Source organism: Novosphingobium sp. ZW T3_23 (assembly GCF_044987305.1).
Classification (GTDB): Bacteria; Pseudomonadota; Alphaproteobacteria; order Sphingomonadales; family Sphingomonadaceae; genus Novosphingobium.
This window is the reverse complement of sequence record NZ_JBJDRF010000015.1, coordinates 1-54,336: the sequence shown is the minus strand read 5'-3', so window position 1 is coordinate 54,336 and position 54,336 is coordinate 1. Positions and strand designations below refer to the sequence as shown.

The following is a 54,336-nucleotide window of genomic DNA, read 5'->3' as shown; positions in this document are numbered from 1 at the left end:
CCGCTTTCCTCCCGTTTCTGCCTTTCCAGCACGAACCGCGGAACCTTCATCCCCTTGGTCCGACTGCTCAGATGATACTGCCTGCACAGCGCGCAGCGATAGGGACGCAAGGAAACCGTAGCTTTCGCCGCTGCTTCCAACGCCTCCGCTTCATCGGCATAGCGCCGTTTGCGCTGGCAGATCCCGAAGCTGGTCCGCACGTTCAGCCCAGCATTCGTGCCCCGAGCAGCAGCAGGAGCTTCACGTCCATCGCATAGCCTGCCTTGCGCCATTCGGTGATCGCCTGCTCGATCTCGGCGAGGGGCACGCGGTGAACCACGATATCCTCGCTGTCCACGCCGCCGCCTTCGCCCACTTTCACCAGGTCGTGCGCGCGGAACAACGTGAAGCTTTCGCTGACCATGCCGGGCGAGGAATGGAACTCGCCCATGTTCTCGATGCGGCCCGCACGATAGCCGGTCTCCTCTTCCAGCTCCCGTGCGGCGGCAACGCTGGCATCCTCATCGGCGAAGTCGTCATGGTCGCCGACGAGCCCGGCGGGCAGTTCGATGCAGCGCTTGCCGAGGGGGACGCGATATTGGTCCACGAGGATGACGTGGGCTTCGGGATCGACCGCCAGTATCACGGCGGCGCGAATGCCGCGTGCGCGGCCGACATATTCCCACCGGCCACGCTTGCGCGCGGTGATGAACCGGCCCTGCCACATGACCTCTTCGGGCGCCTCGGCGTCGGGAGGGAGTATAATGTCGGCGCTCATAGTTCGATCAGCCTGTCGGGAAGTTCGTTAACGTCGTTCTCGTCGCGAGGGAAATGCTCGGAAAGGATCGTGCCGACCTTGCCCACCGCGACGATCATGCCGTCACAGACTCGACCTTGGCCGACGTGGGCCAGCATGGCGGACATGGCCTGGCCCCAGACGTCCGGGTCGACCTTCTCGGCAATGGCGCGATCTGCCACGATCTCGGCGCGATGTTCGCGCATAGAGAGGTAGATGAGCACGCCGGTCCGGCCGGTGGTGCGCTGCTCGGCGCCGACACGGAAAGCGCGGACGGCATGGGCATGGACCCGCATCGTCTTGATCCGGGGCGGAATCAGCCAGAACTTGAGGGGCGACCAGAGCTGCAAGAGCAACATCGCGCCGAACTTCACGGCCGCCACCCCGGCCGCCAGGCCGATGATCATGCTTGGGGTCCATTCATGGCCCCAATCCGCCAGCAGGCTGTCGTAGAGGTCCATGTAGAAGTCGGGCGCCATCACCAGCGCGGCCAGGGCGAGGAAAGCCACGATGGCCGACCATGCCAGTGCCACGTCGGTGTATCCGTCCGATCGATCGGCCAGCACGGTGACGATTTCACCGGCGCTGTGCATCTCGGCTTCGCCCACTGCCGCGCTGATGCGCGCGTGGTCCTCGGTCGAGAGATATATGGGTGATGGCATCGTCCGTCCCCTACCAGCTGCCGCTCGCACCGCCGCCGCCGAAACTGCCGCCACCGCCGGAGAAACCCCCACCGCCGCCGAAGCCTCCGCCGCCACCGAAGCCGCCGCCGCCCCAGTGGTCGTCATCGTCGCCGCCGAAGCTGCCCGGCATCCAGATGATGGGGCCGCCGAAGCCACCCCGGCGACGTCCGCCGCCGCGCGCCTCGTTTATCATCGGCATGACGACGAAGAAGATGATGATGAGGATGAAGACGATCGTCCCGATCGGGAACCCGCCGCCACCCTGCTTGCGTGACGCATCGGCATCGGCCGCCACCTTGCGTGCCTGGTCTGGCGGCAGGGTAAGCTGCTTGACGAGTGCATCGACGCCCGCCTGAATGCCGCCCGGATAGTCGTTTTCCTTGAAGCGCGGCAGGATATCGTTGTTGACGATCAGGAACGAGAGGCCATCGGTCACGATCGGTTCAAGGCCGTAGCCAACTTCGATCCGGACCTTGCGCTCGTTAGGCGCAACGATCAGCAGGGCGCCGCTGTTCTTGTCCTTTTCCCCGATCCCCCAGGCACGGCCTAGCTGGTAGCCGTAGTCCGAAATCTCGTAGCCCTGAAGGCTCGGCAGCGTGACGACGACAAGCTGACGGCCGGAGTTCTTCTCCAGCGCATCCAGTTTCTGCGTGAGCTGGGCCTCGACATCGTCCGGAATGATCTTGGCGTCATCGACGACGCGGCCGGTCAGCTTGGGAAAGGCGGGTTCGGCCGCTGCCTGCTGGGCAAGCAGCGCACCGAAAACCAGCAGGACGGCCGCGAGAACGGCCCGCAGATAGCTCACCGGATCAGATCTTGCCTTCGAGGCTAGGCGCCACGTCCGCGCCCGGCGTGGCTGCCTGATAGGGCACCAGCGGGTCCGCGCCGCGCAGCTTCGCGCCAATCATCGTCGGGAAAGTGCGGACTTCGGTGTTGAAATCCTGCACCGCCGCATTGTAATCGCGCACGGCGATGCGGATGCGGTTTTCCTGACCCTCGATCTGGGTCTGGAGCATCTGGTAGTTCACGATCGACTTGAGGTCGGGGTATTGCTCGACGCTGACCAGAAGACGCGACAGGCTTTGGCCGAACTGCGATTGAGCGGCTTGGAACTGCTGCATCTTGGTAGGATCGTTGAGATCTTGCGCATTGACCTGCACGCTGGTCGCCTTGGCCCGTGCTTCCACCACGCCGGTGAGGATTTCCTTCTCCTGCGTTGCTGCGCCCTTGGCCACGGCGGCCAGGTTGGGCACCAGGTTCGCGCGCTCCTGGAAGGCGGCCTGAACGTCGGCCCACTTGGCCTTGGCGGCTTCCTGCTTGGTCGGAACCGAGTTGAAGCCGCAGGCCGCGAGCGACAATGCCGCCGCGAGGGCGAACACGGCGCGACTCTTGCGGGCCAGGTTCGAAAGGCTCATGCGTGATCCTCCAGATCGGCGGGCGGTGGCCGCGCCTGTTGAGCGAATAGATAGCAGCCGCTCGTTCCGGTTCAAGGACAGTCGCATCGTGCAACTTCTTGGCGCAACCGATTGTTAGCTACAACTTGATGTGGCAGGCAATCCGTGTCGGTCATGCACCGCACAGGATCGAGGGAAACGATTGATGCTTCAGGAATTCAAGACTTTCATCGCACGCGGCAACGTGCTCGACCTTGCCGTTGGTGTGATAATCGGCGCCGCCTTCGGCAAGATCGTGGCATCGTTGACCGACGATGTCATCATGCCTTTCATCGGCCTTGTCACCGGCGGCATCGATTTCAGTAACAAGTTCGTCGTGCTGGGTTCGATACCGGCGGGCTATACCGGGCCGATGACCTATGCCGGGCTCAAGACGGCGGGCGTCGCCATGTTCGGTTATGGCGCCTTTCTCACGGCGATCATCAACTTCCTCATTCTCGCCTTCGTGATCTTCCTGATCGTGCGCCAGGCCAACCGCCTGCTGCCCAAGAAGGAAGAGCCTGCCAAGCCGAAGGGCCCTACGGAAGTTGAGCTGCTCGCGGAAATCCGGGACACGCTCAAGCAGCGCTGACACGGCGTTGCATTTCCACAAGGATATGTCCTCGGGATAGGGGCGGGCAACATCCCGCCCCTTTTCATTTCCGCGCGCGCCCCTATATAGGGACCTGCCGGTTTCGACCGGCTATGATGATAAACTGCGCCGTACAATAGGCACAGCGGACCCGGGGGCGGTACCCGGCGGCTCCACCATCACCCGTCCAACCTTCAGGTTGGCAACCCTGTTGTCGCAGGGGTGATGACGGGGCCGAACTAGGATCGACGTGTGTTGAAAAGCGGTGTTTTCATTCGGGCTGAGTAACCCGTTCAAGGCTCAAAACTCACAAGTGCCAACGACAACGAAGCACTCGCTCTCGCCGCGTAATTCTAGGGCCTAACGGCCTGACGTTACAAAGCTAAAGCGCGGTTGGACCCACCGGGCAACAGAAGGGATTCCAGGGGTCCGGGGTGTACCTTGCAACAGAAACACCCCACCTTCCTTCATCCTCGAAGGGGTTCTAACGGGTTCTGCCTGCGGCTATACCAGTTGCTCGGTTTCGGATGAGGTTTTTGCCTCCTGCGCCAGGGCTTGTTGCTGCGCCTGTTCGAACTTGAGGCAGTCCAGGATCTTCGCGCCAGCCATGAACACCGCGCCGGTGCAGGCCAAGAACAGCAGCTTGCCCCCCCAGCCAGGGAAGCGCGTGAGGTAAGCGCTGCCGCGTTCCACCGCTCCAAGCGCCAATGCGTAGATGATCATGAACGCTTCCCAGCGGGTCTTGATCACGAAAAGGCGGCTGATCCTGCGAAACATTTCCATCCTTCCACCGCGCTTGCCCCGTGAGAGCCAAACATGCCTATTGGCAACATTCGGATGACCCGCCTGTTCCCTTGACTGGCTTGTTTCCTCAGGCCGGCTGGTGCCCCCGCACTCCCGCCCCTCAAGCGCCCCGGCAGTTTTCTATGTAAGCCCCTCGGAGGCAAGGTAGAAGCTGGTCCGACCTGGTGCCACTTTGGGACGCAGACCGAAGAGGTGCCGCGGCATCGCGGCGGCGGAGTGATTTTCCGGTTTGCCTCGCTGGCCGGGATGAGGCATAGCGGGCCGGTTCCTCCCCAGGACAATCTTGAACAGATGTCACTGACGCTGCACGTGCAGCACAGCGCTTGCGCGCTTGGATTGCGAGGGAACATGACGGACAGAGTTGAACGTTCCGGCCTGCGGGTCGACGCCGCCTTGGCGCGATTCGTCGAAGAACAGGTGCTGCCGCCGATCGGCCGGGATGCAGCAGGCTTCTGGAGCGGATTTTCCTCTCTCGTGACGGAACTGGCGCCGCGCAATCGCGGCTTGCTGGAACGACGCGATGCATTGCAGGCCCTCATCGATTCCTGGCATCTGCAACGGGCCGGAAAGGCCATCGACCAGCGCGAGTACCAACATTTCCTGCGGGAGATTGGCTATCTCCTGCCGGAACCCGAAGCGTTCACGATCACGACGCAGGGCGTCGATGCCGAGATCGCGACTATGGCCGGCCCGCAGCTGGTCGTTCCGGCGCTCAACGCCCGTTTCCTGCTCAACGCCGCCAATGCGCGCTGGGGCAGCCTCTACGATGCCCTCTACGGCACTGACGCCCTCGATGCCGAGCCGGCCACCGGGAAGGGGTACGATCCCGTTCGCGGGGCGGCGGTGATCGCGGAGGGGCGTCGCTTCCTCGACAAGGCGCTGCCGCTGGCGACGGGCAGCTGGGCCGACCTCGAAAGCCCGGATGTCGATCTGCGCGATCCGGGGCAATACCTGGGTGAAACGCAGGGCGGAAAACTCTATCGTTCCAATGGATTGGCGATCGAAATCCTCTTCGATCCGACCAGCGACGTTGGGCGGACCGACCGGATCGGGATCGCCGATATCGTCCTTGAGGCGGCTCTGACGACCATCGTCGACCTGGAGGATTCGGTGGCCGCCGTCGATGCGCAGGACAAGTTGGCAGCCTATGCCAACTGGCTTGGCGTCATTCGCGGCGACCTGACCGATACGTTCGAGAAGGGCGGTCGCACGCAGACCCGGCAACTCGCTTCCGACAAGACGGTTTCCACGCCATCTGGTGACGATGTCTCACTTTCCGGACGAAGCCTGCTGTTCGTCCGCAACGTTGGCCATCTGATGACCAATCCGGCCATCTTGCAGGCCGATGGATCGGAAATCCCCGAGGGGATCATGGATGCCGTCCTGACCAGCGCCATCTCGGCTCAGGATGTCAAAAGGCTCACGCGCTTTGGGAACAGTCGGGAGGGGGCGATCTATATCGTCAAGCCCAAGATGCATGGTCCGGAGGAGTGCGCTTTCACCAACGATCTGTTCGACGCCGTGGAAGATCTCCTGGAACTGCCACGCTATACGATCAAGGTCGGCGTCATGGACGAGGAGCGGCGCACGTCGGCCAATCTGGCGGCCTGCATCCATGCTGTGAAGGACCGGATCGTCTTCATCAACACGGGCTTTCTCGACCGTACCGGCGATGAAATCCACACGTCGATGCGGGCGGGGCCGATCATCCGGAAGAATGCGATCAAGGGATCTTCCTGGATCGCCGCCTACGAAAAGCGCAACGTTGCCATCGGCCTTCGTCACGGCCTCTCGGGTGTCGCGCAGATCGGCAAGGGCATGTGGGCCGCGCCTGATCGGATGTGCGACATGCTGGAACAGAAGATCGGGCATCCGCGCACCGGGGCGAACACCGCCTGGGTGCCGTCTCCCACCGCTGCCACGCTCCATGCCATGCACTATCACGAAGTCGACGTTTTCGGGCTGCGCGAAGAGATGAAGGGCGCCGACGTTCCGGGCCTCGACCTGCTTCTGCAAGTGCCGCTGGCGGACGGGGTCAACTGGTCCGAGGCAGAGATTCGGGACGAACTCGACAACAATGCGCAGGGCCTGTTGGGCTACGTCGTTCGGTGGATCGATCAGGGCGTCGGATGTTCGAAGGTTCCGGATATCGAGGATGTCGGCCTGATGGAAGATCGCGCGACCTTGCGCATTTCCAGCCAGCATATGGCCAACTGGCTGCTGCACGGCGTCTGTTCGGAAGATCAGGTCATGGATTCGCTGCGACGCATGGCGGCCAAGGTGGATGCGCAGAACGCGGGAGACCCGCTCTATGAACTGATGGCGGGCAACTGGGACACGTCGTTTGCGTTCCGCGCTGCCTGCGATCTGGTTTTCAAGGGCGTGGACCAACCGAACGGCTACACCGAGCCGCTGCTCCATGCGTGGCGCCGCCGGAAGAAGGAAAATCTGGCCGAGGTTGGAAATTTCGCAGAAGTCTGACTCTCGCATTAACTTTAATTTGATCTATCGCCCTCAAAGCACTATTCAAAGGATTGTTCGCTAGGGGGGCCCGGCGTTGAAGAGACAGAATGTTGACCGTGCCCTGGGGCACGATTTGCCCGGAACTCCGTCGAACGGAGATGCGGTTGGCGATGATACCGCAGCGTCGAACGAGCACGCGCGGGTTGTACGTCTGGATGACCGGCGTGCTTCCCGCGATGCCGTGGATGCGGAGAAGTCCGATCAGGATCCGCTGCCGGTTGCCTTGGCGGTCGAGGCCATGCGCTTCCCCCGTAATCGTGGGGTGGCGGCTATGCTCGCTTCCGATGGTCCGATCGCAGGGCGCGTGATCCAGCTTGCGCTGATGGCGCTGGGCGTGGCGGTGGCTTTCTGGGTCGCTGCGCAGCTCGCCAAGCCTGACCTTGGGGCCGGCGAGCTGGACGATCAGCAGGCTTCCGCCGCCCAATCGCCCGAACAGTAGGCACCCAAACAGTAAGGCGCCTTCGGTAGCTCAGGCCCGCGTCAGTTCCCGGGCGATATCGACGAATTCCATCACCGACAGCGTTTCCGCGCGGCGCTGAGGATCGATTCCCAGCCTTTCCAGCGCGGCCAGCGCGCCCGGAACGCCCTTGAGGCTTTGCCGTAGCATCTTGCGGCGTTGGCCGAAGGCAGCTTCCGTCACGCGCTCCAGCACTCGCATCGACACGCCTTCCGGTGCCTCGCCGGGCACGACGTGGACGATGGCCGACATAACCTTGGGCGGCGGCGTGAAGGCGCTGCGATGAACTTTCATCGCCAGCTTCGATTTAGAGCGCCACTGAGCCAGTACGGCGAGCCGGCCATAGGCAGAGGTGTCAGGCTCGGCGACGATGCGGCGTGCCACTTCCTCCTGGAACATCAGGGTCAGCGACGACCATTGCGGCGGCCATGCCTCGCTCGAAAGCCAGCCGGTGAACAGGGCCGTTCCGACATTGTAGGGCAGATTGGCAACGATGGCGTAAGGGCCGTCGAACAAGTCGGCGGGCGCGATCTTCATCGCATCGCCTTCGATAACCTTGAGCTTGCCGGGAAATGCCGCTTCGAGTTCTGCGAGAGCGGGCAGGCAGCGGCGGTCCATCTCGATGGCGGTCACCGTGGCGCCAGCGCGCAGCAGGGCGCGGGTGAGGCCGCCGGGGCCGGGCCCGACCTCCAGCACCTGACGGCCTTCAAGATCGCCTGGAATCGCGGCGATGCGATCCAGCAAATGCTCGTCGAACAGGAAGTTCTGGCCCAGCGCCTTCGAGGCCGACAGGCCGTGACGGGCGATGACTTCGCGAAGGGGAGGCAAGGTGACGCTCATGCCGCATTCTCCTGCAAAAGCCTGCGGCCCGCGCATTCTCCGGCCATGCGCAGGGCGGCTATCGTCGCGCCCGCGCTGGCGAGGTTCTTGCCGGCTATGCCGAAAGCGGTGCCGTGATCGGGCGAGGTGCGCACGATGGGCAGGCCCAGTGTGACGTTGACGCCGGCATCGAAATCGAGCGTCTTGATCGGAACGAGTGCCTGATCATGATACATGCAGAGCGCCACGTCGAATTTGTGCCGCTCGTGGGCCGCGAAAAGGGCGTCGGCGGGGTGCGGGCCGGTCACGGCAAGGCCCTCGGCGACAAGGGCGTCTATGGCGGGGGCGATGACCCCTATCTCCTCGCGGCCCATGCGGCCGTCTTCTCCGGCATGCGGGTTGAGGCCGGTGATGGCGATTCGGGCAGGCGACAGGCCGAAGTCGCGGGCGAGCGCGCGGGCGACGATCCTTGCCTTTCGCTCGATCAGATCGCGGGTCACTAAGCCCGGAACTTGCGAGAGCGCAACATGCACGGTCAACGGGACCGTCCGCAAGTTGGGTCCGGCCAGCATCATTACCGCATCGCCGTGCGCGACGCCGCATTCGTCCGCGAGGAACTCGGTCTGGCCGGGTTGCGCGAAACCGATCTCCGAAAGCCTGGACTTGGCGATGGGACCGGTGACGATCGCTGCGGCCTCGCCGGAACGCGCGAGGCGGGTGGCGACGGTCAGCGAATGGAGGGCGAGGGCGGCCCCACTCGGGTCGGGTCGGCCGAAAGTGACGGTTGCATCTTCGTCGCCCAATACGGGCAGGGCCTCGGCGAAGAGGCCGAGGGCTTCTTGCGGGGCGCGAATCCTGACGACGGGCAGATCGATGCCGCGGCTGCGCGCGGCAGCCTTGAGCACTTCCACGCCACCGACCGCGAAAAAGGGCGCAAGACCGGCGTCATGCCGATCCGCCCAGGCCTGCGCGAAGAGTTCCGGACCGACGCCGGCCGGATCGCCCAAGGAAACCGCCAGAGGCGAAACTACCAGGGGCGCGAGGCCCGGTGACGAAACCGCGAGGGGCGGCGCGCCGTTGGTTTTGGCCGCCATATGCGCCGCCCCCTTTACCGTCAGTTGTATTCGATCACGGCGTCACGGCGAAGGTCGCGCAGATACATCTGCGCGCGCTTGTTGACGCGGTCATCCTCGAGCTGGGCCATGACCTGTTCGAAGTTCGGGCCGGAATCGACTTGCGGGTCGTCGCGGCCGCAGAGCATCAGGATGCGGACGCCTTCGGTCAGCGAGCCGAAGGGCGGCAGCGTCTCGCCCGGCGACAGGTTGAGGATAGACGACTGGATCGGGCCGGGCAGATCGCGGGCCTTCACCTGGTCGTTGGCGACGACCTGGGCGCCGATGGTGGCGGCAACCTTGTCGACATCGCCGCAGCCCTTGGCGGTCTTGATGGTCTTGGCGAAGTTTTCCGCCCGGGCATTGGCCTGGGTTTCGGAGACGCCCTTGGGGAACTCGATCGAAATTTGCTTGAGCGCAAGCACGGCATCGCGCGGATCGGCGGTGAGCACCTTACGCTTGTCGATCAGATAGACGATATCGTAGCCGCCGGGGATCGCGATCGGTCCGGCGAGCTGGCCGGCCTGCATGTCGCGCACGGCTTCGGCAACCTCGCCGGGAAGCTGGCCGAGACGGACCCAGCCGAGATCGCCGCCGACCGGAGCGGTGGAGGCCTGCGAATACTGCCGTGCATAGGCCACGAAGCTGCCGCCCTGGCGGAGCTGCTGCATGACCTGATTGGCGTTCGCCTCTACCTGCTGCTGCGTTTCCGGCGTGGCGGCGAGGTAGATTTCACCGAGGCGGTATTCCTCGGTGCCCTTGGAGGCCTTGAGGCGATCGATCACTTCGTTCACTTCGTCATCGGAGACGTTGATGAACGGCTGAACGTTGCGTTGCAGCAGGCGCTGCCACGACAGTTCGCCCCGGATCTGGCGCTTGAGCGATTCCGGCGAAGATCCCACCCGCTTCAGGTAGGCGTCCATGGCCTGGGTGTTCTGGTTGAAGTTCTGCGAGGCGACGCGGGCATAAGACTGGTCCACTTCGGCGTCTTCCACCGAAACTTCGACCGCCTTGGCTTCCTGGATCTGCAGGGTTTCGTCGATCAGGTTGCGCAGAACCTGAAGGCGCAGGCGCTTCTGTTCGTCTTCGCTGATCTTGCCCTGGTTGGCGGCCAGGATCAGGGCGAGGCGCTGGTCGACGTCGGTGCCGGTGATGACCGCGCCGTTAACGACGGCCGTGGCACGGCGGACGTTCGGGTTGTCGTTACCGAAGATCTTCACATCGTCGGGCACGACGATCTCGCCCTGGGCGGACTGGGCGAAGACGGCGGTGGAGGAAAGCGTTGCCGCCCCGGCGCCGCAGACGACGAGGGCGCCACAGGCAAGAGCCGTGCGCTTGATGAACGTGTTGCGTTGGATTGCTTTCACCTTGACCTATATCCCGTATTCGACCCGTCCGGCCGGTGCTGCTGCAATGGCGAAATTCGCCGAGGCGCACTTCCGGCCCTGTGGCGGCAGGCGGCTTAACCGAAACTGAGCACGTCCGATAGCCGCTTTGGCCCAAAGTGCCAACGCTCGTGCCAACGCCCGTGATAACCTCTGGGGGCGCCCTGTTTCACCTTGGCGGATTTCACTTACCCGGCCTTCACCAGGCACCGATGTTCTTGAGCGCGAAGCCGAGCTGGAACGAGTTGCCTTTCCGCGCATCGCCGAAGGTCACGTAGTCGCGCCGCCAGGTGAACGAAATCTGGAGGCAGTCGTCCTCGTAGGCCATGCCCAGGCGGGAACGGAGCGGCTGGAAACCGTCCGATCCGTATGTGGGATCTTCCGTGCTGTCGGTAAGATTGACGACGGCGGAGCCGAACACCGACCAGTAGTTGGCGAAGGCCACCCGGCCGGCGGCGCGCACTTCCTCACGATCCCGCAAATCCTCGATGCCAAGCGCGATATCGCGGTTGAGCTTGGTATAGCCGAATTCGAGATAGGTCTGGTTGTTGCCCAGCGAGATGTCGAACTCGTTGCGGCGGACCGCCAGCGTGTCCTTGTCGACCCGGTAGCGGTGAATGATGTTGAAGAAGTTGCGGTAGCGCACTTCGGTCCGGCCGACGATGTCGGAGGTCTTGCTGGCGAGCCCGGTGCCGTCCGGCAGGATCGAGGGCTTGTTGCTGAGCCGGATCGATTGTCCGATGGTGGACTTGATGCGCCAGCGCGGGCGTTCGAACATCCAGTCGAAGCCATACGTGAATCGCACGCCATCCTCGAACCGGTCGTAGCCCGGGAAGCGGTTGAGCGCGAAGAGGTTCGAATCTTCCAGTTCGATCGCGCGCGAATCCTCATTAGGGATCGCCAGGTTCTTGATCTTGGGCGTGGCGACGAACTGTACGCGCGGGGTCAGTACCTGGCTGCCGCCGAAGACCTGGCCGACCAGCGGCCACTTCACATCGACCGCCGCCAGCGCGATGCCGCGGCCCTGCCAGCCCGACTCCCCGCGATAGAGCGCGGTCGGGCTGAGGTCGTTCTCGTCCGAGTGATAGACGTCGCCGCGCACCAGCCCGGTCAGCGTCACTTCCTGGCCCATGCCCGTCAGCTTGCGCAGCGACCACTGGGTGCTGGCGAAGGCGCGCTGGGTATCCTGCCCGTCCACGCGGGTGATTCCCAGCGTGTTGACCTGCGTCTCGATCCGGCCGCCCAGCAGCGGATCGTCGAAGCGGTGGCGATAGTCGAGCACCGGCAAGGCGACGGGGATCTGGCCCTGGTCGCGGCTGGATTGCAGGGTCTGCGTGGCATAGCCGGCGAAAGAGAAGTAGCTGTCCTGGTCGATCCGCTCCAGCTCGATCGACGAACGCAGGCGATCGTCACGCGAGATGTCGTAGCGGCGCACGAAAGTGCGGTCGGTGGCGCGCCGGATCGAAGCGGAAATGCTCCAGTTCTCATCGAGCTGGAACCTGCCATTTGCGAATACGTAGCCGCGGAAGGCGCGTTCGCGGTTCGGGTCTGGATTGCTGCTGTTGATCGGGATGCGATTGCTGGAGGTCGCGTAGCCGGTGATCTGATAGGCACCGATATCGGTCAGCGCCCGGTACTGGAACGAGGCCATCGGCGCGGCCTTGGTATAGGCGTGAAGCGAGCCGGTAAGGTCTCGGTTGTCGGCGAGCCGCCAGTAATAGGATTGCGCGACCTCGATGCCGTTCGACGGGCTGGACCGCAGGTCGGGCACCAGGAAGCCGGAGACCGCGCCTCCGTTGGTGCTGACCGAAAGACCGAACAGCGGCAGCTGGACCGCGCCGAACAGTTCGAGCCGCGCATCGCTGAAGCGCACGCGATTCTGCGTCTCGCTATAGACTACGGTCTTGGCCACGACGCGCCAGGTCGGCTTCTTCGGACAGCCCTCGTCGCTCTCGACGGCGCAGCCGGTATAGGCGGCGTGCTGGAGGACGACATCGCCGTTGGCGATCCGTTCGCCCTTGTTGGCCGCGAGACGCCCACCCTGGCGCATGACGAGAAGCAGGTTCTCCATCATGCCGGTCTTCAGCTCGTCGGTCAGCTCGACGCTTTCGGTGTAGAGCTGGTTGCCGTCCTGATCGACCATGCGGACATTGCCGCTGCCGACGATCTGGCCGGTCTTGCGGTTCCAGGTCACCTTGTCGGCGCGGACGGACTGCCTGTCCTTTCTCAGCACGACATTGCCGGTGGCCGTCACGAATTCGTCGTTCTGGTCGTATTCGACGGTGTCGGCCTCGAAGGCGATCGGCACGTTTTCATCGGTGGAGGGGGGCGGGGCGGGCGGCGCACCCTCGATCGGGCCGGTATCGACGGGACGCGAGACGTCCTGCGCAAGCGCCAGCGAAGGCAGGCCGAGCGCGGCGATTCCAAGGGCCATCACGCTCAGCGAAACGGGTCGCAAGCGGCGAACGGGGGCTTGCAGCGAGGTCGGCGCGGCAGGGAGCATCCCTTGCCTATCGCACCGCCTGTGCCTAACTGCAATCCGCTGTTGCGGCGAAGCGCACAACATCGACGCTCGCCCACGTGATTCAGGAGATCTCATGAATATCCAGTTCCTTGACGCTGCTGCCGCCGCCCATGCGCGCCTCGTCGCCCGCTTCGTGAATCAGGATGCGATTCCCGCCGATGTCGAGCAGGTGCTCGTCGAAGGCGCCAAGGCTTCGCGCTTCAGCGGCAAGGCCGGACAGATCTTCGAAGGTTTCGTCGAGCGTGATGGTAAGACCGTGCGCGTGGCGCTGGCGGGGATCGGAGCAGCCGACGCTGCCGATCGCAAGGGCGCGGTGGAACGTGCCGGTGCGGCGGTCGTCGGCAAGTACCTGACCTCCGGCGAGACGGCCGTGACGCTGGACCTGACCGGCGCGGGCCTGTCGGCGGACGAAGCTGCTGGCGTTCTCCTCGGCGCGGTCCTGCGCGCCTGGCGCCTCGACACCTACCGCACCAAGCTGGCCGAGGATGCCAAGCCCAGCCTGGTGGACATCGCCGTGGTCGGCGCGCCGGAAGGCACCGAGGCGGTCTGGGGCGTCGAACAGGCCATCGTCGAGGGCGTTTCGTTCACCCGCGAACTCGTCACCGAGCCCGCCAACATCATCTACCCCGAATCCTTCGTCGCCCGCGTCGAGGCGAAAGTGGCGGGCAGCGGCCTCAAGGTTCGCGTCCTCGACGAGAAGGAAATGGCCGAACTGGGCATGGGCTCGCTGCTCGGCGTGGCCCAGGGCTCGGTGCGCCCCGCGCGCCTGCTGGTGCTCGAATGGATGGGCGGCACTGCAGGCGAGGCGCCGGTCGCCTTCGTCGGCAAGGGCGTGACGTTCGACACCGGCGGCATCTCGATCAAGCCGGCCGCCGGCATGGAAGACATGAAGTGGGACATGGGCGGCGCCGGCGCCGTTGCGGGAACGATGGTCGCCCTCGCGCTGCGCAAGGCCAAGGCCAATGTCGTGGGCGTATGCGGTCTTGTGGAAAACATGCCCGACGGCAATGCCCAGCGTCCCGGTGACGTCGTCACCTCGCTTTCTGGTCAGACCATCGAGGTGATCAACACCGACGCGGAGGGCCGCCTGGTGCTCTGCGACGCGCTCACCTGGGTGCAGCGCGAATACAAGCCCGCCAAGGTGATCGACCTCGCCACCCTGACCGGCGCGATCATCCTCAGCCTCGCGCATGAATATGCGGGCCTGTTCTCGAACAACGACGACCTTGCGGCGCAGCTTGCCGCCGCGGGTGACGCTTCGGGCGATCGCCTGTGGCGCATGCCGATGGGTCCGAACTACGACAAGATGATCGACAGCCCCATCGCCGACATCAAGAACGTCGGCCCGCGCTTCGGCGGCTCGATCACCGCGGCGCAGTTCCTCCTGCGCTTCATCGAGAACGACACGCCCTGGGCGCATCTCGACATTGCCGGCACCGTGTGGACCGACAAGCCGGGCGCCACCTGGGACAAGGGCGCCTCGGGCTTCGGCGTGCGCCTTCTGGACCGCTTCGTGCGCGACAATCTGGAAGCCTGAGGGACGGCCTGAGAATAAGGAGGGGTCGCGACATGCGCGTCGATTTCTATCAGCTCAGTCGTGACCCCGCCGATAGCGCCTTGGCGTTGATCGCCGGAAAGGTCGCGGAGAACGGCGAGCGTCTGCTCGTCGTCTCCGGCGACCTGGCGCAGCGCCAGCGCATCTGCCAGGCACTATGGTCTGCCGGGCCCGAGAGCTTTCTCGCCAACGGCTTCGCGGGCGAGGGCAATGAGGATCGCCAGCCGATCCTGCTGTCGGAAGCGCCCGATCCGGTGAACGGGGCAAGGTTCATGGCCATCGCCGACGGGCAGTGGCGCGAGAGCGAGACCGCGTTCACGCGCACGTTCTTCCTGTTCGACGATACCACCCTGCAACACGCCCGCGACACTTGGCGCATGCTGCGCACCCGCGATGGGGTAGAGCATCATTACTGGAAGCAGGAAAGCGGACGCTGGGTTCAAGCGGGCTGACAGCCAGGGAAGGCGACGTGAAATCCCGTCGTCCCGGACTTGATCCGGGACCGCTGGCGATTCTTTAGGCGCAGGCTCACAGGTGCAAACCGCCAGCGATGATCACGCCGCGACCGGGCGGGGCTTTGCCAGCGGTCCCGGATCAAGTCCGGGGCGACGATAAGCCGGCAGCGAGAAGTTAATCTCGCCCGCCTTGCGATTCCGCTGGTTCCCCGCTACTGGCGCGCGCAAGATTCAAACCCTTTTCCAAGGAACCTACCATGGCGGTTACCCGTACCTTCTCGATCATCAAGCCCGACGCCACCCGCCGCAACCTGACCGGCGCCGTCACCAAGATGCTCGAGGAAGCCGGCCTGCGCGTCGTCGCTTCGAAGCGCATCCAGATGAGCAAGGAACAGGCCGAAGGCTTCTACGCCGTCCACGCCGAGCGTCCCTTCTTCAACGACCTCGTCTCGTTCATGATCTCGGGCCCGGTCGTGGTTCAGGTTCTCGAAGGTGAAGACGCCGTGAAGCGCAACCGCGACATCATGGGCGCCACCAACCCCGAGAACGCCGATGCCGGCACAATCCGCAAGGAACTGGCCGAATCGATCGAAGCCAATTCGGTCCATGGTTCGGATTCGGAAGAGAACGCGGCGATCGAAATCGCCTACTTCTTCAAGCCGGAAGAAATCGTCGGCTGAAGCATTCGCTTCATTCGATTGCGAGAAGGCCGCCCCTCCGGGCGGCCTTTTTGTTTTGGGCGCCGCGCGCCTCCGATGACGTTTTGCCCTTTGCCGTTTTCGCTTCTGCGCTAGATTGCCCTCCAAAGAGGAGAGTGAAGATGCAGGGCATGGGTGAGGCAAGCGAAGCCTGTCCGTTCGAGTTCAATTTCGACGAAAAGACGTTCAAGGCCGGCGATACCGTCAGCTACCGTGTCAATGGCAGCCTGGAGGGATTTCCCTTCGTGGGCACGCTGGTCGAGGTTCACGAGGATCACGTGGTGATCGCCGGGGATCCGCAGGAGCCCGAGAAGCGTTATCGCGGAACGCGCGAAAGCAGGCCCTTGGTGGACTATACGGAAATCTGAGGAACGGCTGAATCGTTGATGTCGCGCAAGGAAGGATCGAGCGAAGCGGAATAGCCTGCACGCGAACCACGGAACGCTACGCATGGAGAGGAGAGCCGATGTCAAAAAAGGTCCACGAACTCGCCGCGGAATTTCCCGAGGATATCGAAATCCTGCGCCATCTCAAGGCGACCAGAGGTCACTTCGCGGTGCTGGCCGACCGCTATGACGAGGTCAACGGCGCCATCCAGAGGATCGAATCGGAACTGGAAGCCGCATCGGACGCTCGGCTCGAAGACTTGCGGAAGGAGCGGCTCTGCCTTCTGGACCAGATCGGGCGGATGATCCGCGACGCAGGCGCGGTAGGGGCCTGATCCCGGTCCTACTGCGTAGTCTGGTTATCCGTCAGAACTGATCTGCGGCATCGATCAGCGAGGTCAGCTTCCTCGGCGCGATCGAGCGCCAGGAGCGGGCGAGCCATTCCCCGATTGCATCCCAGTCGTTGCCGCCCAGGTCGAGGCGGATGCCGATCCAGCCATCACCAAAATAGGCGGGGCGGAAATAGCGTTCCTCGTCCTGCTCGATCAGCATGGCCTGCTCGTCCGGCCCGCTGATCTTCACAAGCAGCGCGGTTCGCCCGTCGGCGTGGTGGTTCGACGTGAAGTAGGCGAACTTCTTGCCCTTGATCACCCCGAAGCAGGGCATGCCGTGGCTGTGGGTTTCGTCGGCTTCGGGCAAGGCCATCGCGCGTTCGCGAATTTGCTCCAGCAGCCATTCCGGGCTCGATTCGCGCACGACCAAGGCCGCGAGGCAGCGGGAATAGAGCTGGTGTTCGGCGATCAGGACGCGGGAGCCCAGGGTTTCGGGGGTGTCGCCCGGAACTATCGCGACGGGGATCTGCCCCAGGATCGGTCCTTCGTCGAGTTCGGGGATGACCAGGTGGACGCTGACGCCGCCGTGGCTGTCACCCGCCTCGATGGCGCGCTGGTGGGTGTGAAGCCCGGTATATTTGGGCAGCAGCGAAGGATGGATGTTGACCATCCGTCCTTCCCAGCTTCGCACGAAACCCTCGGTCAGGATGCGCATGTAACCGGCCAGCGCCACCCATTCCGCGCCCGACTCGCGTATCGCGGAGTCCATCGCGGCGTCGTGCTCGTCGCGGGTGAGCCCCTTGTGGCTTAGCGCATAAGTCGGCACGCCTTCGGCGGCCGCAAGGACGAGGCCGCCCGCATCCGGTCGATTGCTGGCCACCAGGACTATCTCGTAGGGACAGTCCTCGAAGCGGCTGGCATAGAGCAGGGCGGCCATGTTGGTGCCGCTGCCCGAGATCAGGACGGCGACTTTAGCCCTTTCAGGCAAGGTGGATCGCTTCCCAGTCCTCGCGCGCGGACCAGACTTCGGCGCTGCCCTGTACGGTGCAGCCCTTGTCGCCTTCCTCCACGATGCCGATCACGAACACCGTCTCTCCGGCGGCTTCCAGATCGGCCTTGAGCGCTGCCGCGTCATCGGCCGGGACCGCGAGCACCATGCCGATGCCGCAGTTGAAGGTGCGGGCCATCTCGGCCGGCTCGATGTTGCCCTGCGCCTGGAGGAAAGCCATCAGGCGCGGCTGTTCCCAGGCACCGGCATCGATGCGGGCGTGCAGACCCTTGGGCAGGACGCGCGGGATGTTTTCCAGCAGGCCGCCGCCGGTGATGTGGGCGAGGGCATTGATGCGACCGGAGCGGATGAACGGCAGCAGGCTCTTCACATAGATGCGCGTGGGCGCGATCAGCGCGTCGATCAGCAGCGTGTCCGAATCGAACAGGGCTGGGCGATCCAGCTTCCAGCCCTTGTCCTCGGCCAAGCGGCGGACCAGCGAGTACCCGTTCGAGTGCACGCCCGAGGAGGCGAGGCCCAGCAGCACGTCGCCATCGGCAACCTTGTCGCCGGTCAACTGCTCGCCGCGCTCCACCGCGCCGACGCAGAAGCCCGCGAGGTCGTAATCGCCGGCAGCATACATGCCCGGCATCTCGGCCGTCTCGCCGCCGATGAGAGCGCAGCCGGAAATGCGGCAACCGTCGGCAATGCCGGCGACGACGCGCTCGGCAACGCCATTCTCCAGCTTTCCGGTGGCGAAATAGTCGAGGAAGAAGAGGGGCTCCGCGCCCTGGACGATAAGGTCGTTCACGCACATGGCGACGAGGTCGATGCCGATATGATCATGGCGGTCATGATCGATCGCCAGTTTCACCTTGGTGCCGACGCCGTCGTTGGCGGCCACCAGCAGCGGATCCTTGTAGCCAGCTGCGCGTGGGTCGAAGAAACCGCCGAAGCCTCCCAGCTCTGCATCGGCGCCGGGGCGCGCGGTGGATTTCGCGAGCGGTGCGATGGCCTTCACCAGCGCGTTGCCGGCGGCGATGGAGACGCCGGCCTGCTCGTAGGAATAGCTCTTCGGGGTGTTATCGTCGGACATTGCGCGCGCATAATGCGCAAACGCCCCGCTGTCACGCCCGAGCATCGTCGGCAGCGAATAAATAGGACGGGAAAGCGCTCCGCCCGCGTCTTTTGCACAGACGATCCGGCGTTTGACGAGATGCAGGGGCGGGCAATTGCAGGGGCGGTCGGATTACGGCTTGGATTTCCAGATCGGTTTGGGCAAAAGGCCGGTCGGTTCGATGATGGCGATGACGCTCTCCCATAAAATCCGGCGCATTGCCGACGTGAGCTTCGGCTCGACGCAGCGCGTCGTGCTTGTTGCCGGCGCTGCGGCGATTCTCGCGCTGGGCGCGGCGGGCGGTTACCGGCTTGTGGCGCAAGTCGAGGGCGATCGCGGCATCGCTCCGCTGGCCAATTCGGAAGACATCCAGGTCAACGGCATCAAGGTAGACGTTACCGCCAAGACCGGTGCCGAGGCGCGGCTGGAAGGCTGGAAACAGGCCGAAAAGGAAGCCTGGAAAAAGCTTGGCGGACCGGACATGCCGGTCGAATCGATCGATGCGATGGTTTCGTCGGTGGTGATCGGCCAGGAACAGGTCGGGCCGCGCCGCTATATCGCCACGCTGGGCGTGATCTTCAACAAGGCGCGCGCCGGTCAATATGTCGGCGCTGGCGGCGCCACGATCCGTTCGGCGCCGATGCTGGTGCTGCCGGTGCTCTATTCGGGCGGCGTGCAGCAGGTCTTCGAAGTGCGCGGGCCCTGGCAGCGGGCCTGGGCGGAATTCCAGGCGTCGCAGAGCCCGATCGACTACGTGCGGCCGGTAGGCGCGGGTGGCGAATCGCTGATCCTCACGGCCGGGCAGGCCTCGCGGCGCAGCCGGCTCTGGTGGCGCAACGTGCTCAACCAGTTCGATGCCGCCTCGGTGCTGATTCCTTACGCCCGGCTCGAACGGCAATGGCCGGGCGGGCCGGTCCACGGCACTTTCACCGCGCGCTATGGGCCGGACAACACGTTCCTCGGCACGTTCGAGATGGACGCCGGCAGCGAGCAGGAACTGCCCGCGATGCTGGAAAAGGCCGTGCAGCGCATGGACGGGCTCTATCGCGACGCCCTTTCCAGCGGCGAATTGCGCCCCGATCCCACATTGACGACGAGCGGCCAGGTTCTGGACCGCGCATTTGCGGAACTCCGCACAAAATTGATGCCGAAGGGCGGCGCGCCGATTCTGGACCTGCCGCCTGAAACGGTGGCGCCCAGCTCCGCGCCTCCGCCGGTTGCGCTGGCGCCGGTGGAAACGGTTTCCGTTCAGTTCGCGTCTCCCGATGCAGCGGCCGTGGATGCGGCTCTGGCTGCGGTACGCGGCGTTCCCGGCGTACGCGGCGCGGCCACCATGAGCCTTGCCGTCGGCGGGACATCGGTGATGCGCGTAAGCGTCGAGGGCGGCAGCGAAAGGCTCGCCTCGGCACTGCGCGGGCAGGGCTGGAAAGTGACGGCAGCGGGCGGCGCGCTGAGGATCACGCGCTAGGCCTTCCCGGTGATGAAGCAGATCGCCCTTCCGCTGTCCGCCGCGAGCGACAGCCCGCCGCGCATTGTCGTCGGCAATGCCAACGCGGCGGCGATAGATGCGCTGCTGGAGCCCGATGCATGGCCTTTCCACAGTGCCATTCTTTCCGGGCCGCCCCGCTCGGGAAAGTCGCTCCTGGCGCGATGGTTCGTTGAATCGGGACGCGGCGATGCCCTGGACGATGCCGACCGCATGGACGAGGACGCGGTGTTCCACAGCTGGAACCGGGCGCAGGAAAGCGGCCGCCCCCTGCTGATCGTGGCGAGCCGTCGTCGCGGCGAGGGGGAGGGGCGCTGGCAGGTAATGCTGCCGGACCTCGGCTCCCGGCTCGGCGCCGCCCTGGAACTTGAGATCGGCGAGCCCGATGAGGAGATGCTGGGCGAACTGATCGACGTCCATGCCCAGATGCGCGGCCTGCCGCTGGATGTTTCGGCAACCGACTACCTTGTACCGCGTTGTGAACGTAGCCATGTGGGCGTCGAAAATCTGGTCGCCGCCATCGATCGACTCAGCCTGGAGCGCAAGCAACCGCCCACGCTGACGATCTGGCGCGATGCGCTTGAGGAAGCCGGTCGCGGGCTTCCAAAGGCTTCATGACCTCTTGGCTTGCCAGTCGGGCCATTTGATGGGAGATTCGCGCGATGCTGGGTAATCTGGTTCGCTATCTGGATTCTGTAGTTGCGCGCGATCCCGCGCCGCGCTCTCGTTGGGAAGTTCTGCTCTATCCTGGCGTCTGGGCGCTGTTCTTCCACAAGATCGCGCACCGGCTGTTCCGCGCGGACCTCTTCTTCCTGGCCCGCGTCGTGAATCATCTGTCGCGGTTCCTCACGGCGATCGACATTCATCCCGGGGCTACGATCGGCCGTAATTTCTTCATCGATCACGGCTTCACGGTGATCGGCGAAACGGCGCATATCGGCGACAATGTCACGATATATCAGTGTGTTACACTGGGCGGCTCCAATCCCACCAATGGCAAAGGCGGCAAACGACATCCGACGCTGCTGGACAATGTGATCGTTGGGTCGGGAGCGCAGATCATCGGCCCGGTGACGGTCGGCAAGCGCGCCCGCGTCGGTGCAAGTGCGGTCGTGACGGAAGACGTGCCCGAAGGCGCGACGATGATCGGCGTGAAGGCACGATCGACGCTGGTCAAGGCCGAGACTTACGCCAAGGAATTCATGCCTTATGGCACGCCCTGCAAGGAGCCTTGCGAGCCAGTGGGCAGCCAGCGGGTCGATGAACTGGAAGAGCAGGTCGCGGCCCTGCGCGCACAGGTCGATTCGCTGATGCGCAAGCTTGAGGAAGAAAAGCAGGTCGAGCCGGTCGTGAAGGGCGTCTGACGGGCGGATGGCCGCAGGTTCCCATCCCCTTGCTGGTACTGTCGTCGCTTTTCCGGGACGAACGCCGCTTCAGGTCGGCTTCGACAAGCTTGAACTCCAGCGCATCCTCGATCTCTATGGACGCATGGTGGCTGCTGGGATCTGGCGGGACTATGCCATGGATTTCGGCAAGGAAGCGGCTAACTTCTCGGCATTCCGGCGCGCAGCCGAACGGCCTCAGGCCCGCATCGAGAAGCGACCTTCGCTGCGCGGCAAGCAGGGCATGTGGACCCTGTTCGGAGAAGTCGGCCAAGTGCTGAAGCGCGGCCACGAGCTGGCCGGGGTGCTGAGCCCGCTCGAACGCAAGCTGCTCAAGATCGTCGAGGACTGAAAGCCTGGGGCGCCTTCACATCTGAGCGACTTGCTATTCTTAGCCTTGGCTTTTCAGCAGCATCGACAAGGCGCGATGCGCCTGTTCCATTCCGGTTTCCAGGATGCGATCGCTTTCCCGGCTGGAGATCCTGCTCCAGGCTTTCGCAAAGCCCTCCACGGTCAAGTCGTCTTCCTTCAGAAGTGCGCCGTCGTTCATTGTGATGAAGGCGCTCTGGCAGACGCCGCCGCCCGCGCCGACGATGGCATCGTTGGGCGAGTCCTTCGATACCAGGAACAAGGCAGCCGGGACGACAGCCTCCGGGCTGAACGCGTTATAGGCTTCGTCCGGGAATATGTCGGCCGTCATGCGGGTGCCGGCGGTGGGCGCCAGGGAATTGACGCGAATGCCGTATTTGGCCCCTTCCATGCGCAAGGTGCGGGCCAGGCCGAGAACGCCCAGCTTGGCAGCGCCGTAATTGGCCTGCCCGAAGTTCCCGCCGAGGCCGCTGGAGCTGGTGGTCATCAGCACGCGGCCATAGTTCTGTTCGCGCATCGTTTCCCACACGGCCTTAGTCGCATAGGCGCTGCCGAGCAGGTTGACGCGCACGACCTGCTCGAAATCGGCCATGTCCATCTTCGCGAAAGTACGATCGCGCAAAATCCCGGCATTGTTGATGAGGACGTGGATGCCGCCCCATGCCGCGCGGGCGCGGGCAGCCATCGCCTCCATCTGCGCGAAGTCGGAAACGTCGCCGTTGTCGGGCAGCGCCTCGCCGCCTGCCTTGCGGATTTCCTCGACAACGGAAAGAGCGGCGTCCGAATGTCCCGATCCGGCGCGATCGGTGCCGAGGTCGTTGACCAGGACTTTCGCCCCACGCCTGGCCAGCTCGAGCGCGTAGGCACGGCCAAGGCCATGTCCGGCGCCGGTGACGATGGCAACCTGGCCGGCGAACGAGATCACATCCTGCATTTTCGAGGAAATGGCAGGTTGCGCCGGGCGCTTCAATCGCCAGTTTGAGGCAGGCCGTATTTGCGGGACTCTCAAACCTTGCCCCCGCGCCTGTCCGGGGCCATAGGCGCTCTGAAACGAATCTGCGCCGTTAAGCGAAAGGCCCTGCGATGAAAGTCCGCGTCCACGTCAGCCTCAAGCCTGGTGTCCTCGACCCGCAGGGGCGGGCGATCCACCACTCGCTCGAAGGCCTGGGCTTCTCCGGCGTCAATGACGTGCGTGCCGGCCGTCTCTTCGAACTGGACGTTGCGGATTCGGTCAGCGACGAAGCGCTGGACGACATGTGCCGCAAGCTTCTCGCCAACATGGTGATCGAGAACTACCGCATCGAGAAGGTCGCCTGATGGCTTTTCGCTCCGCCGTCGTCACGTTCCCGGGCTCCAACTGCGACCGCGACCTGGCGGTGGCGCTGGAAAAGATTTCGGGCACCGAGTGTATCCGCGTCTGGCACGGTGATGCCGAGCTTCCGGACAATCTCGATTTCATCGGGCTGCCCGGCGGCTTCTCCTACGGGGACTACTTGCGCTGCGGCGCGATCGCCTCGCGCTCGCCGGTCATGCAGGCCGTGGTCGCGGCGGCGGGTCGCGGCGTGCCGGTGTTCGGCGTGTGCAACGGCTTCCAGGTCCTGACCGAAAGCGGCCTGCTGCCGGGCGCGCTGCTGCGCAACTCGGGCATCCGCTTCGTCTGTCGCGACGTTTCGCTCAAGGTGGAGAACGCGCAGTCGCTGTTCACCTCGGGATACGAAACCGGCCAGCACATCCGCGTGCCGGTGGCGCACCACGACGGCAACTATCATGCCGACGAGGAAACGCTGGATCGCCTCGAAGGGGAAGGCCGCGTGGCCTTCCGCTATGCCGAAAACGTCAACGGCTCGGCCCGCCAGATCGCGGGCGTGCTGAACGCGGCCGGCAATGTGCTCGGCATGATGCCGCACCCCGAACGCGCCATCGAGAATACCCATGGCGGCACCGACGGCCGCGCGCTGTTCGAAAGCGCCATTCGCGGAATGGTCGGCGCCTTAGGCTCTCCATCGGCCTGAGGCTCTTCATCGGATAGACGGGGCATGGCAGACCATGGCCCCGTCATCCTCTCCGGCGTCAGGCTTTGCCCTTGCCGCCGACGCCTTTCAGATATTCTTCCATGCCACGGATATAGTCGGGGTTGAGCATCAGCGCGCTGTTGGCCATCCGCTCGACATGGCGGGCGCTGTCGCGGCCGACTTCGGCGCAGAGTTCGATGGCGACTTTGGCGGCGCCCATTTGCTCGGGGTTCTGCCGGGCTAGGTGTCGGCAGAAGTCCATGACGTCCGTCTCGAAAGTTTCATCTTCATAGACCTGATGGACCAGGCCCATGGTTAGCGCCATGTCCGCGGGCGCGGGCTTGTTCGCCATGATCAGCCAGCGCGCCCAGTGTGGGCCGCAGATGCGGGTGAGCCGCGAGACACCTCCCGAGGCGGGCAGCACGCCGAACAGACCTTCCGGAAAGGCATAAGCGGCACTTTTCGCGGCCAGGCGGAAATCGCAGGAGAGGCTCATCTCCAATCCTCCGCCCACGCACATCGCGTGGTGGGCGACGACGAAGGGCTTCTCGATGTGCTCGATCTCGTCCCACAGCTGCTGCATGTTGTTGAGGTTGAGCCGGTGGTTCTCGCGAATGGCCCGCGCGCTGCCGCCGGTTGAGGTGGGCGAGACGATGTTCTGGTTGCCGCCCCGCAAATCCGCGCCGGAGCTGAAATAGCGGCCCGCCGAACGGATCAGCATGACCTTCAGTTCGGGCGTTTCGCGAAAGTGCAGTACGGCCTGGGTCAGCAGGTCCATCATCTGGCGGCTGATCGCATTGAGCTTGTCGGGCCGGTTGAGCGTGGCGACAAGAATGCCGTCCACTTCTTCGGTCAGCAGGTGCGGGGCTTCTTCCGTCATCTTCATACCCTCAGTTGCGCGATCGCGGCAGGCCGAGGCCCTTTTCGGCGATCATCGAACGGTGGACCTGGCTGGTGCCCCCATAGATGGTCGTGCCGTGGGCATGGCGATAGGCGAGATTGAGCGCATTGGCCGCTCCCTTGCGCTTGGACAGCGAATAGGGCGCGGTCAGGTCGAGCAAGTCGCGCGAATCCGTGATGAAAAGTTCGGAAGAGAACATCTTCGCCATCGGCCCGTAAGCACCGTTGCCCTTGCCATGGACCTGCGTCCAGTTGGCGCGGTAGGCGATGAGTTCCGAGGCGAGCACATGGGCATATGTGCGGGCAAGCCGCGCCTGAGCCTTCGGCGTCTCGATCAGCTTGCCGCCGCCTGCCACCGGAATTTCCCCGCAGAGTTCGACGGCGTTCTCCAACATCGCGCGCTGCACTTTCGCGAAGCCGCCGCCGTGTTCCAGTTCGAGGCTGGCCGCCATCGTGCGACCGCCGGCATTGATCTCGCCGAGGCGCCAGGTGTCCGGGATGACGACATTATCGTAGAAGGTGATGTTCGTGCGCTCGTCCATGAAGGTATGGACGGCCTGCACGGTGACACCCTCGGCCTTCAGCGGCACGATGAACATCGTCAGCCCCTTGTGCTTCGGTGCATCGGGATCGGTACGGCAGAGCATCAGCACGTAATCGGTGAGGTTGGCGCCGCTCGTCCACATCTTGGTGCCGTCGATCCTCCAGGAGCCGTCCTCAAGCTGCGTCGCCTTGCACTGCGCGGCGAAGACGTCGGAGCCGCAGCCCGGTTCCGAATAGCCCAGCGAACAGATCGCATCGCCGGCCATGACCTTGGACAGCACGTCGCGCTTCAGTTCCTCGGTACCGAAGCGGTACATGATGAGTGCCACCATCTGGGCGACGTTGGCGACAGGGTTGTTCCAGTGCTCTTCCTCGAAAGCGTCTCGCGCGCCGGTGACGGCGTAGGGACTGAGGCCGCGCCCGCCGACATCCTTGGGAAGCTGAAGATAGGCGAGGTTCGCTGCGACGAGCTGCTTGTGGATCGTCGGGTTGTGGCCTTCCCAGGAGAAGTGGAATTTCTCGCGCTGTTCGTCCGTTACGTTCGCGGCGAAGAAGTCATGGATTTCCTGCTGGATCGCGCGGGCATCCTCGCCCAGGTCGAACTCGACCGGCACCTCGCCCACATCGGGAAGGCTGGCCGTTTCGCCTGCGTAGAGCCGGCGACCGGCTTCGGCCAGCCAGTCCTCGGGATCGCCCGCTACCAGCGGCCAGGCCTTGGCGCGCAAGTTATAGAGGTGGACGTCGTGCTCGGTGGTGAGGCCGATGCCGCCGAAGGTCTGCACCGCGTGACGCACCGTGCGCCCCGCTGCGCCTGAGGCATACCATGCCGCCAGCGACACTTGCGCCCCGGCTGCGGGCTCCGCATCGGCAATCGAGCGCATGGCCTTCCACGCCAGGAACTTGGCCGAATCGATCTCGCAGATGAGGTCAGCCATGGGGTGCGACAGGGCCTGGAACGTACCGATGAACACGCCGAAGGCCTTGCGCTCGCCCGCATAGTCCGCCGCCATCGTCAGCGCGGCGCGGGCAAGGCCGGACAGCGCCAGCGCCATCAGCAGCTTCCATTCCTCGATCCCGGCGGCAAAAGCGGCCAGTGCTTCTTCTCCACTGCCGAGGACGGTGGCGGGAAGCGCTGCCAGATCGAGTTCGGCGATCGCGGTCGTGGCGAGACTGGGCTCGGCGTGGCGGGCTTCCGCCGGAACGGCGACCAGCACGATATCGTCACCCCGGCGCGCGATCACCGCATCTGCGATCAGACCGCCAGCAACCCATTGCCGGGGAAGTTCCGCGATATCGCGCATGGCGATCGTCACCACCGCTTCGCCGCCGATGGCGCCTGCGAGAAGATCCTCGGCCCCTCCGAGCAGACCAAGCAGGCGCGTGGCCACGAGGGCCTCCGCGAGGGGACCGGAGGCAAGCGTGCGGCCGGCCTCCTCCATCAGCACGCCCGCATCGAACAGGCCCAGGCCCATGCCCTCGGCTTCCTCCGGAACGCGCATGGCAAAGGCGCCGAGTTCTGCCAGTCCCGACCAGAGCGCGGCATCGAAGCCGTTGGCATCCAGGGCTTTCCTGACGCGCGCGGGGCTGGAATGCTCGTCGAGGAAGCGCGCGAATGTGTCGCGCATCATCGACTGTTCGTCGGTAAGATCGAAGTTCATTGTTCAGGCTTCCCCGCGCGTCTTAATCTTGGCGTTTTCCGGTCCTGATCATACCTCGCGATGCCGTTCAATCGTGGCGGTCACGCAATCGCGGGCGCGATAGCTTGGCGTCGCTTTCCCGGTCGTCGCCTTCGTGCTGGCGGGCCGGGGCGCGGAGGCATAGTCTTGTGCGACAGGGCATCGAATAAGATGCGCCGCCGGACCTCGTCCCGTCAGAGTGGGGCCGGCGCTCGTGGGAGAGTGGCTATGCAGATGAACGACATGGTTCTGATCAGCGTCGACGATCATATCAGCGAGCCGCCCGACCTGTTCGACAAGCATCTCTCGGGCGCGGCCCTGGAAAGCGCGCCGAAACTGATCCAGGACGCGAACGGCAAGGATCTGTGGGTCTACCAGGGCATGGAGTTCCCATCGGTGGGCCTCAACGCCGTAGTCGGCCGGCCCTTCGAGGAATACGGCATGGAGCCGACCTCGCTCGATCAGCTCCGCCCCGGTTGCTACGACGTGCACGAACGCGTGAAGGACATGGACGTCAACGGCATCGCCGCCTCATTGAACTTCGGCTCGGTGTTCGACTTCGCAGGCGGACGCCTTCATCGCGTGCCCGATCGCGAACTCGCGAAGGTCCACATGAGCGCCTACAACGACTGGCACATAGACGAATGGTGCGGCGCCTATCCGGGGCGCTTCATTCCTTGCGCGATCGTTCCCACCTGGGACATGGACGCGACCGTGGCCGAACTGACGCGCGTGTCCGAAAAAGGCTGCCACACGGTCTCGATCAGCGAAAATCCGACGTGCCAGGGGCTGCCTTCGATCCACAATTCCTATTGGGATCCGTTCTACAAGGCGATCAACGATCTCGACATGACGATCTGTCTGCATATCGGCGGCGGCAATCCGGCGCCGCATGCCTCGATGGAAACGCCGATCGAGGCATGGATATCGACCATGCCGATGTCGATCGCCTATGCCGCTTCGGACTGGCTTCAGCTTGAGGCGCTGCACCAGTATCCCGACATGCGCATTGCGCTTTCGGAAGGCTCGATCGGTTGGGTGCCCTATTTCACCGAGCGCGCGGACTTTTCGAACTGGCGGCACAAGGCTTGGACGAACTCGCGGTTCCAGAAGATGAAGCCGAGCGAAATGTTCAGGCGGCATTTCCTCAACTGTTTCATCGACGATGCCTTCGGTCTGCAGAACATCCGCTTCATCGGTGAAGACAACATCGCCTACGAATGCGATTATCCGCATTCCGATACGCTCTGGCCGGAAGTTCCGGAACACCTCTGGCCCTCGATCAACCACCTGACCGAGGAGCAGATCGACAAGATCACGCACGGTAACGCAATGCGCTGGTTCCGCTTCGACCCGTTCCGGCACTTCACGAGAGAGCAGCTGACGGTGGGGGCCTTGCGCGAGAAGGCCAGGGCTGCCGGCGTCGATACCAGGCCGAAGTCTTCGGCGGGTGAGCGTCCGGTCGATCACGGAGAGACCCGGCCAGTGACCTCGGGAGACATCATGAAGATGTTCATGCGCCATGAAGACGGCGATCGTGCAGCGCGGATGCAGAAGCAGGGGGCCTGACCCGGCAAGGGGGAGGGGGCTGGCCTTGCCGGGAAAAATCCCGGAAGAGCGGGATATCAGTGGTGGAAGCGGAACTGCTGCGGCGTCATTCCGGTCCAGCGCTTGAATGCGCGCCCGAAGCTGGTCTGCTCGCCGTAGCCGAGCCGGTCCGCGATTTCGTCGAGAGACAGGCGGCGGTCTGCCAGATGGGCACGGGCCAGGGCTTCCCGTTGCTTCTCCACCATTGCCGAGAACCGCATGCTTTCGCCGGCAAGCCGGGACTGGAGGGTGCGCACGGACATCCCCGTCTTCTCGGCGCAGCGTTCGATCGAGCAGCCGCCGGAAGCCAGCGAACCGCGAATATAGCTCTCCACCCGTTCGACGAGCGACGGGCTATGCGCCGATTTCACCCGCTGGAGATAGGAGCCGAGCAATTTGTAGAGCAGCCGGTTGGCACTCGGCACGGGCTGTTCCAGCGCCCGGACCGGGAAGGCCACCGAATTGCGGCTTGCCTGGCGGATCACCTTGCAGCCCAGCATGTTCTCGATTTCGGGCAGGTCGCTTTTGCGGGGGTCGGCTGAAAGACTGATCCAGCTCGGCTTGAAGGCTGGGCCACCGATCGCCTGGAGCAGCTTGAGGTTGAGCATGGCGGCCTGGTAGTTCGCCTGGTCGTTCACACCCATGTCGGCATTGACCAGCCAGGTCAGTTCGGCGGTGTCGCGCCCTTCGATCAGCAGCACCTCGCTGTCGGGCGCATGGACGACGGGCAGGAAATCGATCAGGCAGCGGATTCCGGCCCGAACCGTCGGCGCCGAGCGGCAGAGCGCGGTCACGCAGCCGAAGACTTCCGGATCCTGCATCGAGCCGAAGCGAAGGCCGAACAGCGGGTCGTCGAAGATCGTGCTGCAATACTCGAAAGTGTCCGCCACTTGCTGCGGGGCCACAAGGCTTTCGGGATCGACGAGGACATGGGCGTCCATTCCATGGCGTTCGACGATGCCGCGCGCATCGCGGCCATGGCTGCGCGCCATTTTCGCGAGACCGGCGAAGTTGGCGGCGCGCACCTGTCCGCCCACCGGCGCGACGTCGAGCGGTCCGTCGAGGCTGAAGAAGCTGTCCTGGTGTGAGTCCATATCCGGTCCCGATCCTCTTCCCCGCGACGTTTTCGCCTCGGCGCCCGGCATCCAATATCGAGAGCACCGCGCCTAATGCCAATACCCCTCCACTTGCCTGTGGCAGCACTCGGACGAGCCGGGGATTGCAGTGCGGCGAACGGATCGAAAAGCGCAAAAGGGGGGAGAGCGTCATGAAGACGATGGCCGACCACAAGAAGGTCGCCGAGGAGCACGTCCTTTACGAAAAGGACAAGGCAACCAGGATTGCCACGATCACGCTCAGTCGGCCGGAAAAGCACAATACCGCGACCATCGGCATGCGGGCGCGCTTCGGCGAACTCGTGTTCAGGGCAAATATCGACGACGACGTGAAAGTGCTGGTGATCCGCGGTGAGGGCGACAACCTGGGCAGCGGAGGCGATCTGGACGAACATGGCGATCTCTACCTCAACCCCGCGCCGGGGGACGGTTTCCTCACCGACCTGGAGATCGAGGGTACGGATGTGAAGTATCCTCCGCCGGGGTCGTTCCGCTATCTTCACGGGCTGACGGACTATTATGCCAAGGCCCGATCGGGAAACCGGCCGCTTCAGGAATTCAAGAAGATCTCGATCGTCGAGGCAAAGGGCTATTGTTACGGCTGGCATTTCTACCAATGCGCCGATGCCGATATCATCGTCTCCTCCGAAGACGCCTTGTTCGGGCATCCTTCGTTTCGCTATGCCGGCTGGGGGCCGCGCATGTGGCAGTGGCTGGAAATGGTAGGCCTGCGCCGCTTCTCCGAGATGCTCTTCACCGGGCGTCCGTTCACGGCGGAAGAGATGCAAGGCTGCAACTTCGTCAACTCGGTGGTCGCGCGCGACAGGCTGGAAGCGGAAACGGCCAAGTACGCCCATGCCTGCTCGATCACCCGCCCCACCGACGTTGTCGTTGCGCAGAAGACCTTCATCGAGGCCTACAAGCAGTATCGCGGCGAATACATGGGCAGCCTGCTCACCGGCTGGCTGGAAGGCATGCTGCCGCTGATGAAGGACGACGGTGCTTCGGATGTGAACCTCGGCAAGGATTCCACCTTCCGGCAGGGGATCAGCAACGTGGTGAAGGCGCACGATGCCAACTACCCGCCGGAATGGCGCCTTTCGAAGAAAGGGCGAAGCGCCACCGGCAACTGATCGAGCCCGCGCGGTGCCGTTTGCACTGGCAATGATTTCGCGCCGGAGCGATATCTGCATGGAGTGCAGATCGCCGTGCACGATAAGCGGAAATGATCGCGCGGGTCGGTGGTAATTTGTTTGAGGCTCACAGACCGGTCGCAACCGGCGGGGCACGGGCCGGGCTAGACCCGGCGCTCATACCCGGGGAGAGGGTGATGGCTGAAACCTTGTTCGCGCTCGACAGGCGCAATTTCCGTGATTGCCAGCAGGTGTTCAGAGGCGATCGTCAGCAGGAATACTATCGCGGCGAGTTCTGGGTGGAAGATGCACCCAACGTCGATGTCCGGTCGGAGCGCAAGGCGGTTGGCGCCATGTCGATCATCCGGCAGCGCTCGGCGAGCAATCTGTTCTTTCGTCGCTCTCGCCGGCATATCCGCGAGGACGCTACCGATCTTTCCATCATCTGGTTCGTACGGCGCGGCGTGCTTGCCTTTTCGAACCAGTTTGGCGGCAAGGTGGCGCGGCCGGGCGATCTCATGGTCACGCGTTCGATGTCGCCCTTCCTGATCGAGTGCAGGACCGACGGGGACGAGGTTCATGAAAGCCTCCATGTCACGGTCCCCACCCATGTGCTGCGCTCGCACATCGCGCAGGACATGGACGCGGGGCTGCACATTACGGGCGGCAGGCCCGAACTCGGCCCCGAATTCGGCCCCGAACTTGGCCCCGAACTTGGCCCCGAACTTGGCATCGCCGAGCGCATGTTGAGCGAGGTCTTCTCGGATGACGGGCGGTTGGGCGATCCCTCCGCGCGCCTGCTGGTGGATACGGCGATCGCCCTTGTCGCCAATGCCCTGCGCTCGCGGGAGGAACGGCGGCCTTGTCGGCAGTCGATCGCCGATCGCCGGCTGGAGGAAGTGCTTCGCTTTATCGAGGTGCACCTGTCGGATCCGCAGCTCTCCACGGCGATGGTGGCCAGGGGCTGCGGCATTTCGCCGCGCTATCTGTCGTTTCTGCTGCGGCTTCGCGAAACCTCCTTCTCCGAGCTGGTGTGGGACCAGCGGCTGGAAAAGGCCAGGGACTGGCTTGGCAGGACCGACCCGCGCGACATCTCGATCAGCGAGATCGCCTATGGCGTGGGCTTCAAGAGTCCCGCGCATTTCAGCCGCATGTTCAAGCGGGTGTTCGGGGCGAATCCTCGGGATTACCGGGGCGATTGCGGGGCGGAGCCTGCGGCCTGCGATGGTCAGGGCGCGGTGGACGAGGCTTTCGTGGAACTCTCCCGCGCAACCCTGCTCCTTCAGTAGGGCCGCCATCGGATGGTCACGACGCGGAGGCGATGTCTGCGCGGTGGCCTTGCGCCGCGCTGCGTGACTGACCGAAGCTACCACAAGGCCGACGCCGTCGGCGGAACCGGAGAGAGACATGGGCAAGTTCAAGCTGATCGCCCTGACCACCCCCAAGCCGGGGCGGGAGGACGATTATCATCATTGGTACGACAACACCCATCTGCCGGAACTGGTGAACACTTTCGGCATGAACGGTGCCCAGCGCTATGAACTCGTCGCCAGGCTGGTGGGTGACGACAGCAATCCCTACCTCGCCATCTACGACATCGAAACGGACGATCCGATGGCGCTGCTGGGGGCGATCGGCAAGGCGACCGCTGCGGGCGAACTGACTCCAAGCGACGCGCAGGACATGGCCACCTGCTACACCGCGCTTTTCACCGAGCGCGGCGATCGGGTGGTTCCGGCCGGGTAGTCGTAGCCAGCCGGCGGTTCACCTCAGACGCCGCTTCATCCGCCCCTAGCGGCCGATGAAGCGGGGCGGCCGCTTCTCCCGCAGAGCGGCGATGCCTTCCAGATGATCGGCGCTGCGGACGGAAACGCTTTCATAGGCAATCCCGGCGTCCATCAGGGCCGTGGCAAGGCGCTTCAGTTCTAGGTTGGTCAAGACCTTGGTGGCCCGGATCGCCACCATCGCGCCGGAAAGCAGTTTCTCGCAGAACGCATCCACGCGGGCATCGAGGTCTTCGGCCGAAACGCAATGGTTCACCAGGCCGATCTCGGCCGCCTTCTCGGCGGTGAGGAGTTCTCCCGTGAGCAGATATTCCTTCGCGCGGGTAAGGCCGATGCGTTGCGCCCAGATAACCGCTCCGCCATCTCCGGCAACGAGGCCGAGACCGACATGGGGATCGCCGATCTTCGCCCCCTTCGCGGCGAAGATCACGTCGCAAAGCAGGGCTAGCGTTGCGCCCAGGCCGACCGCGTGCCCATTCATGCGGCAGATCACCGGCTTGTCGATGTCGAGCAGGGTGGCGACGATCCGCTTGGCGATCCGGGCTTCATGATCGAACAGATGCGGGTTGCGGGCATTGTGCTCTATGTGGTCCAGATCGCCGCCTGCCGAGAACGCGCGACCTGCGCCGGTCAGCACGATCACGTCGGATTCCGGATCGCCTTGAGCGAACCATAGCGCCTCCACAAGGTCGTCATGAAGCTGGAGGTTCACGGCGTTCATCGCGTCAGGACGGTTCAGAGTGATCCGCAGCAAGCGTCCTTCCCGCGCCATGGCGATGGTGTCGAGGTTCGGCAGCGGCGATGTGTCGCTCATTTTCGGCAATCTCCCGGTAATTTAGCCAGTCATAATCGGCGCGGGGCGCGGAGGGCAGGGGCCAATCGCCAAAGGGATAACCATTCGCCGGGGCGAAACCTTGTGTCCGGCGGGGCTTGGCCGGGCCGAACGCCTTGCCAACCTTTCACAAGTCCGTTCTACCTTGCTGAACGCCTGAATGGCGGGGTCATCGAAATCCCGGCGAAACCCGGGGGGATTGGTTCCGCGCGAAAGGGCAGGGGAGAGATAGCATGACAATGGCGCGGTTCGACGAGAGCTTCGACTGGGTGGTCGTCGGCAGCGGCGCGGGTTCGATGGCTTCGGCGCTGCTGATGAAGCAGGCGGGCAAGTCCGTGCTCATTCTGGAAAAGTCCCCCTGGGTCGGCGGCACCACGGCGAAGTCGGGCGGCGTCATGTGGATTCCCAATAACCGTTTCATGGACCCCGGCGAGGACAGTTTCGAGAAGGCTTGCGAATACCTTGATGCGGTGGTGCCCGATGGCGCGGACAGCCCCGGCACCAGTCCCGAACGTCGCCGGGCCTATGCGCGAGAGGCGCCGAAGATGCTGGACTTCATCGTCTCGCAAGGCGTGGAGATGGAGCGCGGCTCCCGGTACTGGCCCGACTATTACGACGAGCTTCCCGGAGGCGTGAAGACGAGCCGCACGGTGACGGCGGTGCCCTTCGACAAGAACCTGCTGGGCAAGGCCTGGGCCGGAAAATTGCGGCAGGGCTTCGCGGAAGTCCCGGTGCGGCTGGACGATGGGATGAAGCTGCCTTTTGCCAAGCATTCCTGGGCGATCAAGAAGCTGCTGCTCAAGACGGCGGTGAAGATCGTCGCCGGTAAGCTGACCGGCAAGCACTGGGTCACGGCGGGGGCGGCACTTCAGGGGCGGATGCTGAAGGCCGTGATGGACCGACAGGCCGCCGAGATCCGGACGGACAGTCCCGTTACCGCCACCATCGTCGAGAACGGCCGCGCCATGGGCGTGGAAACCGTCAGGGACGGCAAGCCCTGGCGTGTCGAAGCGCGGCTTGGTGTGCTGATGAATGCAGGCGGCTTCTCGCAGAACCAGGCGATGCGGGACAGGTACATGCCTGGCACGCGCGCCGCATGGTCTAACGGAATCGAAAGCGATACCGGCGACATGCATGTGGAGCTGGAACGCCACGGCGCGGTGCTGGCGCAGATGGACCAGATGGTCGGCTTCCAGATGTCCGAGGCGCCGGGTTGGGACACCGACTACGTCAAGCCGGGCACGCAGAGCACCACCGGCAAGCCCCACGCGATCCAGGTCGACCAGACGGGCGTCCGCTACATGAACGAGGGTGGCTCTTACGAAGAGTTCTGCGAGAACATGTTGCAACGCAACCGCACGGTTCCCGCGATCCCCAGCTGGGCGATCATGGACCAGCAGTACATGGACGAATATGCCGTGGCCGGCAAAGGCATGGCGAAGAAGAACATGAGCCGCTGGCTGGCCTCGGGCTGGATGCGCAAGGCGGATAGCGTGCAGGAGCTTGCAAGGCAGATTTCCGTTCCCGAGCCAGCGCTGGCAGCGACGATAGAACGCTGGAACGGCTTCGTGCGGGGCGGCCGCGACGAGGACTTCCATCGCGGGGAACGTGCCTATGACAACTGGCTGGGTGATCCCTTCTACAAGGATGGTCCGAACGCCTGCATGGGAACGATCGAGAAGGGGCCGTTCTATGCGATTCCCATCGTGCCCGGCGATGTCGGCACATATGGCGGGGTAGTCTGCGACAGCGATTCCCGCGTCCTCACGGCGGACGGTTCGCCGATCGAGGGGCTCTATGCCTGCGGGGTCAGCACGGCGTCGCCGATGGGGCGGGTCTATCCGGGGGCAGGTGCCAGCGTGGGGCCGTCGATGACGTTCGGTTGGCTGGCCGCCAGGCATGCGGCCGGATTGGGCAATCAGGTCTGAGCCGCCAGAAGCCGAACGGTCGCCGCTCAGAGCAGGTTGACGCCGATCTTGCCGAAGAAGCGACCGCTGGCGAGATGTCGATAGGCATCCGCCAGACGATCGAGATCGTAAACGACGTCCACGACCGGGCGGATGCGATGTCGCACGATGAACGCCGTCATCGCTTCGTGTTGCTCGCGATTTCCGACGCTGATCGGGGCCAGCTTCACATCCGGTGAGCCGTGCGTCCAGCTGAATTCGGAACCGAGCATGCCGATGCCGGACAACTGCCCGCCTTCCGTGAGCAGCGCGGCATTGTCGTCGAACTGGCTTGCGCCGACCGTGTCGATCACGTTGGCGATCGGCCGATCGCCCAGGGCCTTGCGTAGTTCTCCAGCCCAGTCGGGCGTCGTGCGGTAATTGATGCAGAGGTCGGCGCCCAGCGAGTGGGCCCGCGCCAGCTTGGCATCGGAGGAAGACGTCACCGCCACTTTCGCGCCCATGGCCTTGGCCAGCTGAAGGGCCGCGATGGCCACGCCGCCGGTGCCGTGCGCCAGTATCCAGTCCTCGGCCCCGGTCGGCCGGAAGGCGGTGAGCGCCGACCATGCGGTGAGGCCCGCGCATGGCAGCGTCGCGCCTTCCAGGTCGCTCAGTTCATCCGGAAGCAGCGCCAGGCTTTCGGCATCGCAGACGATGAACTGGCGCGCCACGCCGTCGATAGGGCCGCCCAACATGCGCGGATCGGGTTTCGCGCCGCTCAGCCAGAACGGCGCGAAGATCGGCGTCACCCGTGCTCCCTCTGCCACGCGCACGACACCAGGCCCCACGGCGACGACTTCACCCGCCGCGCAGGAGAGCGGCACGACGTCCGGCTCCTTTCCCAGGCCGGGAATTAGGCCGAGGGCGACGATGATGTCGCGGTAGTTGAGCGACGCCGCCGTCAATTGCACGAGCGCCTCGCCGGGCCCGGGTTGGGGAACAGGGACTTTGCCGATGGCGATAGTGTCGATGCCGTGACCCGTGCGGATCGTTGCCTGCTTCATGTAGCTCATGGCTGTCTCCTGTTTCGGAAAATTCTATCGCCTTGCCACGGGCTTCGCACCCATGGCCCGGCTCGCCGGGGCGATGGCTTTGCCTCCATAGGCGAGCGGGCGTGACTGTCGCGCCAAAGCGGGGAGCCATGTGTTTCGGCGCGCAACCGGCGCTGCTAGGCCGGTGTCGAGAATAGCCGCGCAAGTCCGGGACCAGAACCATGGAGAAAGGCCGCCCATGACCGCCCCCTCGATCGTCTTCGGTCCCCGGCTTGACGAAGAGCCCGGGCAAGGCGCGCAGACCATCGCCGGCTATCTGCGCGAAGTCGTGGCACGATACGGCCCGCGCGAGGCGGTGGTGCTGCGGCAGGGCGCGTGCCGGATCTCCTGGAGTTACGACGATCTGATGGAACGCGCGATGGCCGTCGCCCGCGCGCTCGTGGGCTGTGGAACGGCCAAAGGCGAACGCGTCGGCATATTGATGACCAATCGGCCGGAGTTTCTTTCCAGCCTGTTCGGCACGGCCCTCGCAGGCGGCGTGCCCGTTGCGCTCAGCACTTTCTCGACGCCATCGGAGCTGGATCATCTGCTGGGCGCCTCGCAGGTCTCCACGTTGCTGTTCGAGCGGCAGGTGCTCAAGAAGGATTTCGGCGCCATGCTCGCCGAAATCGATCCGGCGATCGTGCAAGGACGCGCCGGTTCCCTTGCGTCCAGGCATTTTCCCTATCTCAGAGGACTGGTCTCGCTTGGCGATGTTACCGACCGGGACGCGCAACCCGCAGGCGAGGAGAGCGGCGCGGTGGAGACATGGGAAAGGTTTCTCTCCCGCGGTTCGGCCATCCCACCGGAACTGGTACTGGCGCGGAGTGAGGGCATCCATCCGGCGGATAGCGGTGGCATCTTCTTCTCGTCAGGCACCACCAGTCTGCCCAAGGGCATCGTCCATTCGCAGCGCGCCATCGCCGTGCAGTGGTGGCGCTGGCCGCGTCTTTTCGCCATGCATGAGCCGGTGCGCAGCTGGACCGGGAACGGGTTCTTCTGGTCGGGCAACGTTTCCATGGTCGTGGGCGCGGCTTTCTCGACGGGCGGGGCCGTGATCCTGCAACGCCTGTTCGATGCGGACGAGGCGCTGGACCTGATCGAACGGGAACGCGTCACTTTTCTCAACGGGCGGCCGCATCAATGGGCGCGGCTCCAGGCTTCCGGGCGGTGGTCGGGGGCCGACCTTTCCAGCGTGAGGTATGTGCCGCGCGGAGAACTGGTCCGGCAGCATCCCAGCGTTGCGACAGATTGGGAAGTGCCGATGTCCTATGGTTGTACGGAGACCATGACGATCTGCACGTCCTTCGTCGCGGATGATCCGCAAGGCGGTTTCGAAGGATCGTTCGGAGCGCCTTTGCCGGGGAACGTCCTAAAGATCGTCGAGCCGATATCGCGGCGCGTGGTGCCGGTCGGAACGGTCGGGGAGATGTGCATCAAGGGGCCGACGCTGATGTCGGGCTACCTGGGCAAGGGGCCGGAGGAATGCTTCGACGAGGAGGGTTTCTTCCGTACGGGCGATGCCGGCCGGGTCGATGCGGAAGGGCGCTTCTTCTGGGAGGGGCGCATGACCGAGATGATCAAGACCGGCGGTGCCAACGTCGCTCCGGTCGAGGTGGATGAGGTCATCGCCCGAATTCCGGGGGTGAAGCGCACGCAGACGGTGGGCGTGCCGGACGATCTGCTGGGAGAGATGGTGGTCGCCTGCATCGTCCCGATCGATGGGGCAAAGCTTGACGAGGCCACCGTGGTCGCACGCTGCAAGGCAGAGATCGCCAGTTTCAAGATTCCTCGCCGGGTGCTGTTCTTTCGCGAGGAGGACTACGCCGTGACCGGCAACGAAAAGGTGAAGTCAAGCGAAGTTCGCGCTCTGGCAGTGGCCCGGCTGGCTGCGGATACCGCCGAGGCGGTCCGCCCTCCTCTTGCGTGAAGGTGGCCTTGGGGTACTGAACTTGAGTTCAGCCCGCACTGTACGCATGCGCGGGAGAGGCTGTTCGAGAGAGGACACATGAGCCAGACACTGGAGAACCGAGCATCCCCGGATGCCAAGACGCAGCTCGACATCTATCGCCGGATGATCCGGATCGAACGGAATGACGACGCCACCCGCACGCAGATCCGCCGAGGCCGCATCACCGCGCCCTATTACTCGGCGCGGGGGCAGGAATGCATTCCCTCATCCATATCGGTGCTGCTGAACGACGACGACAAGATCTGCACGATCTATCGCGGCATTCACGACATGGTGGCCAAGGACATGCCGCTGCGGCCGCTCTGGGCCGAAATCTGCGGCCGCGTTGACGGCACCTGCAAGGGCAAGGGCGGCCCGATGCACCTCACTCACCCGGAAACGGGCGTGATGGTCACCACGGGCATCGTCGGATCGTCGATGCCGATCGCGAACGGCTTCGGGTGGGCGGCCCTGCTCGACGGGACCAAGCAGGTGACGGTCGCCTATTTCGGTGACGGCGCCAGCAACATCGGTGCGTTTCATGAAGCGCTGAACCTGGCTTCGGTGTGGAAGCTGCCGGTGATCTTCGTCTGCCAGAACAACGGCTTCGCCGAGCATACTCGCTACGAGAACGGCACTTCGGTGGACCAGATTTCCAAGCGGGCGATCGGCTACGGAATGCCGGGCTACACGGTGGACGGCAACGACCCGCTGGACGTCTACGCCCACGCCTATGCCGCCATCGAGCGTGCGCGGGCGGGCGAGGGGCCGACCCTGCTGGAATGCAAGACCTTCCGTTTCATGGGCCATGTCTTCGGAGACAACGACGGCTACATGACCAAGGAAGAGAAGGCGGCAGCCATGGCGGACGATCCGCTGCCGAAGTTCCGCCAGAAGCTGATCGACGATGGGGTTGCCACCGCTGCCGAACTCGACGCGCTGACCGTCAGGATCGAGGAAGAGGTGAACGATGCCATCGAGTTCGCGATGGCCTGCGAATACCCGTCCGACGACGAACTGCGCCGCGACGTCTTTGCCGAGGAGATTCCGGCATGAGCACCGACACTCTTGATGCACCGGTCGTCGAGACCGTGAAGATGAACGGCCTTCAGGCGATCAACGCTGCACTTATGGAAGCGATGGAGGCCGATCCCAAGGTTCTGGTCCTTGGCGAGGACATCGCGGACAACGAGGGCGGCGGCGTCGTCGGCGTTACGCGCGGGCTCTCGACCAAGTTCGGCACGATGCGCGTGCGCTCCACGCCGATTTCCGAACAGGCGATCATCGGCGCGGCCATCGGCGCGGCCATGGGTGGCTACAAGCCCGTGGCCGAGATCATGCTGATGAACTTCACGACCGTCGCCATGGACATGATCGTCAACCATGCGGCCAAGCTGCGTTTCATGTCGGGCGGGCAGAGCCAGGTACCGATGGTGATCCGCACCCTGACCGGCGCGGGCAATCAGACTGCCGGCCAGCACGCCGACTTCTATGAGGCATGGTTCTGCCACACCGCCGGCATCAAGGTGGTGATCCCCTGGACCCCGGCGGACTTCAAGGGCCTCTACCTTTCGGCCATCCAGGATCCGGATCCGGTGATCATCGTCGAAAGCGGCAAGACCCTGTTCGTGCCGATGGACGTGCCGGTAAACCAGGGCCCGATCCCGCTTGGCAAGGCGAACGTCGTCGCGCCGGGCAGTGACATCACTATCGTGTCCTATGGCCAGATGATGTTCACCGTCATGCAGGCCTATGAGGAACTCACCAAGGCGGGTGTTTCGGTGGAGGTCATCGATCTTCGTACGATCTCGCCGTGGGACAAGGAAACCGTCCTGACTTCGGCCGAGAAGACCGGGCGTCTGCTGGTGGTTCACGAGGCCGGTCGCAACTTCGGACCCGGTGCGGAAATCGCTGCTACCGCGCAGGAGCACCTGTTCGGCAAGCTGAAGGCCCCGGTAGGCCGCCTTGGCGCGCCTTACTGCTCGGTGCCCTTCGCGAAGAAGCTGGAAGACGCCTTCCTCGTGCAGCCGCCGGAGATCATTGCCGAGGCGCAGCGGCTCGTCGCGATGGGTTGAATTCCCGCAGGTTCGGGATCGACCCGAGCCATGCGGTCTTGAAGGCCTCCGTAGCGATACGGAGGCCTTCTTGCGTCATTCACCAGACCATTGCATCGGCCCGCTTTTCGGGGCGAATGTAGATCGAGGTGATCCAGGGGGAGAGGGCCTTCATCCGGCCTTCCAGTTCCTCGATCAGCGTTTCGGCGTCGCCCATCCTCAGGTTGTCGTCGAAATCGGCGCTGATGGCGACGAAGATCGCCTGCGGGCTCGTGTGGATGGTGCGAATGTGGTTCACCGCATCGATGCGCGGGTGCCTATCCAGCATGTCTCGAATGCGGGCGATGAGCACCGGGTCGGCCGCCTCGCCGATCAGGAGTTCCTTGGATTCGCGGGCCAGCAGCACGGCGACGCCCGCCAGGACGCAGCCGATCAGCACCGAGGCGACGCCGTCGATGCGCGGGTCCGCGAAGTGGATCGAGGCCCAGACGCCGACGGCGGCAATCACCAGGCCGATCAGTGCGGCGCTGTCCTCGAAAAGCACGATGAAGCCTGGCGGATCCTTGCTGCGGTGGATCGCCTGCCACCACGTCTGCTCGCCGCGACTGCGATCGAATTCGCGCACGGCGATGGCCCATGAGGCGCCTTCCATCAGGAAGGCAACGCCCAGAACGATATAGTTGAGCGTGGGGTCCGCGATCGCCTGCGGCTGTTGAATGTGGACGAAGCCTTCGTAGATCGACACGCCGGCCCCGATCGCGAAAATCAGGATGGCGACCACGAAAGCCCAGAAATAAAGCTCGCGCCCATAGCCGAAGGGGTGCGTCGGGTCCGGCTTGCGGCTGGCGCGTTTCTGGCCGTAGAGCAGCAGCACCTGATTGCCGCTGTCCACCAGCGAGTGGACGCCTTCGGTAAGCATCGAGGACGAGCCACTGATCCCCGCCGCCACGAACTTGGCGACGGCAATGCCGAGATTGGCGACGAGCGCGCCATAGAGAACGATATTCGCTTTGACGTGGGCGGTTACGCTATTGGGCTCGCTCATCTCGGGACGGCTCCTCGGGGACTTCGAAGAACCCCAACTGTCGCCGCCCCTCCCAGGTTGCGCAAGCCCGGCGCGTTTCAGGCGAGAGCTTCGCGTCCCACGCGCTCGTTCCAGAGATCGGCATTGCCGCAGAGTTGCTGGTTCAGCAGCGCCCTTTTCAGGAACCGGTGGCACGGATGCTCGTCGGTCAAGCCGATGCCGCCGTGAAGCTGGACCATTTCCTCCGTCACGAAACGGAAGGCTTCCGCGGCGAGAACCTTGGCGGCGGCAAGTTCGGTCACGCTTGCATTTTCGTCCCGCACCCGTTTCCACAGCAGGGCCTCGGCCACGACGATGCGCGTCTTCATGTCGGCGGCGCGGTGCTTCAGGGCCTGGAACAGGGCGATGGGGCGATCGAACTGACGGCGGACCTTCATGTATTCGATGGTCATGTCCAGTGCTGCACCGGCCGCTCCGATGCAGTCTGCGGCAAGGGCGAGTTGCGCCTCGCCGGAAAGTCTATCGTGCAGGATCGAGGCGCCGACTGCGTCGGTCAGCATCATGGAGGGCACAAAGCCGTCCAGTTCGACGTCGAAGAGGCGGCGACCGGGATCCCAGACAGGGCGTTCGACGATCGAGACGCCGGGGGCGTCAAGCGGCACAAGCGCATAGCCGCCGGGAAGCTGCGCCACCACGGCAACCGCCATATCCGCTTCGAAGACCCCGGATATCGTGCCTGAAACGGCCCCGTCGGAACCTTGCGTGACCCGGGAGCAGAGCATCGGCAGCGGCGCGTAATCGCCGCCCGCCAACCGCTCCAGCCAGACCGCGCGTTCGGCAAAGTCTGCGGCGGCGGCAAGCGCTTGAAGGCCGAGTTGCGCGGGGATCAGCGGCATCGGTGAAAGCACGCGGCCCATTTCGAGGTGCAGCGTAGTAGAGGCTTCCCGTGTGAGGCCAAGGCCGCCGTCGTCTTCGGGCAGGCGCACCATCAGCCAGCCCATTTCGGCGGCGAGCAGCCAGCTTTCATCGCGCGCGGGCGAAAGCGCGTCGGCTGGAAAAGCCTTCTGCGCGGCGGCGGTGAGTTCGTTGAGTTCGATCACAGCACCCACCCCTTCGGCTCGCGCGGCATGTCCAGCATGCGTTCGGCGATGATGTTGCGCTGCACTTCCTCGCTGCCGCCGGCGATCGTCCAGGCATAGGAGTTCATGAAATCGGCCATCCAGTTGCCGGTATTGAGATCTCCGAAGGTGATCGGCGCCATGTATTGCTCTTCCATGCCGCCCAGCCGCAAACCGAATGCGGAATAGGCCCGCAAGGCGCGGCTATAGGCGTTCTTGACGATGGAGGCGTCTCCGATACGCTCGATGCCGTTTATGCGATTGTCGAGGAACTGGTCGGCTATCGCGCAGACGGCGTCCACTTGCGTGACCAGAGCGCCGAAATCGCGCAGGATTCCGCGATCGTCGTCATGGCCATGGTCGCGGATCAGGCTGGCGACGCGGTGCAGCGCGCCGCGCATCCGGTAGGACAGTTCCATAAGCGTCAGGCCGCGTTCGGAGGCGAGCGTGGCCTGCGCCACGGCCCATCCCTTGCCTTCCTCGCCCACGCGTTCGGAGACGGGGATCTCGACATTATCGAGGAAGATTTCGGCGAATTCCTCATCGCCCTGAATCTGGTGGATCGGCCGGACGGTAACGCCGGGGGTCTTCATGTCCATCAGCAGATAGGTAATGCCTGCCTGCTTCACGCCATCGGACGACGTGCGTGCCAGCAGCAGGCATTTGTCCGCGAACTGGGCCATGGTCGACCAGACCTTCTGGCCGTTGACGACGTAGACGTCGCCCTTCCGTTCGGCCCGCGTCTTGATGGCGGCAAGATCCGATCCCGCTCCCGGCTCGGAGAAGCCCTGGCACCAGGTTTCCCCCTCAAGAATTCTGGGCAGGTAGCGTGCCTTCTGCTCGGCATCGCCGCATTCGTGCAAAGTGGCGAAAGCATGATAGGTGGAGACGAAGGAAAGCAGCAGGCGCGGGCAATCGGCGTGGGCCAGTTCCTCGTAGATCACTTTCTGTTCGGCCAGGCTGCGGCCCCCGCCCGGATAGTCGGCAGGCCAGTGCGGGATCGCATAGCCCGCGCGCACGAGCTTGCCGAACCAGTCCCGCTGGGTGCGGACGAAATCGTCCTGCGTGCGGCTGGCATCGCGCCAGCCGGATGGCGCTTCGGCTTCGAGAAAGGAGCGAACTTCGCCTCGCAGGACTTCGAGATCGGCTTCGTTGGTCATGGCTTAGTCCTTGCCGCCCGGCCGTGGAGGCGTCCAGACGGGGCCAGGTCGCCTCGGCGATATCGGTCCGCCTTCGATCCGAATTAAACGGCGACTTCTATGGTCTCCCCGCTGATCCGCACCTCATACGTGTCGATGGCCATCGTTGCTGGCGGGTTGATCGGCGCGCCGGTTTCCAGGTCGAACCGGGCGCCGTGCACGGGACACGAGATCCAGCCGTTGCGCATCCGTCCGCATTCGAGTGTCTCGTAGGCATGACTGCACAAGTTGCGCACGGCGAAGATGCGATCGAGCGTGTTGCAAATGAGCATGCTGATCCCGTTCACTTCGACCACGATCTTGGTGCCGGGCGGCACGTCTTCGAGTCTGGCGGCGGCAACGAAGGTCTTTTCGGTCATCATCATCCCGGCTTTCTCTGGCGGTCCTGTTTCGCGGGGCTGCGTGCCGCGCGCTCCGGACGCAAGGGCAGGCTGGTCGCGAGCAGGGCCAAGCAAGACGCTGTACCGTGGCGGTCATTTCGCGGGCAAGCCGCCGACGCGATAAGACGCATGAAAACCATGTGCTTCGGGAGACGGGGGTTGGCAGCCGGTAGCAGTGTCCAGGACGGCGAAAGCTTCGATGTGGTGGTAGTGGGATCGGGATCGGCCGGCGCGATGGCCGCGCTACGCTGTGCCGACCTGGGCATGAAGGTGCTGATCGTGGACAAGGCGCACAAATTCGGCGGGACTTCGGCCACGTCGGGCGGGGTCATGTGGATACCCGATCACCGGCTGGAGGGGGACAAGGGTGACAGTCGGGAATCGGCCCTGGAATATCTCGATTCCGTGATTGGAGTGCCGGTGGATCGCCGGCGGCTGGAAGCGTTCGTGGACGAGGCGCCGCGGATGTTGCGCTTTCTCCGGTCCACCGGGGTTCCGGTGATGGCGGCGGCCTGGCCGGACTATTTTCCCGATCGGCCAGGCGCGCGGGCCGATCGTTCGATCATCGTGCCGACTTTCGACGGGCGACGACTGGGCGATGGCCGCTATGCGCTGATGCGAGAGCAATACAACCGCTTCAAGCTGTTCGGCCGCTACGCGATGGACCTGACCGAGACCTTTGCGCTGATGATGCAGTCCCGAGGCTGGCGCGTGGTGGCGGGCAAGATGATCGGCCGGTACTGGGCCGACCGCTCGACGCGCAAGGTATCGCACCGGGACAGGCGCTTTACCCAGGGCGCGGCCCTCATGGGCGCGATGTTCCAGCAACTGTTCATGCGTGATGTCGAACTGCGGCTGGAGACGAAGCTGGAGCGGTTGCAGGTGGATGGGGCCGGAAGCATCGCCGGGGTGGAACTCTCAAACTTCGGTCGCAGATACGAGGTTCAGGCGAGGCGAGGCGTTGTCCTGGCGGCGGGCGGTTTCGAGTGGAACCAGGCCCTGCGGGACCGCTTCTACCCGGTGCCGGGACTGACGCGACACTCCTCCACGCCCGAGGACGGCAATCGCGGGGAGGCGCTGATCGCGGCCGAAGCGATCGGCGCCTCCATCGAGCACACCGCGCAGGGCTGGTGGATCCCGACGATGACCTTGCCGATGAAAGGCGCATCGAATTTCCATGAGATCCACCAGGCTGCCTTCGACGTCGGCCGTCCGTGGAGCGTGGTGGTCAATCGCCTGGGGCGCCGGTTCGTGGACGAGGCCTGCGGGTACGACCAGTTCGGCCAGGCGATGGTCCAGGACCAGTTGACGACCGATGCCAACTGTCCCTGCTGGCTGATCTTCGATGCCAAATTTCGCAGGAAATTCAGCGCGGGCGGCCTGATGCCGACGGTCCATACGCCCGAACACAAGGTTCCCTCCGACTGGTGGGATCATTACGTGTTCCGGGCCGATACGATCGAGGAACTTTGCGCCAGGACGCATTTGCCGACCGACACGGTACGCCAGACGATCGCCGCGATGAACGATTATGCCCGCAGCGGCATCGATCCGGAGTTCGGGCGCGGCATGAACCCTTACGACCGGATGTTCGGAGACCCGTCTTCCACTCCCAACCCCAACCTCGGGCCGATCGACAAGCCTCCCTTCTATGCCGTTCCGATCAATAACGGCGATCTTGGCACGAAAGGTGGGCTCAGGTGTGATGAGCGGGCCAGGGTGCTCGACGGGGCGGGGGCGCCGATCGCGGGTCTCTATGCAGCCGGCAACAATGCGGCGACGCCTTTCGGAGACAGCTATCCCGGCGCAGGCGCCACCATCGGACCGGCCATGACCTTCGGTTTCGTTGCAGCCAACGACATTGCCGAACGCGCCGGAAACGCGCGCATCGGTTCGGACCATGAAGACGCAAGGGGCGCGGCATGCACGGTAAAGTAGCGATCGTCAGCGGCGCGGCAGGCGGGATCGGCGAGGCCGTCGTGCGTGCCCTGGGGGCGAAGGGCGTGAAAGTGCTGGGCACCGGCCGTAACGCGGACAAGCTCCGGGCGCTCGAAGAGGGATTGGCGGGGGCCATGGAGTTCGCCTTCATCGCCATCGACGCCACCGCCGACACGGCGCCGCGCGCGATCGTAGAGGCCGCGATCGAGCGGTTCGGGCGCTTGGACGTGCTGGTCAACAACGCCGGTTCCTTCAACTTCGGGCCGGTGGACCAGACGACCGACGTCATGCTCGACGAGGTGCTGGACATTTCCCTCCGCGCGCCGTTCCGGCTCAGCCGAGAGGCATTGGGGACCATGGGTGAGGGCGGATCGATCCTTTTCATCGGCTCGACCTGGGGGCTTTACGGCACACCGGGCGGCGGCGCCTATTCCGCCGTCAAGGCCGGGCAGATCGGCCTGATGCAGACGCTGGCCGCCGAATATGGCCCCCGCGGCATTCGCTCGAACTACATTGCGCCGTCGGTCGTGCGCACCGAGATGACGACCGCGTTCTGGGATCTGGATTTCTTCCGCCGCACCAATCACGAACTCACGCCCCTGCAGCGCGATTGCACGGCGGCGGATATCGGCAACATGGCCGCCTTTCTAGCTTCCGACGATGCGGGCTTCGTGAACGGCCAGACCATCGCGGTGGACGGCGGCATTTCAACCACGCGCTATGTCTCGCCGGTGGCTGTAGGGGCGGTGCGGCAATAAGCCCTTCCTGACCATGGAATCTCTGGCCGCCACGAGGCGCCGGGGCGGTTTTCGCCCGGGCGTTGGTCCTCTGCTTGTGAGCGCCGATCCCGCTCGGTAACGCCGAAGGCCAGCAGCGACGAAGGATGCCATGCAGTTCGAATGGACCGAGGAACAGGATGCGTTCCGGCTCAAGATCCGGGATTTCCTCCATGCGAACCTGCCGCAGGACTGGGAGAAGTTCTCCGAACATGGACCTGCCTCACCCGCACTCACCGCCTTCGCGCGCACATTCTGCGTGAAGCTGGCGGAAGCGGGCCTGCTGTTTCCGCACTGGCCAGCGGAAATGGGCGGCGAAGGGCTAGGCCCGTGGGAGCAGCAGATCCTGTCCGAAGAGATGTGGATTGCCGGAGAGCCGCGCGGCGGTCAGTACATGAACGTCAACTGGATCGGTCCGACGCTGGAAAAGTACGGCACGGACGAGCAGAAGGCCCAATATCTTGAGCCGATCACGCGCGGGGAATCGCTCTGGTGCCAGGGTTTTTCGGAACCCGACGCCGGGTCCGACCTTGCCAGCCTGCGCACCCGCGCGGTGCTGAAGGATGGCCGATACGTCATCAACGGCCAGAAGATCTGGACCTCCTATGCCGGCCTTGCCGACACCTGCTTCCTGCTGACCCGCACCAGCGACGATCGCAAGAAGGGCATCACGATCATCCTCGTGCCCATGGATACGCCGGGCATCACCGTTCGCCAGATACCCTCGCTCATCGGCGAGGGCGACATTCACGAAGTATTCTTCGACGACGTGACGGTGCCCGAAGCAGCGCGTTTCGGAGAGGAAGGCCAGGCCTGGGAAATCGTCGCCTACTCGCTGCGCAACGAACGGCTGGGCATTCCGCGCTTCACGCTCGCCCGTGCCGCGCTGGACCGGGCAGTGGCGATACTTCAGGACCGGGGCGATTTCGCCCGCGAGCATGTTCGCATCGAGGCGGCGCGCTGTGCTGCGCTTTGCGAGGCGGCGGGCACGGCCAACTATGCCGTGGTCCAGAGGCGTGCGGACGGGCTGGCCATCGGCGCCGAGTCCAGTTCCGCCCGCTATGCCACCGTCATGGCGGAACGCGCCGTCTGCGAATTCGTGGTGGAGTTCCTGCCGGAAGCGCTTGCCGGACGGTCGCCCTACCTCAAGATGCACCATCAACGCGGCATCGTTGCGGGAATCGCCGCCGGATCGGCCGAGATCCAGCTCAACATCATCGCCAGCGACGTGCTGGAACTGCCTCGGGAGCCGCGCTGATGCAGCTTGCCCTCAATGAGGACCAGACCCAGGTCCTGGATTTCGTCGAAGCCCTTGCGCGGCCATTCGCTTCCGCGCCGCTGCACGACGCCGGGCTGGCACTGGAGAGTGCGGAACTCGATGCGGCGCTGGTGGAAAACGGCTTCCTCGATGTCATGGCGGTGGAGGAACTCGGCGCGGTAACGGCGGCGCTGGTGGTGGAGAAGCTCGCCCGGCTGCCTTTCGCGGTCGAGGCGGCGGCTTCGGCGCTGGTGCGCCCGTTGGTCGATCCCGAACTGCCGCGCCCGCTTTGCCTGATCGAGGAAGGGCGGACGGCCCAGCCGCTGCGCTTCCTGCGTCCGGGCGCAACAGTGGTCGTGGTGGGGGCGTCGGGCGTGCGCAGCTTCACGGCAGGGAGCGACATGATCGCTCCCGCGCAGGACGATACTCTCTACGCCTATCCGGTGGCCTTCCTCACCGGCTTGCCGGAAGAGCTGGTGCAGCACGATGTCGATCCCGGCGAAGTGCTTCGTGCATGGCGGGTGGCCGTGGCCGCCGAAGCGGCGGGACTGTTGGGTGCGGCGCTGGCGAGCGTCGTTACCTACGTCTCGGAACGCAAGCAGTTCGGGCGCCCGCTCGCTACCTTCCAGGCCATGCGCCACCGTCTTGCCGAGGCGCAGGTGGTGACGAATACCGCGTATTGGCTGGCGATGCGGGCGGCGGCGAGCGGCAGTCACGCCGATGCGGCCATGGCGCTGCTTCACGCGCAGGAGGCGGCCAAGCGCGTCTGCTACGACTATCACCAGTTCCTGGGGGGCATGGGCATGACGCTGGAACATCCGCTGCATTTGTGGACGTACCGCCTCAAGCTGCTGACTTCGGAACTTGGCGGGCGAGGGGCCCAGGGCCTCGCTGCGGCCGACGCGCTTTGGGGTGCTTAACCACACGGCGATGAGGGCACCGTCGCCGCGATATCGCGCATCTGCCCGTCGCGCCTCTGCGGCTGCGCTGTAGAGTTCCCCGGCAATAACAACGGGAAGAGGAAGCCATGGAAGCACGCGATTTCATCGATCTGGGCGGGCAAGTCGCAATCGTGACCGGTGCCGGCCAGAATGCCGGACGTGCCACGGCGCTGGAACTGGCACGTCACAACACGGGCGGCATTGCCGTCAACGACTTCGTTGCCGAACGGGCGGAGGCCGTGGCCGAGGAAGTGCGCGCCCTGGGGGTTCCCGCCCTCGCGGTGCCGTTCGACGTGGGAGACCTCGATGCCATCCGCGCCGCCAATGCCGCCATAAGCGCGCAGTTGGGCCCCGCGACCATTCTGGTGAACAATGCGGGCATGGCCGGCCCCAACGCGTCGATCCGCCCCAGCCAAACCTTCTGGGAAGAAGACCCGGCGAACTGGGAGCGCTACCTGCGCACCAATCTCTACGGCGTCTACAACTGCTGTTACGCCTTCATTCCCAACATGGTCGAGGCGCGCCGGGGGCGCATCGTCACCATCGTCTCCGATTCCGGCCGCATCGGCGAGCCGAAACTAGCCGTCTACGCCTCGGCCAAGGCGGGTGCGCAAGGTTTCGTCCGTTCGATCGCGAAGGAACTCGGGCGCTATAATGCCACCTGCAACGCCGTCTCACTCTCGGCACTCATGCCGGACATGCCCGAAGAGCAGCTCGCCGAGGTCATGCAGAGCGACCATGCCAAGACGATGATGTCGCGCTACACCATTCGCCGCTACGGCAAGTCCAGCGATGTCGCCGGATTGGTGACATTTCTCTGCTCCAATGCGGCGGAATGGATCACGGGGCAGACCTATCCGCTCAATGGCGGTTACGCGCCTTCGATGTGAACCGCTCTAGGGTGTGTGGGGATTCAGCCCAGGCGGGCCTGCGAAGCGCGATTTCCTGCGCTTCGGTGCTCACGGACCGAAAGTCCGCTGCGCTCCAATGCTCGGAAATCACACTTCTCGGCTCCACCTAGACTGAATCCCCACACACCCTAGCACGGGCTCCTGGCCGAGCCCGTGCCGCCATAAAAGGCTACGGAGCGGCGCGAAAAGAGCCAGGCATCGTGTCAGGTGCGACGACCTCGCGCGAACAGGGCGTTCTCATTGATGGCATAGCTCGGATCCGTTGCCCCCTGGCCCAGCAGTCCGCCACCGTCGAAAGGCCGTCGCAGCTTGAAATCGTAAGTGACGACACGCTTGGAAAAGCGCCACTTGCCGTCCGGGCACCGGCGATAATTGTCGATGTAGCGCACCGCCATGAAGTCTTCTTGCCGCCCTCCGTCACGGCCGGGAACGAGGTGCCAGGCCAGGGCATAGACTTCGCCGCCGGCCTCATCCCCGTCGACCGCGATCAGGTGGTTGCAGACGTGGTGGCCGCTGTAGGGCATGTGGGGGAAGGCGCCCGCGATGAATTCGCAGTAATCCGCTGCATTGCCCTCGAAGCTGTCACCATGGGTATCGGTCGCGTCGTCGGTATAGAGGTCGCGCAGCAGTTCGATATCCTGCCGGTCGATCGCGCGTGAATAGAGCAGCACAAGATCGCGGATCGCATCCTTGTCCAGCAGGGCTTGCACGGCGTTCTGGTCGATCATTGTGTTCTCCTGGGGCAGGGCGCCGCCGTCGATCAGAGCAGGGCCCCGCCATCGATCGGATAGACTTGCCCGGTGATGAAGCTTGCTCGTCCGCTTGCGAGGAACGCGACCATCCCGGCCATTTCGTCCGGGACCGCGAACGGACGACCCACGAAGGTGCGGCGCTGGCGCAGCGCCCGATCTTCATCGGAAGGGCCCTGATTGAACAGGCCGGAATCGGGGTGAAAGCGGCTGCCCTTGCTGAAGGCCGCCGGATCGCGCGCGATCGTTGCATAAGGCGCTATGGCATTGACGCGAATGCCGTGCTGGCCAAGCTCCTTGGCGAGCACCACCGTGAAACTGTGGACCGCTCCCTTGGCGGCCGAATAGACCGGCAGCATGTAATCGCCGACCAGTGCCGCGGTGGAGCCCACGTTGACGATGGCTCCCGATCCGCGCGCGATCATTGCGGGCAATACGGCGTAGGTCATGCGCAGGACCGTGCCGAAGTTCAGGTCAATATCGGCCATCCACTTGTCGGGATCGGAATCGGCGAAAAGCCCCTGGTCGACATTGCCGCCGACGTTGTTGACGAGAACGTCGATGCTGCCGATCTGTCCGGCGCGATCACGGATCCTGGCAGGCGATGCGGGATCGAGCATGTCGGCGGCCACGAACTCCGCGCGGCCGGCCCCGCTTGAGAGAGATTCGCGCACGAGCGCTGCGCCCGCCTCTTCGTCGCGGCCGACGAGGACCAGATCGGCGCCCTCCTTCGCGAATTCCAGGGCGATAGCGCGGCCGATGTTGGCCGTGGCACCGGTGACGACCACCAGTTTGCCGGAAAGGTCCAACTCCATCTCGCCGTTCGCCTCACCCAACCGCTATTCCCTTGGGGACTAGGACGGATCGGCGGAACGGGCAAACCGCCGCAGCGATCAGGTTTCCGGTTCGTTGACGTTGCCGTTGGGATCCAGCGGACCGCCTCCGGCGCGAGACAGCACGCAGCGGATGTCGTTATCCGCTCCGTCCGCGTCCACGTGGCGCAGGAAGCCTTTCGAGGTGCGGTGCATCTTCATGCCCTTCAGCTTGCCGCCGGTCATGATCACCCGGTCGCCGGTCATCAGATAGCTGCCGCGCACGCCGTCCGGCGTCTTGTAGTTGGAGCCGGTGACGGCACGAAAATCGTACTGCGGCAGCCGGATGCCGACAGGACCGCCCGCGGTACCGTCGCGCTCACATCTATACAGGCCGAGCTCCAGGGTGCCGATGGGCCCGCCCGGTACCGGCGGCGGCGCCGGACGGGCCGCCAGGCCAGGCGATCCGAGGCAGGCGGCGGCAAGCACGGCGATCAACGGGGCGACGAACGGGGCTTTACGAGGGGCACGCATCATTTCTGACCGCTAGCATCGGCGCGAAGCAATTGCCACAGGCAGTCTCCTCGGCTAAGGGCCCATGCTTTCGGTAATACCGGCTCTTTCCCATCTTAAGGTTCAGTCCATGAAGATCAGCGGCGTCGACATTCGTCCCGGCAATATCCTTGAATACGAAAAGGGCATCTGGAAGGTTGCCAAGACGCAGCACACCCAGCCGGGCAAGGGCGGCGCCTTCATGCAGGTCGAGATGAAGAACCTCATCGACGGCCGCAAGACCAACGTCCGCTTCCGCAGCGCCGACACCGTCGAAAAGGTCCGCCTCGACACCAAGGACTTCCAGTTCCTTTACGTCGAAGGCGACCAGCTGGTGTTCATGGACATCGAGACCTACGAGCAGATCCAGCTCCCCGCCGACCTTCTGGGCGATGCCGCGGCCTTCCTTCAGGACGGCATGCAGGTTCTTCTGGAACTCTGGGAAGAGCGTCCGATCTCGGTGCAGTTGCCGGAACAGGTCGAAGCCACGATCGTCGAAGCCGACGCCGTCGTTAAGGGCCAGACCGCTTCCTCCAGCTACAAGCCGGCCGTGCTCGACAACGGCGTGCGCGTGATGGTGCCGCCGCATATCGAAAGCGGTACGCGCATCGTCGTGGACGTCTATGAGAAGACCTACGTGAAGAAGGCCGACTGATGCGGGTTCTGGCGTCGTTCTTCGCCGCGGCTGCCCTGGTGGCAGGGCCCCTGGCATTAGGCTCGGCCGCTCCGGCTCAGGCCGCCGCGTCGAAGAAGGCGCCCCGGCAATCGGCGGCAAAGGCCGCAGCTGCCCCGGCTAAAACGGGGGCTGCGGCTCCCGCAGGTACACATGCCCCTTCTCCGGAAGTGGAGCGGGCCATGCTCTACCTGAAAGTGCTGATCAGCGGTTTGCAGTCCGACAAGGTGGATCCTCCCGCGAAGGGCGCCCTGGTCGGCTGCATCTACAACAATTCGCTCGAGAAGATCAGCGAATCGATGGACAAGGTGATCGCCGAGAATCCCGGCAAGATCCACCGTGAGAACCCCAGCGAAATGCTGAGCGCGATGGTGGCGATCTGCGGCTATAAGCCCACTGCTGCCGCCTCCACCTCCACTGGTGCAGCAACCCAACAACCCGCGCCGCAGGGCCGATAACCAGACCGGCCGAGGCCGGTACTTGAAGGACAAGGTAAGTTTTATGGCCATCTCCGGTCTCATTCGCGTCATGGAAAAGGCCGCCCGCAAGGCGGGTAGCCGCCTGCGCCGCGATTTCGGCGAAATCGAGCACCTCCAGGTCTCGCGCAAGGGACCGGCGGATTTCGTCTCCAAGGCGGACCAGGCCTCGGAACGCACCATCTGGGACGAATTGCGCGCAGCCCGTCCTGAATGGGGCTACCTGTTCGAGGAGGCCGGCGAGATCGAAGGCGATCCCGACAAGCCGCGCTTCATCGTCGATCCGCTGGACGGCACGACCAACTTCCTCCACGGCATCCCGCACTTCGCGATCTCCATCGCCGTGCAGGAACCGCGCCTGGACGGGAAGGGCTGGGGCGAAATCACGGCCGGTCTGATCTACAATCCCGTCACCGACGAGAGCTATTGGGCCGAGAAGAGCCGCGGCGCCTGGTTGCAGGACAAGCGCCTGCGCGTATCGTCGCGCCGCCATCTCGACGAAAGCGTGATTGCAACCGGGATCCCCTTCGCCGGTCATGGCGACGCGGGCGAATGGACCAAGATCTACCACGCGCTGGCCCCGCAGGTCGCCGGAATCCGTCGCTTCGGCTCGGCTGCGCTCGACCTCGCCTGGGTCGCTGCCGGCCGCTACGAAGGCTTCTGGGAAGCCGACCTCAAGCCGTGGGACACGGCCGCGGGCTGCCTGCTGGTGCGTGAGGCCGGCGGTTTCGTATCGGACTGGAAGGGCCGCTCGCTGCCTTACCATGACGATCAGATCCTTGCGGGCAACGACGCGCTGCACTCGCGTCTCCACAAGTTGTTGGCAAACGCGCTCAAGTGACTTGAGCCAAAGCCAAGGCGCGGCTAAAGCCAGCCGCGCCGATGCCGGTTGTCTCCCGATAGTCTTCGAGGGATCACCGGTAGCACGTGATCGTGCCCCTGTGGCGGAATGGTAGACGCGAACGACTCAAAATCGTTTGTCGAAAGGCGTGCCCGTTCGAGTCGGGCCAGGGGCACCACACAGCAAAAAGCCGCGAACCCACCAAGGGTTCGCGGCTTTTTGCTGTGTGATTTGTGCAAGGCGATGGCG

54 protein-coding genes, 1 tRNA gene and 1 other RNA gene are annotated in these 54,336 nt (G+C 64.4%); 32 read left to right on the top strand and 24 right to left on the bottom strand.

The window, feature by feature from the left end; translation table 11 throughout:
- Positions 1–202: 202 nt before the first annotated feature.
- From ACI3K3_RS10575 to ACI3K3_RS10560, 4 genes are read right to left on the bottom strand one after another with little or no spacing between them, the layout of a single operon-like run.
- Positions 203–757: an NUDIX hydrolase gene (locus ACI3K3_RS10575; RefSeq protein ID WP_404913543.1), complete on the bottom strand. Its 555-nt coding sequence runs from the start codon at positions 755–757 to the stop codon at positions 203–205.
- Positions 754–1,437, bottom strand: coding sequence for a TPM domain-containing protein (locus ACI3K3_RS10570; protein ID WP_404913542.1), 684 nt, complete (start codon positions 1,435–1,437; stop codon positions 754–756). The genes ACI3K3_RS10575 and ACI3K3_RS10570 overlap by 4 nt, the downstream gene beginning before the upstream one ends.
- Positions 1,438–1,447: 10 nt before the next feature.
- Positions 1,448–2,263, bottom strand: a complete 816-nt coding sequence (locus ACI3K3_RS10565; RefSeq protein WP_404913541.1) for a TPM domain-containing protein — start codon at positions 2,261–2,263, stop codon at positions 1,448–1,450.
- Between the two features lie 4 nt (positions 2,264–2,267).
- Positions 2,268–2,873: a LemA family protein gene (locus tag ACI3K3_RS10560; RefSeq protein ID WP_404913540.1), complete on the bottom strand. Its 606-nt coding sequence runs from the start codon at positions 2,871–2,873 to the stop codon at positions 2,268–2,270.
- A gap of 184 nt (positions 2,874–3,057) precedes the next feature.
- Here ACI3K3_RS10560 and mscL point away from each other — a divergent pair, with 184 nt between their 5' ends.
- Together mscL and ssrA are read left to right on the top strand one after the other, a co-directional pair.
- Entirely contained in the window at positions 3,058–3,483 is a 426-nt protein-coding gene (gene mscL / locus ACI3K3_RS10555; protein ID WP_404913539.1) for a large conductance mechanosensitive channel protein MscL, read from the top strand.
- Between the two features lie 57 nt (positions 3,484–3,540).
- Positions 3,541–3,945: a transfer-messenger RNA gene (ssrA, locus tag ACI3K3_RS10550) on the top strand.
- Between the two features lie 42 nt (positions 3,946–3,987).
- Here the strand turns inward: ssrA and ACI3K3_RS10545 are convergent.
- Entirely contained in the window at positions 3,988–4,260 is a 273-nt protein-coding gene (locus tag ACI3K3_RS10545) for a hypothetical protein (protein ID WP_313439935.1), read from the bottom strand.
- Positions 4,261–4,635: 375 nt separating this feature from the next.
- Here ACI3K3_RS10545 and ACI3K3_RS10540 point away from each other — a divergent pair, with 375 nt between their 5' ends.
- Complete coding sequence (locus tag ACI3K3_RS10540) at positions 4,636–6,768, top strand: malate synthase G (protein WP_404913538.1); 2,133 nt, start codon at positions 4,636–4,638, stop codon at positions 6,766–6,768.
- A 76-nt stretch (positions 6,769–6,844) separates the two neighbouring features.
- A complete protein-coding gene (locus tag ACI3K3_RS10535; protein WP_404913537.1) occupies positions 6,845–7,249 on the top strand; it encodes a hypothetical protein in 405 nt (134 codons plus the stop codon).
- 30 nt (positions 7,250–7,279) lie between these two features.
- Here ACI3K3_RS10535 and rsmA read toward each other — a convergent pair whose 3' ends face one another.
- From rsmA to ACI3K3_RS10515, 4 genes are all read right to left on the bottom strand, one after another.
- Positions 7,280–8,107, bottom strand: a complete 828-nt coding sequence (rsmA, locus tag ACI3K3_RS10530; protein ID WP_404913536.1) for a 16S rRNA (adenine(1518)-N(6)/adenine(1519)-N(6))-dimethyltransferase RsmA — start codon at positions 8,105–8,107, stop codon at positions 7,280–7,282.
- Positions 8,104–9,180 (bottom strand): 4-hydroxythreonine-4-phosphate dehydrogenase PdxA, encoded by a 1,077-nt coding sequence (pdxA, locus tag ACI3K3_RS10525; protein ID WP_404913535.1) that lies wholly within the window; start codon positions 9,178–9,180, stop codon positions 8,104–8,106. The genes rsmA and pdxA overlap by 4 nt, the downstream gene beginning before the upstream one ends.
- A gap of 20 nt (positions 9,181–9,200) precedes the next feature.
- Positions 9,201–10,565: a peptidylprolyl isomerase gene (locus tag ACI3K3_RS10520; RefSeq protein ID WP_404913534.1), complete on the bottom strand. Its 1,365-nt coding sequence runs from the start codon at positions 10,563–10,565 to the stop codon at positions 9,201–9,203.
- 217 nt (positions 10,566–10,782) lie between these two features.
- Positions 10,783–13,086, bottom strand: coding sequence for an LPS-assembly protein LptD (locus tag ACI3K3_RS10515; protein ID WP_404913533.1), 2,304 nt, complete (start codon positions 13,084–13,086; stop codon positions 10,783–10,785).
- A gap of 94 nt (positions 13,087–13,180) precedes the next feature.
- Here ACI3K3_RS10515 and ACI3K3_RS10510 point away from each other — a divergent pair, with 94 nt between their 5' ends.
- From ACI3K3_RS10510 to ACI3K3_RS10490, 5 genes are all read left to right on the top strand, one after another.
- A complete protein-coding gene (locus tag ACI3K3_RS10510; RefSeq protein WP_404913532.1) occupies positions 13,181–14,644 on the top strand; it encodes a leucyl aminopeptidase in 1,464 nt (487 codons plus the stop codon).
- Between the two features lie 32 nt (positions 14,645–14,676).
- Positions 14,677–15,114 (top strand): DNA polymerase III subunit chi, encoded by a 438-nt coding sequence (locus ACI3K3_RS10505; protein WP_404913531.1) that lies wholly within the window; start codon positions 14,677–14,679, stop codon positions 15,112–15,114.
- Positions 15,115–15,374: 260 nt separating this feature from the next.
- Positions 15,375–15,797, top strand: coding sequence for a nucleoside-diphosphate kinase (gene ndk / locus ACI3K3_RS10500; protein ID WP_036524317.1), 423 nt, complete (start codon positions 15,375–15,377; stop codon positions 15,795–15,797).
- Between the two features lie 140 nt (positions 15,798–15,937).
- A complete protein-coding gene (locus ACI3K3_RS10495; protein WP_404913530.1) occupies positions 15,938–16,183 on the top strand; it encodes a hypothetical protein in 246 nt (81 codons plus the stop codon).
- Between the two features lie 98 nt (positions 16,184–16,281).
- Positions 16,282–16,536: a YdcH family protein gene (locus ACI3K3_RS10490; RefSeq protein ID WP_404913529.1), complete on the top strand. Its 255-nt coding sequence runs from the start codon at positions 16,282–16,284 to the stop codon at positions 16,534–16,536.
- Between the two features lie 31 nt (positions 16,537–16,567).
- Here the strand turns inward: ACI3K3_RS10490 and purN are convergent, their stop codons facing one another.
- The gene (gene purN / locus ACI3K3_RS10485) at positions 16,568–17,521 is read right to left on the bottom strand and encodes a phosphoribosylglycinamide formyltransferase (protein ID WP_404913528.1); all 954 of its coding nucleotides are present in this window, start codon (positions 17,519–17,521) and stop codon (positions 16,568–16,570) included.
- Positions 17,514–18,617 carry a phosphoribosylformylglycinamidine cyclo-ligase gene (purM, locus tag ACI3K3_RS10480; protein ID WP_404913527.1) on the bottom strand — a complete coding sequence of 368 codons (1,104 nt, stop codon included), beginning with the start codon at positions 18,615–18,617 and terminating at the stop codon, positions 17,514–17,516. Before purM ends, purN begins: the two co-directional genes overlap by 8 nt.
- Positions 18,618–18,822: 205 nt before the next feature.
- Between purM and ACI3K3_RS10475 the strand changes: the two genes are divergently transcribed.
- Genes ACI3K3_RS10475 through ACI3K3_RS10460 form a run of 4 tightly spaced genes read left to right on the top strand, consistent with a single transcriptional unit; the run spans position 18,823 to position 21,858 of the window.
- On the top strand, positions 18,823–20,106 hold the full coding sequence (locus tag ACI3K3_RS10475) for a heavy-metal-associated domain-containing protein (RefSeq protein WP_404913584.1): 1,284 nt from the start codon (positions 18,823–18,825) through the stop codon (positions 20,104–20,106).
- A gap of 12 nt (positions 20,107–20,118) precedes the next feature.
- Complete coding sequence (locus ACI3K3_RS10470; RefSeq protein ID WP_404913526.1) at positions 20,119–20,742, top strand: ATPase; 624 nt, start codon at positions 20,119–20,121, stop codon at positions 20,740–20,742.
- 44 nt (positions 20,743–20,786) lie between these two features.
- Entirely contained in the window at positions 20,787–21,488 is a 702-nt protein-coding gene (gene epsC, locus ACI3K3_RS10465; protein WP_404913525.1) for a serine O-acetyltransferase EpsC, read from the top strand.
- A 7-nt stretch (positions 21,489–21,495) separates the two neighbouring features.
- Entirely contained in the window at positions 21,496–21,858 is a 363-nt protein-coding gene (locus tag ACI3K3_RS10460) for a DUF2794 domain-containing protein (protein ID WP_404913524.1), read from the top strand.
- 39 nt (positions 21,859–21,897) lie between these two features.
- On the opposite strand, the gene ACI3K3_RS10455 is transcribed toward ACI3K3_RS10460, so the two are convergent.
- Entirely contained in the window at positions 21,898–22,809 is a 912-nt protein-coding gene (locus ACI3K3_RS10455; protein ID WP_404913523.1) for an SDR family NAD(P)-dependent oxidoreductase, read from the bottom strand.
- Between the two features lie 149 nt (positions 22,810–22,958).
- Here ACI3K3_RS10455 and purS point away from each other — a divergent pair, with 149 nt between their 5' ends.
- On the top strand, positions 22,959–23,192 hold the full coding sequence (gene purS, locus ACI3K3_RS10450) for a phosphoribosylformylglycinamidine synthase subunit PurS (protein WP_021235007.1): 234 nt from the start codon (positions 22,959–22,961) through the stop codon (positions 23,190–23,192).
- Complete coding sequence (purQ, locus tag ACI3K3_RS10445; protein WP_404913522.1) at positions 23,192–23,887, top strand: phosphoribosylformylglycinamidine synthase subunit PurQ; 696 nt, start codon at positions 23,192–23,194, stop codon at positions 23,885–23,887. Before purS ends, purQ begins: the two co-directional genes overlap by 1 nt.
- Positions 23,888–23,945: 58 nt before the next feature.
- Here purQ and ACI3K3_RS10440 read toward each other — a convergent pair whose 3' ends face one another.
- Positions 23,946–24,767, bottom strand: a complete 822-nt coding sequence (locus ACI3K3_RS10440) for an enoyl-CoA hydratase/isomerase family protein (RefSeq protein WP_404913521.1) — start codon at positions 24,765–24,767, stop codon at positions 23,946–23,948.
- A gap of 10 nt (positions 24,768–24,777) precedes the next feature.
- Complete coding sequence (locus tag ACI3K3_RS10435; protein WP_404913520.1) at positions 24,778–26,988, bottom strand: acyl-CoA dehydrogenase family protein; 2,211 nt, start codon at positions 26,986–26,988, stop codon at positions 24,778–24,780.
- Between the two features lie 252 nt (positions 26,989–27,240).
- Here ACI3K3_RS10435 and ACI3K3_RS10430 point away from each other — a divergent pair, with 252 nt between their 5' ends.
- Positions 27,241–28,575 carry an amidohydrolase family protein gene (locus tag ACI3K3_RS10430; RefSeq protein ID WP_404913519.1) on the top strand — a complete coding sequence of 445 codons (1,335 nt, stop codon included), beginning with the start codon at positions 27,241–27,243 and terminating at the stop codon, positions 28,573–28,575.
- Between the two features lie 56 nt (positions 28,576–28,631).
- Here ACI3K3_RS10430 and ACI3K3_RS10425 read toward each other — a convergent pair whose 3' ends face one another.
- The gene (locus ACI3K3_RS10425; RefSeq protein ID WP_404913518.1) at positions 28,632–29,687 is read right to left on the bottom strand and encodes an AraC family transcriptional regulator ligand-binding domain-containing protein; all 1,056 of its coding nucleotides are present in this window, start codon (positions 29,685–29,687) and stop codon (positions 28,632–28,634) included.
- A gap of 173 nt (positions 29,688–29,860) precedes the next feature.
- Between ACI3K3_RS10425 and ACI3K3_RS10420 the strand changes: the two genes are divergently transcribed.
- The 3 genes from ACI3K3_RS10420 to ACI3K3_RS10410 all read left to right on the top strand — a co-directional run bounded on the left by ACI3K3_RS10420 (position 29,861) and on the right by ACI3K3_RS10410 (position 32,587).
- A complete protein-coding gene (locus ACI3K3_RS10420) occupies positions 29,861–30,841 on the top strand; it encodes an enoyl-CoA hydratase/isomerase family protein (protein WP_404913517.1) in 981 nt (326 codons plus the stop codon).
- Positions 30,842–31,038: 197 nt separating this feature from the next.
- On the top strand, positions 31,039–32,130 hold the full coding sequence (locus tag ACI3K3_RS10415; protein ID WP_404913516.1) for a helix-turn-helix domain-containing protein: 1,092 nt from the start codon (positions 31,039–31,041) through the stop codon (positions 32,128–32,130).
- A gap of 118 nt (positions 32,131–32,248) precedes the next feature.
- Positions 32,249–32,587 carry a hypothetical protein gene (locus ACI3K3_RS10410; protein ID WP_404913515.1) on the top strand — a complete coding sequence of 113 codons (339 nt, stop codon included), beginning with the start codon at positions 32,249–32,251 and terminating at the stop codon, positions 32,585–32,587.
- 45 nt (positions 32,588–32,632) lie between these two features.
- On the opposite strand, the gene ACI3K3_RS10405 is transcribed toward ACI3K3_RS10410, so the two are convergent.
- A complete protein-coding gene (locus ACI3K3_RS10405) occupies positions 32,633–33,439 on the bottom strand; it encodes an enoyl-CoA hydratase/isomerase family protein (RefSeq protein WP_404913514.1) in 807 nt (268 codons plus the stop codon).
- A 251-nt stretch (positions 33,440–33,690) separates the two neighbouring features.
- Between ACI3K3_RS10405 and ACI3K3_RS10400 the strand changes: the two genes are divergently transcribed.
- On the top strand, positions 33,691–35,385 hold the full coding sequence (locus ACI3K3_RS10400; protein WP_404913513.1) for an FAD-binding protein: 1,695 nt from the start codon (positions 33,691–33,693) through the stop codon (positions 35,383–35,385).
- 26 nt (positions 35,386–35,411) lie between these two features.
- Here the strand turns inward: ACI3K3_RS10400 and ACI3K3_RS10395 are convergent, their stop codons facing one another.
- Positions 35,412–36,416: an NAD(P)-dependent alcohol dehydrogenase gene (locus tag ACI3K3_RS10395; RefSeq protein WP_404913512.1), complete on the bottom strand. Its 1,005-nt coding sequence runs from the start codon at positions 36,414–36,416 to the stop codon at positions 35,412–35,414.
- Between the two features lie 217 nt (positions 36,417–36,633).
- Between ACI3K3_RS10395 and ACI3K3_RS10390 the strand changes: the two genes are divergently transcribed.
- From ACI3K3_RS10390 to ACI3K3_RS10380, 3 genes are all read left to right on the top strand, one after another.
- Complete coding sequence (locus ACI3K3_RS10390; protein WP_404913511.1) at positions 36,634–38,364, top strand: class I adenylate-forming enzyme family protein; 1,731 nt, start codon at positions 36,634–36,636, stop codon at positions 38,362–38,364.
- 78 nt (positions 38,365–38,442) lie between these two features.
- Positions 38,443–39,441, top strand: a complete 999-nt coding sequence (locus ACI3K3_RS10385; protein ID WP_404913510.1) for a thiamine pyrophosphate-dependent dehydrogenase E1 component subunit alpha — start codon at positions 38,443–38,445, stop codon at positions 39,439–39,441.
- On the top strand, positions 39,438–40,460 hold the full coding sequence (locus ACI3K3_RS10380; protein ID WP_404913509.1) for an alpha-ketoacid dehydrogenase subunit beta: 1,023 nt from the start codon (positions 39,438–39,440) through the stop codon (positions 40,458–40,460). Before ACI3K3_RS10385 ends, ACI3K3_RS10380 begins: the two co-directional genes overlap by 4 nt.
- Positions 40,461–40,539: 79 nt before the next feature.
- On the opposite strand, the gene ACI3K3_RS10375 is transcribed toward ACI3K3_RS10380, so the two are convergent.
- From ACI3K3_RS10375 to ACI3K3_RS10360, 4 genes are all read right to left on the bottom strand, one after another.
- Complete coding sequence (locus ACI3K3_RS10375) at positions 40,540–41,484, bottom strand: cation diffusion facilitator family transporter (protein ID WP_404913508.1); 945 nt, start codon at positions 41,482–41,484, stop codon at positions 40,540–40,542.
- 77 nt (positions 41,485–41,561) lie between these two features.
- A complete protein-coding gene (locus tag ACI3K3_RS10370; RefSeq protein ID WP_404913507.1) occupies positions 41,562–42,563 on the bottom strand; it encodes an acyl-CoA dehydrogenase family protein in 1,002 nt (333 codons plus the stop codon).
- The gene (locus ACI3K3_RS10365; RefSeq protein WP_404913506.1) at positions 42,560–43,741 is read right to left on the bottom strand and encodes an acyl-CoA dehydrogenase family protein; all 1,182 of its coding nucleotides are present in this window, start codon (positions 43,739–43,741) and stop codon (positions 42,560–42,562) included. The genes ACI3K3_RS10370 and ACI3K3_RS10365 overlap by 4 nt, the downstream gene beginning before the upstream one ends.
- A gap of 83 nt (positions 43,742–43,824) precedes the next feature.
- On the bottom strand, positions 43,825–44,139 hold the full coding sequence (locus ACI3K3_RS10360; protein ID WP_404913583.1) for a Rieske (2Fe-2S) protein: 315 nt from the start codon (positions 44,137–44,139) through the stop codon (positions 43,825–43,827).
- A 180-nt stretch (positions 44,140–44,319) separates the two neighbouring features.
- Between ACI3K3_RS10360 and ACI3K3_RS10355 the strand changes: the two genes are divergently transcribed.
- From ACI3K3_RS10355 to ACI3K3_RS10335, 5 genes are all read left to right on the top strand, one after another.
- The gene (locus tag ACI3K3_RS10355; protein WP_404913505.1) at positions 44,320–46,098 is read left to right on the top strand and encodes an FAD-dependent oxidoreductase; all 1,779 of its coding nucleotides are present in this window, start codon (positions 44,320–44,322) and stop codon (positions 46,096–46,098) included.
- Complete coding sequence (locus ACI3K3_RS10350) at positions 46,083–46,856, top strand: SDR family NAD(P)-dependent oxidoreductase (protein ID WP_404913504.1); 774 nt, start codon at positions 46,083–46,085, stop codon at positions 46,854–46,856. Before ACI3K3_RS10355 ends, ACI3K3_RS10350 begins: the two co-directional genes overlap by 16 nt.
- A 130-nt stretch (positions 46,857–46,986) precedes the next feature.
- Positions 46,987–48,132 (top strand): acyl-CoA dehydrogenase family protein, encoded by a 1,146-nt coding sequence (locus ACI3K3_RS10345; protein ID WP_404913503.1) that lies wholly within the window; start codon positions 46,987–46,989, stop codon positions 48,130–48,132.
- Positions 48,132–49,052 carry an acyl-CoA dehydrogenase family protein gene (locus tag ACI3K3_RS10340; RefSeq protein WP_404913502.1) on the top strand — a complete coding sequence of 307 codons (921 nt, stop codon included), beginning with the start codon at positions 48,132–48,134 and terminating at the stop codon, positions 49,050–49,052. The genes ACI3K3_RS10345 and ACI3K3_RS10340 overlap by 1 nt, the downstream gene beginning before the upstream one ends.
- Positions 49,053–49,159: 107 nt before the next feature.
- On the top strand, positions 49,160–49,963 hold the full coding sequence (locus ACI3K3_RS10335; protein WP_404913501.1) for an SDR family NAD(P)-dependent oxidoreductase: 804 nt from the start codon (positions 49,160–49,162) through the stop codon (positions 49,961–49,963).
- A gap of 224 nt (positions 49,964–50,187) precedes the next feature.
- On the opposite strand, the gene ACI3K3_RS10330 is transcribed toward ACI3K3_RS10335, so the two are convergent.
- From ACI3K3_RS10330 to ACI3K3_RS10320, 3 genes are read right to left on the bottom strand one after another with little or no spacing between them, the layout of a single operon-like run.
- On the bottom strand, positions 50,188–50,712 hold the full coding sequence (locus ACI3K3_RS10330) for a nuclear transport factor 2 family protein (RefSeq protein ID WP_404913499.1): 525 nt from the start codon (positions 50,710–50,712) through the stop codon (positions 50,188–50,190).
- Between the two features lie 32 nt (positions 50,713–50,744).
- Complete coding sequence (locus ACI3K3_RS10325) at positions 50,745–51,569, bottom strand: SDR family NAD(P)-dependent oxidoreductase (RefSeq protein WP_404913498.1); 825 nt, start codon at positions 51,567–51,569, stop codon at positions 50,745–50,747.
- A gap of 57 nt (positions 51,570–51,626) precedes the next feature.
- Positions 51,627–52,079 (bottom strand): hypothetical protein, encoded by a 453-nt coding sequence (locus ACI3K3_RS10320; protein ID WP_404913497.1) that lies wholly within the window; start codon positions 52,077–52,079, stop codon positions 51,627–51,629.
- Between the two features lie 109 nt (positions 52,080–52,188).
- Between ACI3K3_RS10320 and efp the strand changes: the two genes are divergently transcribed.
- The 4 genes from efp to ACI3K3_RS10300 all read left to right on the top strand — a co-directional run bounded on the left by efp (position 52,189) and on the right by ACI3K3_RS10300 (position 54,265).
- The gene (efp, locus tag ACI3K3_RS10315; protein WP_021235003.1) at positions 52,189–52,752 is read left to right on the top strand and encodes an elongation factor P; all 564 of its coding nucleotides are present in this window, start codon (positions 52,189–52,191) and stop codon (positions 52,750–52,752) included.
- Positions 52,752–53,228, top strand: coding sequence for a hypothetical protein (locus ACI3K3_RS10310; protein WP_404913496.1), 477 nt, complete (start codon positions 52,752–52,754; stop codon positions 53,226–53,228). Before efp ends, ACI3K3_RS10310 begins: the two co-directional genes overlap by 1 nt.
- Before the next feature lie 43 nt (positions 53,229–53,271).
- The gene (locus ACI3K3_RS10305; protein WP_404913495.1) at positions 53,272–54,087 is read left to right on the top strand and encodes an inositol monophosphatase family protein; all 816 of its coding nucleotides are present in this window, start codon (positions 53,272–53,274) and stop codon (positions 54,085–54,087) included.
- Positions 54,088–54,181: 94 nt separating this feature from the next.
- Positions 54,182–54,265 (top strand) — tRNA-Leu (locus ACI3K3_RS10300).
- The last annotated feature ends 71 nt before the right edge of the window (positions 54,266–54,336 follow it).

What these genes read in the sequence shown, in the direction of transcription:
- ACI3K3_RS10575 (WP_404913543.1), bottom strand. Translation starts at nt 757, where the DNA reads ATGAGCGCCGACATTATACTCCCTCCCGACGCCGAGGCGCCCGAAGAG.
- ACI3K3_RS10570 (WP_404913542.1), bottom strand. Translation starts at nt 1,437, where the DNA reads ATGCCATCACCCATATATCTCTCGACCGAGGACCACGCGCGCATCAGC.
- ACI3K3_RS10560 (WP_404913540.1), bottom strand. Translation starts at nt 2,873, where the DNA reads ATGAGCCTTTCGAACCTGGCCCGCAAGAGTCGCGCCGTGTTCGCCCTC.
- mscL (WP_404913539.1), top strand. Translation starts at nt 3,058, where the DNA reads ATGCTTCAGGAATTCAAGACTTTCATCGCACGCGGCAACGTGCTCGAC.
- ACI3K3_RS10545 (WP_313439935.1), bottom strand. Translation starts at nt 4,260, where the DNA reads ATGTTTCGCAGGATCAGCCGCCTTTTCGTGATCAAGACCCGCTGGGAA.
- ACI3K3_RS10540 (WP_404913538.1), top strand. Translation starts at nt 4,636, where the DNA reads ATGACGGACAGAGTTGAACGTTCCGGCCTGCGGGTCGACGCCGCCTTG.
- rsmA (WP_404913536.1), bottom strand. Translation starts at nt 8,107, where the DNA reads ATGAGCGTCACCTTGCCTCCCCTTCGCGAAGTCATCGCCCGTCACGGC.
- pdxA (WP_404913535.1), bottom strand. Translation starts at nt 9,180, where the DNA reads ATGGCGGCCAAAACCAACGGCGCGCCGCCCCTCGCGGTTTCGTCACCG.
- ACI3K3_RS10515 (WP_404913533.1), bottom strand. Translation starts at nt 13,086, where the DNA reads ATGCTCCCTGCCGCGCCGACCTCGCTGCAAGCCCCCGTTCGCCGCTTG.
- ACI3K3_RS10510 (WP_404913532.1), top strand. Translation starts at nt 13,181, where the DNA reads ATGAATATCCAGTTCCTTGACGCTGCTGCCGCCGCCCATGCGCGCCTC.
- ACI3K3_RS10505 (WP_404913531.1), top strand. Translation starts at nt 14,677, where the DNA reads ATGCGCGTCGATTTCTATCAGCTCAGTCGTGACCCCGCCGATAGCGCC.
- ndk (WP_036524317.1), top strand. Translation starts at nt 15,375, where the DNA reads ATGGCGGTTACCCGTACCTTCTCGATCATCAAGCCCGACGCCACCCGC.
- ACI3K3_RS10495 (WP_404913530.1), top strand. Translation starts at nt 15,938, where the DNA reads ATGCAGGGCATGGGTGAGGCAAGCGAAGCCTGTCCGTTCGAGTTCAAT.
- ACI3K3_RS10490 (WP_404913529.1), top strand. Translation starts at nt 16,282, where the DNA reads ATGTCAAAAAAGGTCCACGAACTCGCCGCGGAATTTCCCGAGGATATC.
- purM (WP_404913527.1), bottom strand. Translation starts at nt 18,617, where the DNA reads ATGTCCGACGATAACACCCCGAAGAGCTATTCCTACGAGCAGGCCGGC.
- ACI3K3_RS10475 (WP_404913584.1), top strand. Translation starts at nt 18,823, where the DNA reads ATGGCGATGACGCTCTCCCATAAAATCCGGCGCATTGCCGACGTGAGC.
- ACI3K3_RS10470 (WP_404913526.1), top strand. Translation starts at nt 20,119, where the DNA reads ATGAAGCAGATCGCCCTTCCGCTGTCCGCCGCGAGCGACAGCCCGCCG.
- epsC (WP_404913525.1), top strand. Translation starts at nt 20,787, where the DNA reads ATGCTGGGTAATCTGGTTCGCTATCTGGATTCTGTAGTTGCGCGCGAT.
- ACI3K3_RS10460 (WP_404913524.1), top strand. Translation starts at nt 21,496, where the DNA reads ATGGCCGCAGGTTCCCATCCCCTTGCTGGTACTGTCGTCGCTTTTCCG.
- ACI3K3_RS10455 (WP_404913523.1), bottom strand. Translation starts at nt 22,809, where the DNA reads ATGCAGGATGTGATCTCGTTCGCCGGCCAGGTTGCCATCGTCACCGGC.
- purS (WP_021235007.1), top strand. Translation starts at nt 22,959, where the DNA reads ATGAAAGTCCGCGTCCACGTCAGCCTCAAGCCTGGTGTCCTCGACCCG.
- purQ (WP_404913522.1), top strand. Translation starts at nt 23,192, where the DNA reads ATGGCTTTTCGCTCCGCCGTCGTCACGTTCCCGGGCTCCAACTGCGAC.
- ACI3K3_RS10440 (WP_404913521.1), bottom strand. Translation starts at nt 24,767, where the DNA reads ATGACGGAAGAAGCCCCGCACCTGCTGACCGAAGAAGTGGACGGCATT.
- ACI3K3_RS10435 (WP_404913520.1), bottom strand. Translation starts at nt 26,988, where the DNA reads ATGAACTTCGATCTTACCGACGAACAGTCGATGATGCGCGACACATTC.
- ACI3K3_RS10430 (WP_404913519.1), top strand. Translation starts at nt 27,241, where the DNA reads ATGAACGACATGGTTCTGATCAGCGTCGACGATCATATCAGCGAGCCG.
- ACI3K3_RS10425 (WP_404913518.1), bottom strand. Translation starts at nt 29,687, where the DNA reads ATGGACTCACACCAGGACAGCTTCTTCAGCCTCGACGGACCGCTCGAC.
- ACI3K3_RS10420 (WP_404913517.1), top strand. Translation starts at nt 29,861, where the DNA reads ATGAAGACGATGGCCGACCACAAGAAGGTCGCCGAGGAGCACGTCCTT.
- ACI3K3_RS10415 (WP_404913516.1), top strand. Translation starts at nt 31,039, where the DNA reads ATGGCTGAAACCTTGTTCGCGCTCGACAGGCGCAATTTCCGTGATTGC.
- ACI3K3_RS10410 (WP_404913515.1), top strand. Translation starts at nt 32,249, where the DNA reads ATGGGCAAGTTCAAGCTGATCGCCCTGACCACCCCCAAGCCGGGGCGG.
- ACI3K3_RS10405 (WP_404913514.1), bottom strand. Translation starts at nt 33,439, where the DNA reads ATGAGCGACACATCGCCGCTGCCGAACCTCGACACCATCGCCATGGCG.
- ACI3K3_RS10400 (WP_404913513.1), top strand. Translation starts at nt 33,691, where the DNA reads ATGACAATGGCGCGGTTCGACGAGAGCTTCGACTGGGTGGTCGTCGGC.
- ACI3K3_RS10395 (WP_404913512.1), bottom strand. Translation starts at nt 36,416, where the DNA reads ATGAGCTACATGAAGCAGGCAACGATCCGCACGGGTCACGGCATCGAC.
- ACI3K3_RS10390 (WP_404913511.1), top strand. Translation starts at nt 36,634, where the DNA reads ATGACCGCCCCCTCGATCGTCTTCGGTCCCCGGCTTGACGAAGAGCCC.
- ACI3K3_RS10385 (WP_404913510.1), top strand. Translation starts at nt 38,443, where the DNA reads ATGAGCCAGACACTGGAGAACCGAGCATCCCCGGATGCCAAGACGCAG.
- ACI3K3_RS10380 (WP_404913509.1), top strand. Translation starts at nt 39,438, where the DNA reads ATGAGCACCGACACTCTTGATGCACCGGTCGTCGAGACCGTGAAGATG.
- ACI3K3_RS10375 (WP_404913508.1), bottom strand. Translation starts at nt 41,484, where the DNA reads ATGAGCGAGCCCAATAGCGTAACCGCCCACGTCAAAGCGAATATCGTT.
- ACI3K3_RS10365 (WP_404913506.1), bottom strand. Translation starts at nt 43,741, where the DNA reads ATGACCAACGAAGCCGATCTCGAAGTCCTGCGAGGCGAAGTTCGCTCC.
- ACI3K3_RS10360 (WP_404913583.1), bottom strand. Translation starts at nt 44,139, where the DNA reads ATGACCGAAAAGACCTTCGTTGCCGCCGCCAGACTCGAAGACGTGCCG.
- ACI3K3_RS10350 (WP_404913504.1), top strand. Translation starts at nt 46,083, where the DNA reads ATGCACGGTAAAGTAGCGATCGTCAGCGGCGCGGCAGGCGGGATCGGC.
- ACI3K3_RS10345 (WP_404913503.1), top strand. Translation starts at nt 46,987, where the DNA reads ATGCAGTTCGAATGGACCGAGGAACAGGATGCGTTCCGGCTCAAGATC.
- ACI3K3_RS10340 (WP_404913502.1), top strand. Translation starts at nt 48,132, where the DNA reads ATGCAGCTTGCCCTCAATGAGGACCAGACCCAGGTCCTGGATTTCGTC.
- ACI3K3_RS10335 (WP_404913501.1), top strand. Translation starts at nt 49,160, where the DNA reads ATGGAAGCACGCGATTTCATCGATCTGGGCGGGCAAGTCGCAATCGTG.
- ACI3K3_RS10330 (WP_404913499.1), bottom strand. Translation starts at nt 50,712, where the DNA reads ATGATCGACCAGAACGCCGTGCAAGCCCTGCTGGACAAGGATGCGATC.
- ACI3K3_RS10320 (WP_404913497.1), bottom strand. Translation starts at nt 52,079, where the DNA reads ATGCGTGCCCCTCGTAAAGCCCCGTTCGTCGCCCCGTTGATCGCCGTG.
- efp (WP_021235003.1), top strand. Translation starts at nt 52,189, where the DNA reads ATGAAGATCAGCGGCGTCGACATTCGTCCCGGCAATATCCTTGAATAC.
- ACI3K3_RS10310 (WP_404913496.1), top strand. Translation starts at nt 52,752, where the DNA reads ATGCGGGTTCTGGCGTCGTTCTTCGCCGCGGCTGCCCTGGTGGCAGGG.
- ACI3K3_RS10305 (WP_404913495.1), top strand. Translation starts at nt 53,272, where the DNA reads ATGGCCATCTCCGGTCTCATTCGCGTCATGGAAAAGGCCGCCCGCAAG.